Here is a 42,902-nt window from a genome sequence, read left to right on the forward strand (position 1 = left end):
ACGCTAACACTCTACCCAAATTATTATCTTTGTTCATCTAACTTTTGCTTACAAGGAGACAAAGATAGGCAAGTTTGCCTACCCGGAAATAATCTTCGGACAAAAAATAACCTTAAATTATCCGTTCAGGGTGGATCATCCCTTAAACGTAAGTTGAGACAAAAAGAGATGCAATAATGAAGGCTCCAGCAGCATTGGGAAAATCAATCCATAAATAGCTCCATAGAAATGGGCATTATGATTTATGTTATCTCCTGTTTGTTTCGCCATATACTGGCAATAGGCCAGATATAGCAAGCCGAACACGATACCGGGGACAGGCAGCACAGCGAAAAACAAGATCTTCCCCCAAGGATCAAGGAATATAGAGGTAAATAGAACCGCAGATACCGCTCCGGACGCACCGATAGAGACATAATACGGATCTTTTCGCCGTTTTATCAAGTCGTAAAGCGAAGCCACGATCATTCCCCCGAAATAAAGGGCCAGATAAGCCCCACTACCGAATCCCATATATCGAAACGTTCGCTCGATATAGAGCCCAAATGACCAGAACGTGAACATATTCACTAGCAAATGTGTCATATCCGCATGGATAAACCCATGTGTCACGATACGATAATATTCATGATTCCGGATCGTACGATATGGGGTAAACGCTAATTTCATAAATAACTCCCTATTACTAAAACAGATAAAAGAGAGAACCACTGTTGTTCCAATAATCAAATAAGTAATCATATATTCTATATATTTTTCTGATGAGCCACAAAGCAAAGCATAAATTCCGGTTTATACAAATATCGGGATATATAATAAAAAAGTGGATATAGGCTTTTCACATATCCACTTCTTATTTGTTACTTAAATAAGACACTACTTCTTGCTATCGATTACCAATAACGGAGTATCGGTGTGGAATAACATTTTTCTCGCGATCGAAGGATTGAACATTCGGGCTAGGATATTACGGCGATATGTGCTTAAGGCTATAATATCAATTTGTTTATCACGAACAAATTTCTCGATGGCTAACAGCAAGTCACCATCGGCCAGCACCGTATGGGAAATATGGGCATGTGGATATTGTTTCTTGAAATATTCACGGACGCCCGTCAAACGAATCTCATTCCATTCATCTTTGCTGGTAGAGATATTGAATAGATGAATATTAAAATCAAAACCTTTGATGATCTCCATAAACTCGTCGAAAGCGACCAAATCTCTCTGGTTAAACGATGTAGCGAAAGCGATATTCTTAGCGTCTCTCAAATCCGTGAAAGGAACGTTCTCCGGTATCGCCAATACAGGAACCCGGTTCACCTCGATAACCTCCCCGGTCACGCTACCGATCAGATCTATATCTTTTTGGCTCTTGCCTCTCGTTCCCATCACGATCAATGTCGGGTGATATTCCTTGCTATAGGCGATGATCTCCTCTTCCGGCAAGCCTTCACGTAATACATAATCGTATTTTACCTTTGGTAATTCGCCACAGGACATCTTCCGGTTGATATGCGTGCAAATATTCTCCATATCGATACGGACACGCTGTAAAATGTGTTGTACAGATTCCTCCTCGTTTATTTGGTAAGCCAATGTATCTCCCATCGGAATAGCGGATGGGAAATAGGGGCTGAAATAGGCATGCATAATCATCACCTCCGCACCTACCTCATGCGCGTAATTAATTCCCAACTCACAAGCCTTGGCGGAATAATCCGAGAAATCAATCGGGATCAGCACTTTCTTGGCCGCATTAACCTTCGCTTCTTCCTCTTTCGGCTCCTCAAACCACTTATTGTCTTCAATAATGCGTAAAGCATGCGGTAAATCACTCTCCTTAATACGCACACGTACTCCTGCCGAAACAACGGGCTGGATCTGGTTTACATTATGTATATAGACCTCTATGCCTTCTGTTTCGAGGATTGTCTTGAGAATCTGGGCTTTCTCGAACGTGTGGATAGCCAATGTCACTAATTTATCTTCCATACTCAATACATTTTTATAGATGAAACAATCAGGATTTATGAATTGTTGAATAAAAAAAATCCCAAAGCGTTCTTTCATTTAGCTATGGGATTTTTTATACGAATGAATTTCTCTTACGCTTCCTGTGCTTCGGCATCCTGACTCTCGGCCAATATCTGCAAAGCACGCTCGAAAATAGTCGTGTCATCTAAGACAACCAACCCTCCGTCCGGACCGGGCTCGATATGGAAACCACAACTCCGTCCATCTTGAAAATTATGTCCACCGAAATAGTTACGGACTGTCTCTACCTTTAATCCCAGCTCATCGGCGATGCGTTGTGTACTTCCGTCTGGTAACGAATCTTTAATTCTTCTCAGTTCGTTAAATGTAATTGTCTTTGTCATGGCTTTCTTATTTTGAAGGTTAATACTTTTGTTTAATATTATGGCACTAACTTAGTCATTTAATAGCATTGAAACAAATTATTATTGAGAAAATGAACTGAAAACAAATATGCTTTACGACATACTTAACGAAAACCTCTTATATTAAGCACGATACCAATTGCTCATTAAAAAGGGCTATTAAAAGGATGGTCAACCAAATCGCATAGGTGATCCAGCGTTTCCGGGTATCCGAGTAAATGGCCTCCGGACATACCCAAGAATCCGCCGGAATCAATTTAGACCTTATATAGAGGTATAACAGATATACAAGATACCCGAATAACAGACCGGATAAAGCTCCCGGAATAATATCCGTGATAAAATGCACTCCTAAATAAATACGAGTATAGGAGGTCAAGATCGCCCAAAAGAAAATAGTCCATCCGAATAGTTTATTCCTGAAGATCAGCGTCATCAAGGTTGCGAAGCCGAAAGCGTTCGCCGCATGGCTGGAGATAAATCCATACATACCGCCCCGATAGCCGAACACCACCTTTACCTGATCCATAAAGTCCGGGTGATGAGTCGGACGGAAACGAGTGAAGATGGGTTTACAAACATGCGAAGCGAACTGGTCGCATAGCGTGATCGTCAAGACAATGGCCAATAAGATCAACAACCACTCCTTCCAGTTCTTCTTATAGCACAATACCACCAATATAAAAAAGGCTAACGGTAGCCAAACCGCCTTGCCTGAATAGATCCACATAAAGCGATCTAAAAAAGCGGAGTCGCTACCGTTAAGCATAAAGAACGCGTCACGTTCCCAAACTAATAATTGTTCTAGCATGTATCAGATTTTTTCTATGTCTTTACTAGGCATCCATCCTACATTCCCATCCTCAAGCTCGATCTCGCTCCATTCGCCGAGCGTACTCTTCACGGTCACGTTCGTTCCCTCGTGCAATACGAAAAGATCCGTACCGCTAGCGTCGGGAGAGCTCTTCACCGTAACGGTCGGGGCGAATACGATAGCGTGTTTACGGTTTATCATCTCATCCTTCTGGTCGCTGGCGAATATATTGGCAAAAACAACCATGATAATAAATAGGATACCCAAATAGAAACCGATCTTCTTCAAGCGTACCCAACGGGAGAAGAAGAACAAGATCAAGCAACCGATAAACAACAGGAAGCACACGATACCTGTCTTCGCCCAAGAGTCTGCGGAACCGAGGTTCTCCACGCTCTTAAACCATTTTACCAAGAAAAAATCACCAACCGGCTCAATCTTATCGATCGTCTTCTGACGGGCCATCTGTAAATTGAAGCGAGCATCGCTATCACCCGGATCCAGCAGAAGGCAACGTTCGTAGTTCAATATAGCCGGAGCGATCTTACCCGCCTTATAATAGGCATTTCCCAAATTATAATAAACGGCGGCAGACTCGCCATTGCTCTTCAAGATTCCCTCATATAGCTCGATCGCCTTCGCGTAATCTTCTTTCGTGTAAGCGACCTCGGCCTCCTTCAAGGCGGTATCTTGCGCATAAGCAGATCCTATCAGACATAGAGTCAATAAGAAAAACAATACCTTTCTTAAATTTATAGTCATCTTCATCTTCTTACTTTTTAATTGTATTCTCCATTTTACCAATAGCGTCTACCGTCAGCTCATACAGCTTATCCATAGCATCCGACGCTTGGGAAGGAGCGTAACGAGCGAACTCACAAGTATTCAAGATATCCATGAACTCATTCGTCAAGGATTCGTCTACACCGTATTTAGCCAATTCTGTCTCTACGTTATCCTTGGTCAGATCGGATTGCGGGATACTCAGCTTATCGCTCAAATAGCCCCACAACGCACGCAGCACCTCGTCGTAGAATTCTTCCTTCTTATTCTCTTTCATCAGCTTGCCAGCGTTCTTCAGACGTCTAACCGCCATCTTGTTCGCCTTCTTGGTACGAACCAAGGCGATGTCGGCGTTTTCCTTCACCTGCTTACGATAAATAAAGAAGAATACGATAAACAAGATAGCCGGTACGATATAGCAAAGATAATACATAAAGGAACCGAAGAAAATACCATCACCTCCCTCGATAAAGGAGAAACCTTTCGTCTTCAAATAACGGATATCCTTGCCTAAGTATTTCACGCTCTCCTTATTGCTGAAGTTCGATACGACCGGGGAAGAACCGCTACCCCCCTTGCCTTGCTCCACATGTAGCTTATAAGGATCGGACTTGATCGTCTTATAGGAACCGGACTTGATATCGAAATAGGAGAAAGCGATCGCCGGGATCTCGAAATCACCCGCATAACGGGGTATCGCCATATATTCGATCGTCTTGCTTCCACTGACACCGGCGGTCGTGGTCCTGATGTCCATCTCTACTTTCGGATCGTAGACATCGAAATCGTTCGGGAAAACCACTTCCGGGTTCTTCACCAACTTCACGTTTCCGTTACCCGTGATTTTCACCTTTACGGTTACGGCCTCGTCTGTCTTGACGTTGTTCGAGTTAATATCAGCCGTCATGGAGAACGTACCTACGGCACCGGAGAAAGAAGCGGGCTTACCGGAGGGCAAAGGCTTCACGTCGATAGTAACCGGGGAAGTGGTCAGCACCTTGCTCACATCCCGATACGAGTCGAAAAAGCTATCGAAGATGCTACCACCACCCGCTTGTCGCATACGGACACGCACCACGGCATCATACTTCCCACCTTCGATCGTAATCTTACCGGAGCGTTGGGGATACAGGATCACCTGACGCATTACGGCCGACTGGTAGTTACGCCCGTTGTAGTTTTCCAAGGTCAGTTGTTTCTCCTGCGGCAACTCAACCTCTTGTACCAAGAAACCCTCGAACTCCGGATATTTCAATCCCGTAATCGAGAAATTTTCCAAGGAATAGACCTTGAAAGTCACCAAGAAACCTTCTTGCTCGAACACGCTTCGTTTGGATATGTCCATCTTCACGAACAGCCGATCGTTAGAGATCGCCCCGCTCGCCGTCGTTGTCTCCGCCTCTTGCTTACCCGCCTTATCAGCCGGAAGCACCTTGATGGCCAAGCCATTCGATGTATAATTAGAACCGTTCACCTTGATCGTTGCCGGAGCGATATTAAACGTACCTTCCTTCTTCGGCATCAAGACATACGTATACGTAACGGTTGTCTCGCTGGTACTCTTCCCGTTCACCCAGCTACTGCTATAAGAAGTGGATTGGGAAGGCCCCATTAATACGTCAAAGTCAGGCATCTCCTGTACTCTCAAATCCTTGCCTTCGGCATTGACGGTGAAAGTCAAGCGAAACTGCTCTCCCATTACCACCGCTTGGGGCGCCGAGGCCTTGAAGGTCACATCCGCGGCCTTTGTCGCCACCCTTGCCGTTAACATCAGGATGAATAAGAAAATTAATTTCCTCATTGTGTATCTCATTTTTTCGTTAATTATCCAGTTTACCACTCCTTCTCGGTTTTCCGGCGTTGTTGCTGCTGCATCTGTGCCTTCTTCACCTTCTCTTGAGTGTCTTTCTCGTCTTGCAGGAAGGCGTCCAACATCTGCTGGGCATTGTCCTTGCTCATTTGCTCGCCCTGTTGCTGTTGCTCTTGGGTCTTATCCTGTTTCTGGTCGTCTTGCGGCTGTTGTTGTTGCTGTTGCTGCTGATCGTCCTTCTGATCCTTGTTCTCCTGCTTGTCGTCGTTCTGTTGATCTTGGCTCTGATCCTGATTCTGCTGATCCGACAGCAGTTTCTGGGCCAAGGCCAGATTATAACGGGTCTCGTCATCTTTCGGGTTCAAGCGAAGCGATTGCTTATACACCTCCACGGCCTTGCCGTAATCCTTGTTCTGCATGAAGATATTCCCCATATTATGATACACCTCCGACAAGCGTGCCTTCCCTTCCGGCGTAGCCACCATCTTCTCCCCTTGCCCGGCGATCAATTGATATTGCTCGGCGGCCTCGGGGAACTTGCCTTGCTTGTATAGGGAATTCCCCAGATTATAGGTTCCTTCCGTAGAGCGGGGATTCACCTCCAAGCTCTTGCGATAAGCGATCTCGGACTCGGTGTATTTCTCGCTCTCATAAAGCTTATTCCCCTCACGCACGTTCTTCCGTTCCGCTTTCTGGGCAGAGACCGCCCCGGCACTGAGCGCCAAGACCGATACCCATATCATAGATTTATATATACGTCTCATCACTTCGTCGAATTAAGAGAATAATTTTACTTTCCTAAATATACGGTTCTTACGATCCAAGGTCATGAAATCGGCGATCAAGAGAAACAAGGCGATCCAAGCGAAAATCTGGAACTGCTCGTCATACTCGGAATAGACCTTGCTATCCAGCTCCGTCTTATTCATTTTCTCGATTTCCTTCTGAAGGGCTTTCAAGGCAGAGTTCGTATTGTCCGCACGCACATACATACCGTTTCCGGCGGCGGCGATCTCTTGCCCCATCTGCTCGTTCAGCTTCGTGATCACCACGTTTCCGTCCTTATCCTTCATATAGTTATTACTTCCTTGGATGGGGATCGGAGAGCCTTTCGGATCACCCATTCCCACGATGTTCACGTGGATGCCCTTCTCGGCGGCGGCTTTGGCGGCACCGATAGCGTCGTCCTCATGGTTCTCGCCGTCGGTGATCAAGATGATCGCCTTATCGGTCGCCTCGTCCGGGGTAAAGGAACGGGCGGCCAAGTTGATGGCGGCACCGATCGCCGTACCTTGCGTAGAGACCATCGACGGGTTGATAGAGGACAAGAACATCTTGGCGGAGATATAATCCGAGGTGATCGGCAACTGCGTGAAAGCGTCGCCGGCGAACACGATCAGACCTACCTTATCATTCGTAAAGCCGTCCGTCAATCGGGATAGCATCTGTTTGGCCTTATCCAAACGGTTGGGCGACACGTCCTCGGCCAACATGGAGTTGGATACGTCCAGACACACCATGATCTCTACTCCCTGACGCTTCACCGTCTCCAGTTTCGAGCCGAATTGAGGCCCCGCTATAATAAAGATAACCATGGTAATGGCTCCGAACAACAGCCAAAACTTCAGATGCTGGCGCTTGGTCGATACCTCGGGCATCAACTCAGCCAACAACGTAGGGTTACCGTATTTCTTTATCGCTTTCTTCTTCACGATCATGGCGTACACGTAGAACGCCACCAACGCCGGTAGGAGAAAAAGCAAATATAAAAAGTCCGGATGCGCAAATCGAAACATAAGCCTTTTATCTTTATGGTATATTTCTCAACAATGTATTTCTCAATAAGATCTCCACCAGCAACAAGGCGAACACCAGCAAGGCCCAGTTCTTATACTCCTCCTGCTTCTTGCTGTACTCCTGTACGCTGATCTTGGTCTTCTCCATCTGGTCGATCTCGGAATAGATCTCCTTCAGGCTGGCGTTGTCCGTAGCACGGAAATATTGCCCGCCCGTGGTAGAGGCGATCTGCTTCAACGTAGCCTCGTCGATCTCTACCGGTATATTTTGGTACTGCACGCCGAAAGCGGTCTGGAACGGATACGGCGCCATGCCTTTCGTCCCGACTCCGATCGTATAGACACGCACGCCGAACGTCTTGGCGATCTCGGCAGCGGTAACCGGAGCGATCTCGCCGGCGTTGTTCGAACCATCGGTCAGAAGGATGATCACCTTCGACTTAGCGTGGCTGTCCTTGATACGGCTCACGGCATTCGCCAAGCCCAACCCGATAGCCGTTCCGTCTTGGATCATACCGCTCTGGATGTCCTTGAAGAGATTCAACAAGACCGTATGATCCGTTGTCAACGGGCATTGCGTAAAGCTCTCGGCAGAAAAGACCACGAGGCCGATGTTATCGTTCGGACGGCCGTTGATGAACGACGCAGCCACATCCTTCGCCGCCTCCAAGCGGTTCGGTTTCAAGTCTTGCGCCAGCATACTACCCGAGATATCCATCGCCAACATGATATCAATACCTTCCGTGGAAGAATTGGACCAACTATTCGTGGATTGCGGACGGGCCAAGATCACGATCAGCAGCGCTACCGCTACCATACGCAACACGAAAGGCACGTGACGCAAGTACACGATCCATGATGCCGCTCCCGGCGCCTCGAACGCCTCCGACGAGGAGACCTGCAAGCTGGCCTGACTCTTGCTCAGCTTGTAGACGTACCATCCGATCATCGGAATGAGCAACAACAATAAATATAAATAACCAGGATTCGCAAATACCATCTCTCTTAGTCCTTTAAATTAGTTGTATCGTTCGTAGATTCGGGTTCTTGCTTCTCCTCCACCTTCGTCTGGTTCACGAACAAATACGCGTTCATCATACTCAAATCATTCTCGTCCGGCAGCGGGTTCATCTTGGCGAATTTCACGAAGTCTGCCAATTGCAGAATCTGCCTCAAGTTATCGTACACGCTCTGCGCCTCGGAGTTCTTGCGAACCAGGTCTAAGATCTCCCCGGAAGTCATCTCCATGGCACTGATACCGAAACGTTCCTCGATATACTTACGCAGCGTATCCGTGATTAAGGTGTAATACTCCTTACCCCGTCCCTGCTGCCAGAGTTTCTGTTGCTTGATCTCGTCCAGTTCCTTGATAGCCTGCTCGTGAGGCGGGAGCTTCGGCTCCTCTTTCTTGAATGGTATCAACGACTTCTTCGCACGCATCCGTTTCACGATATAGGCGATCACGCAAATCAAGAACAGGGCCAGCAAGATCCCGTAAATGATCGGATAATAATCGGCCCATACGAAAGGCGGTTTCCATACGGTCTTGATGTCGTTGAACTCCTCCGGCTTATCCGCGTTCACGGGAATCGTGGAGACCTTCAAGGCGACTTGGTTGGAATATACGGTATCCACCCCGTCTATCACCTTCAACGGAGGCAACAGATAGAGCGACGAGTCAAACGAGGTAATCAATACATCCTGCTTGATAACGAGCCGGTCGTTCTCGATCTCCGTGGAGTCCGCCTTGGAGAGATTCAGTACCTCCACACCCGTCATCAAGGTATCGTTCGGGATCACGATCTGCACGGGGCGATCCTTATCCGCCGTTACCGTAAGGTGCAAGGTAGTCTGCTCTCCGATCAATATGGCGGCCGAGTCGATAGCGACATCGATCAACGGCCTTTGCGCATATGCCCTTCCCCCCGCGAGGGAAGCGGCGGCGACCAGAAACAGGATACTTTTCTTTATCAATTTCATCTGCTTGCTTTAATTACGTTTGTCAAAAAGGGCAATCAATGCTTTCACATAATCATCCTCGGTACGGACAGATACGGAGTCTACACGGCATTTCTTGAACGTATCGCTCATCTTCGCCTGCCGTTTCTCCCACCATTCCTTATAGGCCGCACGCACACGGGCGGAGGAACTGTCTATCCATCGCTCCTTCCCGGTCTCGGCGTCCTTGATCTTCATAAGTCCTACGGCGGGAAGCTCGGTCTCACGACGGTCGTACACCTGAATGGCTACCATGTCATGCTTGCGGTTGGCCACCGTCAGGGCGTCCTTGAAACCCTCCTTGTCGATAAAATCGGAGATGAGGAAAGCCGTGCAACGCTTCTTGATGGCGTTGGTCAAGTATTTCAACACTTGGCTGATATCCGTTCTTGTCTCCTCGGGATGGAAATCGATCAGCTCCCGGATAATATAGAGGATATGTTTCTTTCCTTTCTGGGGTGGGATAAACTTCTCGATCTTGTCCGAGAAGAACACCACGCCGATCTTATCGTTGTTCTGTATCGCCGAGAAAGCCAAGGTAGCGGCGATCTCGGTGATCACCTCCTTCTTCATGACGTTGACGGAGCCAAAGTCACGGCTACCGGACACGTCGATCAGCAGCATCACCGTCAGCTCACGCTCCTCCTCGAACACCTTGACGTAGGGGCGGACGTAGCGGGCGGTCACGTTCCAGTCGATATCCCGGATATCATCGCCGTACTGATATTCCCTCACCTCGCTGAACGCCATACCACGGCCCTTGAAAGCCGAATGGTACTGGCCGGCGAAGATGTTACGGGAAAGGCCACGGGTCTTTATCTCGATACGGCGGACCTTTTTTAATAATTCGCTTGTCTCCATTTAAGGAACTTCCACTTTATTTAGTATCTCGCTGATTACCTCCTCAGAAGTCAAGTTGTTCGCCTCGGCCTCATAACTCAAGCCGATACGATGGCGCATCACGTCGTGGCATACCGCACGGATATCCTCCGGGATCACATAGCCCCTGCGCTTGATGAAAGCGTACGCACGGGCGGCCAACGCCAAGTTGATAGACGCACGGGGGGAAGCGCCGAAAGAGATCATGCTCGCCAGGTTCGGCAAACCAGCCTCAGCCGGGAAACGGGTAGCGAAGACGATATCCACGATGTAACGCTCGATCTTCTCGTCCAAGTAAACCTCGCGAACCACGTTACGGGCGTCGAGGATCTCCTCTTTCGTCAAGATCGGCTTGATCTCCGGACGTTCTCCGGATATATTCTGGCGTATGATCAGTTTCTCCTCCTCCTTCTTCGGGTAATTGATGATCACCTTCAACATGAAACGGTCTACCTGCGCCTCAGGCAACGGGTACGTACCCTCCTGCTCGATCGGGTTCTGGGTAGCCATTACCAAGAACGGCTTCGGCAGCTTGTAGGTACGCTCGCTGATCGTGACCTGACGCTCCTGCATGGCCTCCAACAAGGCACTCTGCACTTTCGCCGGGGCACGGTTGATCTCGTCCGCTAACACAAAATTAGCGAAGATCGGGCCTTGCTTTACCTGGAACTCTTCGCTTTTCTGACTGTAAATCATCGTACCGATCACATCGGCCGGCAGTAAGTCCGGGGTGAACTGGATCCGGCTGTATTTAGCGTCGATCAACGACGACAATGTTTTAATGGCAAGTGTCTTAGCCAAACCCGGCACACCTTCCAACAGGATATGTCCGTCCGAAAGCAAACCGATCAACAAGGATTCAACCAAATGCTTTTGTCCGACGATTACTTTGTCCATGCCCATCGTAATCATGTTCACAAACGAGCTTTTACTCTCAATCCGCTCATTCAACTCACGAATGTCTACTGTCTGACTCATAAGATTTATTCTATTATATTGTTATTATATTGTCCCAATTTTACGTTGATTTTTTAGGATGCACAAAATTAGAAATGTTAAATTCGTATCCTTCACTTTTGCAGTTAAATAATACTAACCAACACTTCCTTGTTTTGTTTTATTTTACTTAAAAAAGGGGGATTTCTCTTACTCCCCGGCAAGTATCTCTGTTTGTAGGGCGGCGGCTTTCTCCCGCGACTCACGGCTCTTGGCGTCGATGCCATACGATTCCGGAGCGGGTATCTCGACCACGGTACCGATCGGGACGTTGTTCGGGTCTTTTATAACAGCCTTATTATGTTGGTAAATATACACCCAGAATAATTTATTGCCATAATATTCCAAGGCGATCATGGTGAGGCGGTCGCCATGCTCGATCTTCACCTGTCCCAATGGTTTGGGCTCCGGTTCCACATAAGGCTCCGGTTCCGTATGCCGGGTCTTCGCCGCTACCGAGTCCGGATGAAGCATCCAAGCTGGTTCTCGAACCGTGTCCTTGGCCGCATCCTTGGCTTCCGTTATCACCTCCTCCCGGGCAGGCGCCGGTTTCCGATCATTCCTTCCCAGATAGAAGAACACAGAGATTACGATTATCAAAAAGGCGACGATCATTAATACCCCCTTCTCCTCCGGTTTCCTACAGGCTCGCCCTTCCGGTCTCTCTGGTATGGGAGATGGCTCCGCTACCGGTTCAAGTTCCGGTTCTGATACCGATGGCGGCTCCGGATCAAACGCTTGCCCTGGCTCAGGCAATGGTTCGGGTTCTAGTGCCGGCTCGGGTTCCTCCTCGGGCCGGGTATCCGCTAAAGGGATCTCCTTATCCGGCATCACCTCCTCCACGGACTCGTCTTCCGTTTCCTTCTCCTCCACGGACTCATCCATGTCCGAGAAATCCACGTTCTCGCTGATTTCTGTCGTCTCAAAAATGGAGAAAGGCTTGTTTACCTGTTCCCGCAGGTCTTTATCCGGCAGGAAAGAGAATTTATAATGCGCAGGGATCAAGAAACGTTCGCCGGTATTCACGTGGATACTCTCCCGCTTCTCCACGGAGATAATCTTGAAAGTACCCAAGCCCTTTACTTTTACGATCTTATCCGTATAGACCCCTTCGGATACCACCGAGATGAAATCCCTCAAGAAACGCTCTACCTCTCCTCTATCCTTACCGGTACGCTCCGATAATAAACCGGCTAAATCTTGTATATTCAGCCGGTTATTCATGATCACCCAATTCCTTTAAACGGTTCTTCACGGTCGTTCCGGGCTTGAACACGGGAACTAATTTAGGGGGAACCAGATATCGCTTCCCGTTCGCGGGATTCACGGAAATACGTTCCGCTTTCTTTTTCACCTCGAACTGGCCGAAGCCTTGCAGATAGATCGTATCGTTATCCACTAATTTCGAACTTACGACGGAACTGAGCGCAGAAAGCATATCGGAAACTTCCTTCGAAGTCCAATCCATGCGATTCGCCAATTCCGTTATAAGTTCCTTGTTTTTCATATCTAATTCCATAACAGTTCGTGCTACTATATTAGTTATTTTTTCGTAAACCGACAAATATATTGACAGTTTTTACATCAACTCAACACTTTGCCATACAGATCAAACGCTTGTGCGTCAATCACCTTTACTTGGTGAAAACTGCCCGGGCTCAAGGAGGTCTCCTTGGAAATCAATATTTCCGGATCTACCTCGGGCGAGTCGTATTGCGTACGTCCCACGTAGAAATCCTCCTCCTCGCGGTCTACGACCACCCGGAAGGTCTGTCCCACTTTCGAGGCGTTCACGTCGGCGGAGATGCCTTCTTGCACACGCATCAGGTAGTCCAGCCGCTCTTGCTTCACCTCCTGCGGGATCTCGTCTTTATAATGCTTATAGGCGTAAGTACCCTCCTCGTGGCTATAGGCGAAAGCGCCCATGCGCTCGAAGCGGATATCTTTCACGAAACGGACCAATTCCTGGAAATCCTGCTCCGTCTCGCCGGGATGCCCCACCATCAAGGTGGTGCGCAGATGAATGCCCGGCACTTCCCGGCGCATACGCTCCAGCAGCTCATAGGTCTCGGCCTTCGTGATATTGCGGCGCATCATCCTCAACATCGGGTCGCTGATATGTTGCAGGGCGATGTCCATATACTTGCAGACGTTATCACGCTCACGCATCACCGGAAGCAGGTCGTAGGGGAAACGAGACGGATACCCGTAATGCAAGCGGATCCACTCCACGCCCGGGATGTCGGACACCCGCTCCACCAGTTCCGGCAGGGCCATCCGCTTATAGCGATCGAGGCCATAAAACGTCAGGTCTTGGGCGATCATCTGGAATTCTTTCACGCCTTGCGCCACCAAGCCACGCACCTCGTTCACGATCTCCTCCATCGGACGGGACTGGTAGGCCCCGGTTATGATCGGGATCGAACAGTAGGAGCAGGTACGGTTACATCCCTCCCCGATCTTCACGTAAGCGTAGTGCCTCGGGGTGGTGAGCACACGATCCGTAGCCAGCTCCTGATGATACGACTTGCCCAGATCAGAGATCAACTCCTTCCAATTGAATTTCCCGTAAAAACGATCCACCTCGGGAAGTTCCTTCTCCAGATCTTTCAAGAAACGCTCCGACAAGCACCCCATCACGAAGAGCTTCCCGATCCGTCCCTTCCGCTTTTGCTCGCCCAGCTCGAGGATCATATTGATAGATTCCTCTTGGGCGTCGCCGATGAAACCGCAGGTATTCACCACCACGATCTCGCCATTGATCTTATGGGGATCATGTTCTACCGTATAGCCGTTGGCGACGAACTGGCGCATCAATTGCTCCGAGTCCACAAGGTTCTTCGAGCACCCCAGCGTGATAATATCTACTTTATTTTTTCTCATTCTCCAAATAACGAATTGACAAACTCACGTTTGCGGAATACTTGCAAATCCTCCATCCCCTCGCCCAGTCCGATATATTTCACGGGGATACGGAAATGGTCGGAGATACCGATCACGACACCTCCCTTGGCGGTACCGTCCAGCTTGGTCACTGCCAAGGCGTTCACCTCGGTGGCGGCGGTAAATTGTTTCGCTTGCTCGAAGGCGTTCTGCCCGGTAGAGCCGTCCAATACCAGCAAGATCTCGTGGGGAGCGTCCGGAACCACCTTCTTCATCACGTTCTTGATCTTGGTAAGCTCGTTCATCAGGTTGATCTTGTTATGCAGACGTCCGGCGGTATCGATAATCACCACGTCGGCATCGTTCGCCTTGGCGGAGTTCAACGTATCGAAAGCCACGGAAGCGGGGTCCGAGCCCATGTTCTGCTTCACGATAGGTACGCCTACCCGCTCGCTCCAGATCACCAACTGCTCCACGGCGGCGGCACGGAACGTATCGGCGGCGCCCAGATAGACCTTCTTGCCGGCTTTCTTGAACTGGTAGGCCAGCTTGCCGATCGTGGTCGTCTTACCGACCCCGTTCACGCCCACTACCATGATCACGTAGGGTTTCTTGCCCTCCGGAAGCGCGAATCCCTCGGCATCCTCCGTATTGTTCTCCGTCAGCAAGCTGGCGATCTCGTCACGCAGCAACGTGGTCAGTTCTTGGGTGGTGACATATTTGTCACGGGCTACACGCTTCTCGATGCGATCGATGATTTTCAACGTGGTATCCACACCGACATCCGAGGTGATCAGCACTTCCTCCAAATTATCCAACACATCGTCGTCTACCTTGCTCTTACCGGCGATCGCCTTGGTAATCTTGGAGAAAACGCTCTCTTTTGTCTTCGACAGACCTTTATCCAAGGTTTCCTTCTTGTCCTTACTGAAAAAGCTAAAAATACCCATATTTATTTTGTTTCTGTTTTTAATCCATCCTGTTCTTATAATCCTCATAGCCGAACGTACGGTACATCACCAGCCGGTCGTCCTTGTCCCAAAGGGCCAAGGATGGATGCGGTATGCCGTTGAACATATTCGTCTTCACGATCGTGTAGTGGATCATATCCTCGAAAATCAGCTTGTCGCCGATCTCCAGGGGTTTGTCGAACGACCAATCCCCCATATAATCACCGCTCAAACAGCTATTTCCCCCGATCCGGTAGGTAGGTTTCCCTTCCACGGCATCCGTGGCGAAACGAATCGCCGGTTTGTAGGGCATCTCCAAGCAATCCGGCATATGGCAGGTGAACGAGGCGTCGATAATCGCCGTCTTGACACCGTGGTTCTCCACGATGTCCACCACGGTTGTCAGCAAGAACCCGGTTTGCCAAGCGAAGGCACTGCCCGGCTCCATGATCAACTCCAAGTGCGGATATCTCTCCTTGAAGCCTTTCAGCAAAGCGATTAAATGCTCCACGTCGTAATCCTTACGGGTCATCAAGTGCCCGCCTCCCATATTCAGCCACTTGACGTGAGGCAGGAAACGGCCGAAACGCCTCTCCACCTCGGCCAGCGTCCGCTCCAGATCATAGGAAGTGGACTCGCACAAGGTATGGAAATGCAACCCCTCGACACCCTCCGGCAACGTATCACCCAACAGGTCGCAGGTCACCCCCATCCGGGAACCCGGGGCGCAAGGATTATACAAGTCCGTCTCCACGTCCGAGTATTCCGGATTGATCCGCAATCCGCAAGACACCCGGCTACCATCCGCCCGCACCATCGGATAAAAACGATGGAACTGAGAGAGCGAGTTGAACGTGACGTGACTGCTGTACCTCAAGATCAACGGGAAATCGGCCTCCGTATAGGCCGGGGAATAGGTATGCGCCGGACTTCCCAGCTCCTCGAAGGCCAACCGGGCCTCGAACTTAGAGCTCGCCGTCGAAAAAGGGATGTACTCACGTACGATCGGGAACGCTTTCCATAAAGCGAATGCCTTAAAAGCCAATATGATATTCACCCCCGCACGTTCTTTCACGCTCTTGATCAAGGACAGGTTGTTTCTCAGTAATTTCTCCTCCATCACATAGCAAGGCGAGGGTATCTTGTTGATGTCTATCATGCTGTATCTCAGTATTTCATAATGAATATGCAAATATAGCGAAAACATTCGGAGAAAGCAAGGTTTCCGCTCCGAAAAAGCAATAAAAAAACGACTATTTTTTTCATTTAAAGACTATTGTGTTTAGCCCCGGACACTATTGTGCTTGGCGGCGGACACTATTGTATCCAACCGCGAACACGCTTGTGTCTTTTTCTCTTTCTTTCAAAAAAAAACGGTGGCATTTTATGCCGCCTATTCTATTTCTTTTTTTTTTAATATATTTATAATATTAAGAGCAGTGCGAAATGCAGTGCGAAAAAAGAGAACCATTTTTGCATAAAAAACTAAAAAACAATACGTTATCTGTTCGAATAGCAGTGCGAAATGCAGTGCGAAGTACAATGCGGCCCGTGGCATGCTTGGTCATGCCACGGGCTAACATTCAATCATCCAGCACGATAAGCTTAGCGAACTTCAATAGCAATTGCTTTTGCCCGAAATGATCGAAGGCCACCGTAGCCTTCGCGTTGCCCCCCTCTCCTTCTATCGAGACGATCCTACCTTCCCCAAAACGATCATGGCGAACCTTGGACCCTACATGTAAGCCCGATAGATCCGTGGCCGGAGCCGCCGAAAAGCACGATTCCATCGTGTTTTTTAGCTTCGTAAGATGCCCTTGACGCTGTGCCGCTTGCTTCACGGGCGACACGAAATCATCCTCAACCGCCCTTCGTTGCCGGAATGGAGAGGTAAAAGCCGGGCGCCCGTAGCGTTCACCGGCCGAGGCGAATGCGTCTGAAGCACCGGCATCCGAAGGCATATCCAGATACCTGGCGTCTATATCCTTCAAGAAACGGCTGGGCGTACACATATCCGTCTTTCCGTTACGATAGCGGCTCTTCGCGTAGCTCAATACGCAATTCTGCTCCGCACGGGTAATCGCCACGTAGAACAAACGGCGCTCCTCCTCTACCGCTCTCGGGTTATCTTTCGACAGGGACGAGGGGAATAGGTCTTCCTCCATCCCTACCACGAAAACATTCGTGAACTCCAACCCCTTGGCGGCATGCACGGTCATCATCGTGACCTTGTCGGAGTTTTCCTCTTTATCGTTATCCTGATCGGTGAGCAAGGATACCTCCGCCAAGAAGTCGGACATGGCGACTTGCTCCATGCCCTCCTCACGCCGGATCTCGCAGAACTCGGCGATACCTTTCAGCAACTCCTGCAAGTTCTCTTGCTTGCTCACGCCCTCTACGGAGCGGTCTTGAAACAGGTCGGAAACGATGCCGCTGCGCTTCACCACCAAGGTGGCCAATTCCTCCGCGGAGAGTTTTTTATCCTCTTCAATGAAAGCTTCAATCAAACTCCGGAAATCGCTCAATTTCTTGGCCGTACCATTGTTTATTGGCAACGAGTATTCCAAGGGGGCCTGAAGCACGGTCCACAGGCTTACCCCGTATTCGGTAGCGGCGCCGACGAGCTTGCCTACCGTCGTATCCCCGATTCCCCGGGTGGGATAATTGATGATCCGTTTCAAGGCCTCCTCGTCGTGCGGATTCACGATCAGGCGGAAGTAAGAGATCACGTCCTTGATCTCTTTCCGCTGGTAAAAAGACAAGCCGCCGTAGATCTTGTAAGGGATGCCCCGCTTTCGCAACGCCTCTTCCAAGATACGGGACTGGGCGTTGGTACGATACAGGATGGCGAAATCAGCGTACGAGAACTTCCCCAATATCCCGCGCATCTCGTTGATCCGGGCGGATACGGCGTAGCCCTCCTCATAATCGGAGTACGAGGTGAAGACACTCACCTTGCTGCCCGCCTCCTTCTCGGAATAGACCGTCTTGGGTATCTGACGTGTATTCTTGTCGATCAGGCTATTGGCGGCGTTCACGATATTCTGGGTGGAACGGTAGTTCCTCTCCAGCTTGAAGATACGGCAACCGGTATACAGATTCTTGAATTGCAGGATGTTATCTATATTAGCGCCTCGGAAGGAATAGATGCTTTGGGCATCGTCCCCTACCACGCAGATATGGCCGTGCCCCTCGCAAAGCCGTTGCACGATCAGGTGTTGGGCGAAGTTCGTATCCTGATACTCGTCCACCAACACATACCGGAAGAAGTTCCGGTATTTCTCCAACACGGCCGGATGATCCCGAAACAGGATATTGGTTTGCAGCAACAGGTCGTCGAAGTCCATCGCTCCCGCTTGCAGGCAACGGCTCTGGTAACGTTTGTAGATTTCCCGGAGCAAGGGGACCTTGGCGTTCATATCGCTCTCCACGAGCTCTTTATTGTGCTCGTAGGCCGTATAAGTGATCAAGGAGTTCTTCGCGTTGGAGATCCGGTTCTGCACCATCCCGATGCGGTACACCTTATCATCCAGTTGCATTTCCTTGATGATGGATTTCAGCAGGCTCTTGGAGTCTGTGGCGTCATAAATCGTGAAATTGGAAGGGTAACCGATATGCTCCGCCTCGTTCCTGAGGATACGGGAGAAGATGGAATGGAAGGTTCCCATCCATAGCCGACGGGCCGTTTGCTCACCGGTGATGGCCGCGATACGCTCTTTCATCTCCCGGGCCGCCTTATTGGTAAAGGTCAGTGCCAAGATACTATAGGGAAGCAATCCCAATTGCAATAAATAAGCGATCTTATAGGTCAGTACCCTTGTCTTTCCGGAGCCCGCCCCGGCCACGACCAAGGATGGCCCCTCATTGTAAACCACCGCTTCCCGCTGGCTCTCATTCAGTTGATTCAAAAATTCTTCCACATTCATCCGTTTTAGGGATACAAAATTAGGGAAAATAAGCGATTCCGCATAAAAAAGTTGGGCAGGTCGTCGATAATATATACATTTGCCTGCATATAATCAGTAGTATTAACCAAAACAAGAGACTATGGGGAAATGGGAAATTTTGAGAAAATAATTATTAAGAAAGAGCGGGACAAGATCAGGAGGGAGACTTTAGGGAAGTTCTTTTTTGATTTGGCTAAGTTGGTTTTCGCCGCTATAGTATTGGGAGAAATACTCCTTTTGCAAGAGAATGTTTTTGATAAGAGTTGTTGGGTCATGATAATGACAGGTCTTAGTGTCACCTATTCATTAGCTTGGTTAGGAAATAAAATTTTAAAATAAAAGAATATGATATTAAATCCATTAAGTGCCCTATTCTTAGTAGTAGGAATTATTACAGGTTTATTTATCGCTTGGCTTTACACAAAGCCCGGCAAGAAATGGTTGGATGAGTTATGATACCGTAGGTGGTGTGCCATATTGTGGATCATGGCACACCATCTTCCTTAAAATGTAAGGGCGGGGTCTGCCCACCCTTATAGAATTAGAATACGGTAACTTCCTGCCCTGCGGTATTCGCACGGATTAAATAATCGTACATCGCCTCGCAATACACCGGAGGCAGGTAGAAGCGGCCCGGATAGACCACGCAAAGACTGATTTTCACGGTCACTTGACGGCCTGCCGGCAGACGGTCTATATAACTGTACACACGATCGTCACGAATATCCTGATAATTCACTCCGGCGGTCAAGCTGTCCGTAGCGGACTCATTCAAGAAACGGGTATTCAGTATTTCCCAACCGGCAGGGAAGATCTCCGATACGACCAAATTAGTATATCCCCGGGCAGAGGGGTTCTTTACCGTAACCACGGCAGAGAAGTTCGTACCTTGCTCCAATTTGGCGATATCGACCGGACGGCCGTTCAAGTCCACATAGCTAACCGCCAACGAGACTCCGTTCGCATACGCTTTCTCCTCTCCCTGCTCCGGTATTCCCTCGGTTATGATACGGGCGAAGAGCGTAGATTTACCCGTGTTCTTCAACTCGACGCTCGCCGAGGTTCCCGCCTTATCCAATAAGGTCTCGGACCATATATGCTTATCCGTCCTCATCTGCCCGTCCTTTCCGCCACAAGCGTACGTGAAATCCATGGCCCCGTCTACCCGATATCTAGCGAGGTAGTCGGACAAGGCAACTAAAGCGAATGCCGTAGATTGTGTGCTCAACCAATCATTCGAAGAAAGTTGTTTGGACAATTCTTCCACCAAGGTAGCGGCCTCCTTGCCCTTGTTCAATAAGCAAAGCGTCATTAACTGGATGGATTGATCCCGGACATCACTGCCGAACGTCTCGTCATACTCGGAATAACCGGAAGGAAGAGCCGTCGTCTTGCTGATCAGGTCTTGAGCGACATCCTCACGGCCGACCAAGGCATAGGCGGAAGCTAGCGACCAGCGACTCATGGAGGCCAAGTCTTTCATCTCTTTCAAGCGGTTCATGGCACCCATCTCCGGCGACCCGGCCAAAGCCAATACATACAGGCGATAGGCTTGCGTAGCCTCTTCCGAATCTTTATAATAAGAGGTAACCGGCTTCCAATTACGGGCTGCCCGGCGTAAGTTATTCAATACGCTTTGTCTCATGGCCTCGGGAACCAAGTAACCTCTCTTCGAGGCCTCCAGCAAGAAATGAGTAGCGTAAACCGTACCCCAGCCATTGCTGCTCGTTCCACCCGGCCAATAGGCGAAAGCCCCATCTACGGTCTGGTAAGAGCGCAGACGGCGGATCACCTCTTTCACGGCCTCCTCCGTGGATTTCGCCTGTTGAGGGGTCAAATCCGTAAACGAGGAGATATAAAGCTGCGGGAATCCTTTCGAGGTGATCTGTTCCAGACATCCGTGCGGATAATCCAACAAATAAGATAGACGTGAGGATAAGTTCACGGGGGCGATATCCGACACTTCTAAGGTCAACTGGTTCGTACCCGCGGCACCCGGCATCGCAACCGTCTCTTTCCAAGACTTGCCGGCCTCCAAGGTAGCGGCGGTAACTTTCACTTGCGGGCGGCGTACCGTACGGATCTCGAGCTCCGTCTCATAAACGGATTTATCCCCCTTGCCCGTAGCGGTTATCGTTACCTTCCCGATACCCGGGTTCTTCTTCACCCGGATACGGAACGAGGCCTGCCGATCCCCTTTCCGCTCGAAGCTCAAGCTCTTCGTCGCCTCGCCGACCACTTCCATATTCGAGCTGCAAGCGATAGATACATTCACGGCCCCTACGCCATCCTCGGTAGCGAATACCGTAGCGGGTACTACCATCTCCTCGCCCACGCCGATCACCCGGGGCAAGGTTCCCAGCAGCATTACGGGCTTACGTACCATCACGCTCTTATCGGCATGTCCATAAGCCTCTCCGTTTCCGGCTACCACCATGATCTTGACACGCCCGTTATAATTCGGCATCTGATAGGTATGCCGGGCGGTCTTCCCCTTCTTCAGCAAGAACGGGCCGTCAAACCGGACCACGGGCTTGAAGCGGTTCACGATCGCTTTCGGGCCTTTGTTCAGCGCATCGTCGCCGCCGATACTGAACAATTGCTCGATACGGCCGCCGTAAGCGCCAACCACGTAGTTATACAAATCCCATGTATTCACGCCCAACGCTTCCCGGGCGTTAAACGCCTTCCAAGGCTCCGGCGTACGGAAACGGGTCAGGTCCAGCAAGCCCTCGTCCACGATCGCTAGCGTATAAGCCATCTCCTTTCCATTCTTCTCGGAGACGGAGACGGTATAAGAGGCATCCGGTTTCAGCTCGGCGGGAGATTGGATGACCGGGGTCAGATGGCTGTCCGGAGAAGTTACCGTGAACGGGACCACGCCGTACAAGCGGATCGGCAAATCGTTCTTCGTGATGCCATGAGGCTGCAAAAGGGTGATATAGACGTAAGCGTTCGGCTGCATATCTTTCGTCACATCCAGTCTCACGGTCGTTTGCTTATCCTCGCACGTATGCTCTGTCAAGGAAAGGACACGCACGCCGTTCTCTATACTGATAATCGCACGGCTTCCTTTCGTAGAGGGGAAAGTGACCACCATCTTCTCGCCGGGCGTATAACTATCCTTATCGGTCTTGAAACTAAGCATCGTGGCAGACCCGCTGCCATCAGCGTTACGTCGGCCCTCGTTATAAGGCCAGTCGAAATAACTCATCACGCCGGTAGAGTGCTTGCTATCCTTATCTTTCACGGAGATGAAATACGTTCCCCACTCCTTATCCGGGAACGAGAGCCGGAACGTACCCCGTCCGTTCCCATCCGTACGAATGGTAAATGTCTTTACCGGCTTATTGTAGAAATCCGATACGTAATTGGCCAGACCGCTCCTGTTGGAGTCCCACCACCAATACCAATAGACCTTATATATCTTCACGTCTAACTCCGTATTCGTTTGCGGCTTTCCCAAATAGTCAACGGAAGCGACCTCGTAGGTGTAATCAGTCCCGGTATTTAGTTGTTCCTTGTCTTTCTGCGGAGACTTGATACCGGCATACCGGCGATAAGGCGAGTAAAGCATCCGATCCGCGTCGATACTGAAATCGCCGGATTCCTCATAGACCCGGGTCACTAGGTTTGCCAGCAACATTCCGGGAGCGGTAGAACCCAGCTCGAAGCGGGCTTGTACCGTGGCATCGCCCCGCTCATTGGTAACGCCGGAGATCAGCTTGCTCTCTTCCGTATTAAATACACGGGAAGGATCGTCGAAATAGAACCCCTTATACCCCTCGAAGGTAGTCGGGGTAGCGATAAAGGTACCTTGTATATCATATTTCAAGTTACGGGCGATAGCTCCTTGCAGCCATTCCACATGCAGGCGGGCATCCATAGGCTCACCACGCAACAAGGTCTTCTCCGGCATGGATAAGGCGATCTTCAGGCGGTTCGGCTTGATGGACTCGATGCGGAAGCGCTTCGAGAAAGAGACACCACCCACTTGTACCTTCACGTTCCAAGCGCCTGTAGGAGCGTCCGCTTCGGTAACGAAATCGAAGGCGTAAAGCCCCAGCTCGCCACGGGTCTGCGTCTTACGGGCATACATTTGCCCTAACGGGTTGTACAGTTCCATCACCACCGGATGCTCTGCCGGCAATTGCTTCGCCCGGTCGTTCAGCATAAAGCCCAGATGCAACGTATCACCCGGACGCCATACGCCCCGCTCGCCATAGATAAAGCCCTTGATCCCTTTCTGGACAACCTCGCCCGATACATCGAACGAACTGAGCGAGAGAGCCGATCCGTTATCCACCCGCAGGTAGGAACGCTGGGTTCCCTGTGAGGCGATCAGGTAGAACGGACGTCCCGAGGCGAGATCCAGCCGTACCTGCCCCTTGTCATCGGTCGTGCCTGAGGCCAACGACTGGTGTTGGTAATTATAGGCGGTAACCGTAACTCCTCGCTCCGGCTCCGTACTCTGTATGTTATGCACCAACACGGTCATATCATTATCCTGCCCCATCATGGCGACCAGTCCCAAATTGGTAGCCAAGATATTCTTTCCCTCCACCTTATTAAAGTAATAACTGTCCGAGCAAGGATCACTCCGTTTCTCCCAATTATAATCAGACCAATCATACCGGCGATAATAGTAATACCCTCCCTCGTCAAAACGGGCGGACTCTTCCTTGAAACGGATCTCGTCCGAGGCCAAGATCTGCTCCTTCGAGATCTTCACCGTATCATTCCCGCAAGGATAGGCCGACAAAGGCCGGTCAAACGAAAGCTCCAGACGGTAGATAGCGCCCGGTTCAGGCTCGATCAACCGCTTTAAATCGACCGCGAACGTATTCCACCGGGACAGGTCAAGACCCTCCTCATCCAAGAAGATCGTCTTACGGGCGACCAAGCGTCCGACACGCATCAGCTCCCCGGACTCATCCAAGTTGTTCGATTGCAGGAACTGACCGATATTCTGCTCCAATATCTTGATGACGCTCACCGTAACCCCTCGCAAATAAATCGCTTGGAAAGGAACGGATAATTGCGTGGATTGCGGGATGATCACTCCTTTCCCGATAAAACGGACGTTGGGTTTCTGCTCGTCGGCTACCACTTGACGTACGACGGCCTCCTTTAGGTTCAAGCCGCTTTTACCGCGGATGCCTTGGTTCAGATGGATGTTCATCACACCTTTCTCCCGCAAGTCGGCGTCCGGATACAGGCGTAGTTTGTTGCCATCCACGTTTACGGTCTCCGAGGTATTGCCGGCGATAAAAGCCAAGCCTCTCATATCTTGGGCCGAGTCCAATAATTTCGTGAAAGCTACTTCCACGTAGCGTTCCGGGCCGGATACATATACCACGTCGTATACAGAGAAATCATTCTGATCCGGAATGCTCACCGACACGACATCAGCCTTTTCCACGCCAAGTTTATTAGAAGAGACGGAAAGCCTAAGCGTCCGTTCCCCCTCCATCCCGGCGTGGACATTAGCCAAGGTTACCTCATGTTTCTTCCCGTCCGGGCTATGTTGCCAAGTAGCGTCTACCTTCTCCGAGAAATCCACCAACGACTCCACCGTCTCCGGAGATTCCTTATCCGGCGTAAAAAGCACGGCGGTCAGATCGTACCCATTCTCGTTTTTCTTGTTGATATCCATCGCTTCCAGATTTCCCCGGAGGGCTAAAGGGAGCGTGGTAAAACCAAAAGCGAACCGCTTATCCTTACCTTCCGCCTCAAACCATTCGGACAAATCGGCTTTCACCTGATAAGCGGTATTTCGCTCAAAGCCTTTCTCCGGCTTGAATACCAACGTCCGGTTATTCTCGAAAGCCCATCGTCCCGGCACATCGGGCTCGAGGCGCACGAGTTTCCCCAATCGGTCCGCCTTTAACCGATCCGCCGGGATCTCTTGATTAAAGATCAGGTAAACGGGAGAATACCGGGAAATCTTCCCGGTAGTAAACGCCTCCACGTTCGGATTATAAGGAGGAAGATCTTGATCCGTGGAGCTTGTCGTATTACAACTTGTCAAAAGAGACAAGAGACAAAGCACGCAGAATAAACCGATAGATCGTATCATACACATGAATGTTTAAATGGTTAATCCACAAATGTACATAAATAGAAGGATTTCTCTCCTATATTTTCAGACAAACTGATATTTTTCGTACATTTGTTCTACATATGTTTTATTCAAACAACCTTATACATCATGCCCAAGAAACTATACAAGGAAATCCCCACCGACTACGCCGTCTGCCAGCAACAAGATTGCCCTCGGGCCGGGAAGTGCCTACACCAGATCGCCTACCGGCCACTCATCGAACAACCGGCAACCGTGTTACGGCTGCTGAACCCCATCCTCTGTACCCGGGACGAGGCTTGTCCCTACTTCCGAGACTCCGCTCCCGTCACCTACGCACGGGGCTTCACCGGGATGCAGAGCCGGATGTTCCCCGCGCAATACCAGCAATTCATGTCGATACTCCTGTCCCACTTCGGCCGCAACCCTTACTTCGAGCGGCGAAGAGGCGAGTCGCCACTCTCACCTAAAGAGCAAAGAATCGTGCTAAACGCCCTACGACAGGCTGGGGTGACGGAAGATCTAAGGTTCGATCATTATGAGGAGAGTGTCAATTGGTATGATTGAGGCAGTACTGCGCAGGAAGTACCGCAGTACTTTGCGCACAGTACTACAGTACTTCCTACGGAGTACTGGCAGATGCCTCAGCCATCTATCCAAGTCGCTATTACCGAGGCCGGGACGAGTGTCATGGCACCTCCTCGCATCCCTTTTGGGGATCGGCGGGGCGGCGTGGTGTGTCATGTATGGCATCGTGCCCCGGCAATTATTTCCCGGCCCCTGCTCTACCTTACTATATTCGGCCGAAGGTGAGCTTCTAGGCGCCCGTATCGCAACGGACGGGCAATGGCGTTTCCCGGCGGCGGATAGCTTGCCCGACAGATTCGTGGATTGCTTGCTCACGTACGAGGACAAACGGTTCTTTTACCATCCCGGTATAGACCCCGCCGCCCTCTTCCGGGCGATCCGCTTGAACGGGAAAGCGGGGCGTGTGGTGAGCGGAGGAAGTACCTTGACCATGCAATTGGCACGCATAGCGAGAGGAAACCAAGACCGGACCTTCTACGAGAAAACGATCGAGATGTGCTGGGCGCTCTTTCTGGAAACCACCCATAGCAAACGAGAGATATTGAACCTCTATGCCTCGCACGCTCCCTTCGGGGGAAACGTGATCGGGCTGGAGACCGCCGCATGGCGTTATTTCGGGCGAAGCGCCTCCGAGCTATCGTGGGCCGAGAGCGCTACGCTGGCCGTCCTTCCCAACTCCCCCGCCTTGATCCACCCCGGAAGAAACCGGAAACAACTGAAGGAAAAGCGGGATCGCCTGTTGGCTTCCCTTCAGAAGAAAGGCGTATTGGAGGAAACCGAATACGAGCTGGCCTGCATGGAGCCACTCCCCGAAGCCCCTGTCCCGTTACCCAACGACGCCCCTCACCTGTTGGAAAGACTGGCCGCGGAACAACCGGGGCAACGCATCCAAACCTCCGTCCGCCAAGCCCTGCAACGGCAGACACAGGCCCTCGTAAACCGTTATGCCCGTGAATACAGTTCCAACCATATCTATAATCTGGCGGCGATCGTAGCGGACGTGGAGACCGGGGAGGTATTGGCCTACGCCGGAAACGCTACCTATCCGGCCGACGAGCGGCGGGGGAACCAAGTGGACATCATCACCTCGCCCCGCAGCACGGGAAGCATCCTAAAGCCCTTCCTGTATGCCGGTATGCTGCACGACGGGCTGTTGCTCCCCTCTATGCTGGTATCGGACGTGCCCTTGAATATAAACGGTTTCTCCCCCCAGAATTACAACAAGACATTCTACGGGGCGGTACCGGCCCATGTAGCCATCGAACGCTCCTTGAACGTCCCCTTGGTACGTATGCTCTCCCGGTATAATACCGGACGCTTTATGTTTTTGCTGAAATCATGGGGAATGACTACCTTGCGCTTCTCCGAGGAGCATTACGGGGCCTCCCTGATCTTGGGAGGGGCCGAGGGAACCTTATGGGATCTTTCCGGCATGTATGCCTCCATGTCTCGTGTGCTTAAACATTACCGCACTTACAACGGACGCTATCATCCGGCGGACATCCATCCGCTGACTCCCTTTCCGGCGGAGAGGAAGGAACCCATCCGTTCCCTTACCGATAGCCGGCTCACCGATAAGGCGCTCCTTTCCTCCGCGGCCCTGTGGTACACGTTCGAGGCGATGTCCGCCCTTAACCGTCCCGAGGAAGAGGCCGACTGGCAACAATTCGAGTCGATGAAACGGATCGCATGGAAGACCGGGACGAGTTACGGGGGACGAGACGCTTGGGCGATCGGCACGACTCCCCGCTACGTCGTCGGCGTATGGGCAGGTAACGCTTCCGGCGAGGGCCGTCCGGGACTTACGGGTGTCGGCAACGCCGCCCCGGTCCTTTTCGATCTCTTTTCCCTATTGCCCGGTGGCGAATGGTTCGACCTGCCCTACGATGAGACGCTTCCCATGGCGATCTGCCGGAACAGCGGACATAAAGCCTCGCCCTACTGCGAGCAAACGGACACCTTATACATGCCGCTGTCCGGCAATAACACGGGGGTCTGCCCCTACCATAAGCTCGTACATCTATCGGCGGACGGACGGTACAGGGTCAATAGTTCCTGCGAGTCTGTCGACCGGGTGATCAGCCGCCCGTGGTTCGTGCTTCCTCCCGCACAGGAGTATTACTACCGCAACTATCACATCGATTATGTCCCGCTCCCTCCCATAAAACCCGGCTGCGGACAAGACCTGAACCGCCAGATCGAACTGATCTATCCCGAGCATAACGCCATTCTCTACCTTCCGAAAGGCTTCTCCGGGAAGTCCGAGAAATTTATCTTCAAGGCCGCCCACGCCCGCCGTGACGCTACGATTTACTGGCATCTGGACGAAAGCTATCTGGGAGAGACCACCGAGAATCACCAGATCAGTTGCTCCGTGAGCCAAGGGAAACATCTCCTTACCCTCATCGACAACGAGGGGAACCAGAAGAAAATACAATTCGAGGTCAAGTAAAAAAAGAGGTATAAAGCGCAACCAAAGGCTTATAGGATGTGTTTAAATACAAAGCATCAGAACTTTTAAATAAAATATAAAACTATAGTTATGGGATTTATTTGGTCTATTATCATCGGTATCGTTGCCGGCTATCTGGCTGGTAAGATTATGCGTGGAGGAGGTTTCGGGGTCATTGTTAATTTGATCCTAGGTATTATCGGAGGCGTATTGGGCGGCTGGGTATTCAGCTTACTAGGCATATCGGCCGGTGGCATCTTGGGAAGCTTGATAACCTCTACGGTCGGAGCTATTTTGTTATTATGGATCGGCTCGCTATTCAACAAGTCCAAAAAGGTTTAAGAAGGCGTGCCCGATTATCAAATCATATCATATAAAGGGCAGTCCCGAAAGACTGCCCTTTTATTTAGATCGTTTCCACTTTTTCTTTAGGTAAAACCCATTTCAATACCAGATAACCGCAAAGGCCGGATATAAACGATCCCGTGAATACACCCAGTTTCGCCTGATTCAAGAGATCGGCACCCACCGCTGAATTAGCGTCAAAGGAAAGATTCGCTATGAACAAGGCTACCGTGAAACCGATTCCTCCCAACATGGATACCCCAAATAAATTGCGTTTGCTCATACCTGTAGGCATGGAAGCGAATGGCGTACACGCAAACAAGTAAGAGAAAGAGAATATACCCAATGTCTTTCCGGCAAATAAGCCCATGAACACCGCTAACGGCACATTAACCAACGTCTGGGGGTGGATGTCTCCAAATGTCACACCGGCGTTCACGAATGCGAATAAAGGAAGTATCACATAGTTTACCAAAGGATGCAACTTATCAGCGATGGTCTGCAACGGGCTGATCGTCTTATCCGCCAACGTATGGATGTTATTCAATACCTGAATCTGTGTAGGCGTAAGCACTTCCGCTTTACGAGACTGACGAACCTCGGTATAGTCCAGCATATTCAAATACCCGGTCATATCACACGTGAAATCATCCAGCTTGACAACCGGACGGGCAGGAACCGTAAAGGCGATCAACACGCCGGCGATTGTCGGATGGATTCCTGATTCCAGAAATAGCAGCCAAACGATAAAGCCACCGATATAGAAAAACAATCGGTTGTGTACCCGGAACTTTCCTCCCACATACAACAAAGCGAGGACTATCAGGGATATCAACAAAGGCTCGAAAGCGATATGCCCGCTATAAAACAGGGCGATAATTATAATACCCCCAATATCGTCCACCACAGCCAAGGCGGTTAAGAAGATACGCATGCTCAACGGCACCCGTTTCCCTAACAAGCCCAATACGGCCAAGGCGAAAGCGATATCCGTAGCCATCGGAATAGCCGCCCCGTTTACCTCGGGAGGCGTATTACAGACTAACATATAAAATAAGACCGGCACGATCATTCCACCACAGGCGGCAATGATAGGCAATAACGCCTTCCGCACGGAACTCAACTCACCGATCAATACCTCTTGCTTGATTTCCAGACCGATCACGAAAAAGAAAACCGCCATAAGGGCGTCGTTCACGAAAGCCAGCATAGACATGGTCTCGCCATGATGCGCAAAGAAGTTAAACTGCCCGGCTTGCAGATCAATCGGAAAAGCTAATAATAGATGATACCTATCTGCCCAAGGCGAATTGGCCAAGACCATAGCGACGATGGTGGCGGCAAATAATAAAAGACTAGCGTTCGGCTTCTGTATAGCGAAGCGACGCAACGGTTTAAGGATAACTTTAATTGTACGATCCATAATAAAGTGTTTTTTCTATTAATTGACAGCTTTGGCTTTTCCTGCTTGCTCCAGGTTATAAGCGCTGCGTGTGAGTTTCTCTACCCAGATGACAAATATACCAGTTAAAATTAAATTAACACAATAGTTAACACAGAAATTATCAACCTCGGGTCTTATCAATCTCGAACTCACTAGCCTTGTCTCTACAAAAAACAATTGAAAATTAAATTAGTTGACCGCTTGCTACCCTTTTAGATAAGCGGTCTCAACCTTTAACAAGCGATTTTTGAGGCGTTCGGCCTCCCCTTTACGGATACGAAGCGTCATCTCACAATCCATCTCGAACTTCTGTGAGATGATAGCGGGGCTATCCTCTTTCACGATACGCATGATCCCGTTCAGGTATGGGTATTCGAAAACAACCGTGATATCCTCGTCCACCGTACGTTCCTCGATCTCGGCGGCGGCGATAGCCTCGGCGGCGGCCGTGCGATAAGCGACGATCAGGCCGCTGGTCCCTAACTCGATACCACCAAAGTAACGTACTACGACAATCAACAAATCGGTCAGTTCATTCGAGTTGATCTGTCCGAGGATCGGTTTCCCGGCCGTGGAAGAAGGCTCCCCGTCATCGTTGGCCCGGAACGTCTGCCGCTCTGGGCCTAACACATACGCCCAGCACACATGGCGGGCATCATAATATTGTTTACGGTATTTCTCCAGTTGCTCCTTCACCTCTTCTACCGTACGCACGGGTATAGCATACGAGATAAAGCGGCTGCGCCTCTCGGTATAATATCCCTCGGCTACTCGCTTGATGGTCTTGTAACTGTCGTCTGCCATAAATCAATCCGGTATTTTAGTTTTAGACACTTCCTCCCGGTACGCCCGGAAATCTTTCATGATCTCTTCGATCTCCTCGATGAAATAAGTATCCTTCACCTTATTTCTCACCTCCTCGTAATAGGTCTCTATGGCAGCCAACGCACATACGTCCTGCCCTCTCAGCACGAAGTAAGGTTCCTCCTTCTCCACGCACTGCTTGATCATTTGTATAGGATTCCTCATTTTTTCTTATTTGCTATATCTAACTCTTCTTTCAAGAACGGAGCCGTAAACCCGACACCACTCTCCGCTAAAGCCTCCGGAGTCCCGGTGAAAAGGACGTTACCTCCACGACGCCCCCCCTCAGGGCCCATATCGATCAAGTAGTCGGCGCTTTTGATAACATCGAGGTTATGTTCGATAACGATGATCGTATTGCCTTTATCCACTAGCTTGTTCAATACCCCCAGCAAGACCCGGATATCCTCGAAGTGCAGACCGGTGGTAGGCTCATCCAACACATAAAGCGTCTTTCCCGTATCCCGCTTCGCTAATTCGGTAGCCAGCTTGACACGTTGGCTCTCGCCGCCGGATAAGGTCGTGGAGGGCTGCCCCAGCTTGATATACCCCAGACCTACATCCTGCAAGACCTTGATCTTGGATAAGATCGTCGGGATATTCTCGAAGAACTCCACGGCCATATTGATCGTCATATCCAAGATATCCGCGATAGACTTCCCACGGAAACGAACCTCTAGGGTCTCCCGGTTATATCGCTTGCCATGACAATCCTCGCAAGGCACCAGCACGTCCGGAAGGAAATTCATCTCGATCGTCTTATAGCCATTTCCCTTACAGGTCTCGCACCGTCCACCCGATACGTTAAAAGAGAAACGTCCCGGCTTATACCCTCTCACCTTCGATTCCGGAAGTTCCACGAACAGATTCCGGATATCCGAGAATACCCCGGTATAGGTCGCCGGGTTACTCCGGGGGGAACGACCGATCGGAGATTGATCCACGTTCACGATCTTATCGACATGCTCGATTCCCTCAATGGCGTCGTATGCCAAGGGGTCTTCCAGCGAGCGATAGAAATGCTGGCTCAAGATCGGTTGCAGCGTACGGTTAATCAAGGTAGACTTTCCGCTACCCGACACACCCGTGACGCAAATAAGCGTACCCAAGGGGAAAGACACGTCCACATGCTTCAGGTTATTACCACAGGCTCCCTTGATCGTAATGAACTGCCCGTTACCTTTCCTACGTTCGGCAGGAACGGCTATCTCCGTGTTCCCGTTCAAATAGGAAGAGGTCAAGGTATCTACACGCAACATCTCCTTGGGGGTTCCCTCGAAGACAACCTCGCCACCCAGACGGCCCGCTTTAGGCCCCATATCCACCACGTAATCGGCACTCAGCATCATATCCTTATCATGCTCCACGACGATCACGGAGTTTCCCGTATCACGCAATTGTTTCAGGGAATTAATCAAACGGACGTTGTCCCGTTGGTGCAAACCGATGCTCGGCTCATCCAATATATAAAGTACGTTCACCAATTGGCTTCCGATCTGGGTAGCCAGACGGATACGCTGGCTCTCGCCACCGGACAAGGTAGCGGAACCCCGGTTCATGGAAAGATAATCCAATCCCACATCCAGCAAGAAGCGCAGGCGGGAGCGTATCTCCTTCAATATCTCCGTAGCGATCCGAAGCTGTTTCGGGTCTAGCTTCTCCTCAATACCCTCCAGCCACTCATATAATTCCGAGATATCCATGGCCGACAACTCGGCGATATTCTTTCCCGCTATCCGGTAGCTCAACGCCTCCTTATTCAACCGCCAGCCGTTGCACTCCGTACAAGTGGCCATCTTGATGAATTGTCCCGCCCATTTCTGCGCCGAGGCGGACGCCTCGCTCTCCTGTTGCATCAGGATATACTTGGCGACTCCCTCATACGACAAGAAATAGTTAGACGATCCCAACGAGTCGTTCTTGATCTGCAACCGCTCGTCCGTACCGTTCATGATCTCATCCATCGCCTCCTCGGGGATATCTCGTATAGGCGTCTTGATCGTCACGCCATGCTTTTGGCAAAGCGCATCGATCTGCCAGAATATCAACGAATTCTTATATTTGCCCAAGGCTACGATACCACCGCTATAGATACTCAAGGAAGGATCGGGAACGATCTTATCCATATCCAGCAAATTGACCTGTCCCAGACCTTTACACTTCGGACACGCCCCTTGAGGGGAATTGAACGAGAAATTATGCGGAGCCGGCTCACTGTAAGACAATCCGGTCACCGGGTCCATCAGGCGACGGCTATAATGGCGGACCTCATTCGTCTCGGTATCCAGTATCAGCACGAGGCCATCGCCTTGCTTCATGGCGATCTTCAAGCTCTCTTTCAGGCGACGCTCGTCTGTCTCGGAGACAATCATCTTATCGATCACCACTTCGATACTGTGCATCTTATAACGATCCAGCTTCATTCCATGGAAGATCTCTTTCAACTCGCCATCGACACGGACGTTCAGATATCCTTTTTTACGTATCTGCTCGAAAAGTTCTTTATAATGTCCCTTTCGATTACGGACCAGCGGAGCCAGGAGATACGTTTTTTTTCCGTTGTACTCATCCAAGATCAACCGTAAGACTTGATCCTCGGTATATTTCACCATCTTCTCCCCGCTCAAATAGGAATAGGCCTCTCCTGCCCTAGCGTAAAGCAAACGGAAAAAGTCGTAGATCTCGGTAGTCGTGCCGACAGTGGAACGAGGATTCTTATTGGTTGTCTTTTGCTCGATGGAGATAACCGGACTCAGACCCGTTATCTTATCTACATCGGGTCGCTCCATATTCCCTAAGAAATTCCGGGCGTAAGCCGAGAATGTCTCCACATACCGCCTTTGCCCCTCGGCGAAAATCGTATCGAACGCCAATGAAGACTTGCCGCTACCACTCATGCCGGTAATCACCGTTAACTTATTCCTCGGAATCTCTACATCTATATTCTTCAGATTATGAACACGTGCGCCAAGTACGGATATGCGCCCGCCTTCCAATGCCTGTTTATCTTTTACCATTTTTACCTATCTGATTTAGGGGCCGTAAAGATACGAAAAAAACAGAAGCCAATCAAACTTTCCGGCAAATCATAGCATGATCTCCGCCACTTCCTTCCGCCTATTTACTCCCTTTATCCTTCACCTCCAGCCAGGGAGAGGGAGCCCGTATATTCTCGTAAAACTTCTTTTTCTCCTTGGTTCGCCGTTCTTTTCATCGGTGTAATTGTTGTCGTTGCGGCCCCCTTTATTATCTATGCTTCTAAGAAAGCATCTTGGGTAGATCCGAATACTGGACTCGAACCGTTCCATTGGGAAGTAAAAAATGACGTATCCGATACGAATACGACAAAAGCATAACACACATTCCTCTCGATAATTACCTAGTCCGAGCTGAAATATTTTCACAGCTCGGACTTTTTGGTAAAAATAGCACAGAATATTTACGTTTTATTATGTGTATTATAAAATTGTAATTATCTTTGCAATAGTATTCATAAAATAAAATATCAAAAGAACTATGGCACGTACAGTGGATTATTCAAAAAAGGCTGAGAAAATCAAAGAGCAAGTAGATGAATTAGTACAAGAATTAATGGCTGCTAAATCGGCTCCGGTAGTTTCCAAAAGAAGTTTAAAAGTAGCTGACATCAATTTCGAGAACGAGGATGTTAATACATTAATGCAAATACAAGCTCGCCTCGCTCGCATTATTTTGGAGAAGAGCAAATAAGAAAAAACCCTGCTAAGGTTTTAAAAAAGCGTTTTTCCCATCTTTAAGGATGTTTCGGGAAAGGCGCTTTATTTTTTATGTCTCGTGCGAACTTTCAAAGAAAAAGCTTATCTTTGAAAAACTAATCAATAACATGTATGGAACTAACACTCCCAACGAAAGTTAATGTGACACATCCCATCATGCTAGACACGAAAATATTAGTCGTGATCGGAGCGAACGGTGCGGGGAAAAGCTCTTTTGGTAGAGATTTATTGGAGAGATATGCGGGTCAGGCGAAAAGAATATCCGGTATACATGCCTTATTCATCAGCGAGGACGAATCTAAATTATCGACATCCAATGAATTCGTGCGTTTACAGTCTATGATCAAGGAACGACTATTCATGCCACGTATTTCTGAATACGAGAAACTGATTTTGCAACTCCAAAGAGAGGAATTCGAGGCGGCAGTTAACTTCAAGGAAACCTGCAAGACCAATAGCGAGATACATCCTCCGATTACCAAGATTGATATCATACAAACGATCTGGGAAAAAATGTTTCCACATAATCGCCTGATACGAAAGTCTGGGTTTATCGAGCTTGTATCTACGGGGCGTGATTCAAATTCCTATACCGCCGGACGTATGAGCGATAGCGAGAAACTGGTGTTTTACTTGATTGGCGCTGCGTTATGCGCATGCCCGAACGCCTTGCTCGTGATAGAAGAACCGGAAACCCTTCTCCACAACTCCATAAAGAACCAGCTTTGGGACGAGATCGAGGCGATACGCCCGGACTGTACGTTCGTTTATCTCACGCACGACATTGATTTCGCCACCTCCCGCTCCGATAGCAAACAGATCTGGATTCGCTCTTACGACGCCGATCATTCCCTATGGGATTACGAATTGATCGAGAGTAACGAAAGTTTCCCGGAAGAAGTCTATATGGAAATACTCGGCAGTCGGAAACCGATCTTGTTTATCGAGGGAACCGACATGAACAGTATCGACAGCAAGCTTTATCCCTTCATATTCCCCGACTATCTGGTAAAACCGATGGGCGGTTGCCAAAAAGTAATCGAGACAACCAAAGCGTTCAGTCAACTGAAAGACTTCCATACATTAGATGGCAAAGGCATCGTAGATCGTGACAGGCGTACGCAAGGAGAAATAGACTATCTACGAGAACAACATATTTATGTACCGGATGTAGCGGAAGTAGAGAACCTGTTGATGATAGAGGATGTGATCAAGACGGTCGCTAAACGGTTGATGAAAGATCCTGACGATGTTTTTAAGCAAGTGAAAGAGAACGTAGTGCGTCTTTTCCAGAAAGAATTGGATTCGCAAGTAATCCTTCATGCCAAACATCAAGTCCGTAAAAAACTGGAGACTACCGTAGATCGCAAGATAACGACGGTGGAGCAATTAACCGAACATGTAGAAAGTATCCGTCAGAACATCCATGTGGAAGAAATATACAAAAACATAAAAGAAAAGTTCGAGTCTTATATAGAAACGGAGAACTATAAAAGCATCCTCCGTGTTTATAATCAAAAAGGAATGTTACCACAGAGCCGCCTATGCGCAATCTGCGGTATCAGTAACAAAGAGAGTTATTTAAACCTAATTCTCTCCATATTAAAAGAAAACAAGGAGGATGCGGAAGCGATACGGAAGGCTATCAAACATTCATTGGGCACATAAAATTTTCTTGAAAATGCAGGAAAAGTCCATAAAAAATTGTTCTTTTGCAAACTGTTTTATAACATTAACGGGCCAAAGCCCTATATATTAATTATCATATGCGTACACCTACACTTCAATATCTTTACTTGCAAAAGCCGGTAACCATGATGGTAGTAATCTGTATTATATCGGTGTTACCTTGGATCGGCCTCGGCGATTTTTCCACCAAAGGGGAACCTCGGGAAGCAGCCGTAGCGATCTCCATGCTTGAGACAGGTAATTGGGTCTTGCCACAATCTTACGCAAACGAGTTCGCTTTCAAGCCACCGATGGCGCATTGGTTAATGGCGGCCTTCTCTTATCCACAGGGATATGTTTCCGAGTTCACCTCCCGCTTGCCATCCGCTTTAGCCTTTACTACCTTGATCGGATTCGTATTGGTCTTTTTCGGCAAACGAATCGTAAAGTTTCAGGAGGCATTCATAGCTACCCTCCTATTGGTCACCTGCATAGAGATACATCGAGCGGCCATGACGACCCGGGTGGATATGTTACTCACTACTTTTATAGTCATAGGACTTTTTCAGCTATATCGATGGGAAGATAAATTGGAGCTGAAAGGACTTCCCATATTCATACCTTTATTATTAGGATGCGCCGTACTTACCAAAGGACCGGTAGGCGTAGTATTGCCCCTGTTCGTATTCGGCATTTATTTATTAATGTTAGGTCAATATAGTTATCTTACAATATTCAAGGCTTTACTATATGCGGGAATATCCTCTTTATTCCTACCGATGTTATGGTATACCGCCGCATGGAAACAGGGTGGAGATGAGTTCCTCAATGTCGTATTAGCGGAGAATTTCGCCCGTTTCTTACACCTAAACACTCCTGAAATTTCCTATGATCTGGGGCATGAGAATGGCGTTTGGTATAATTTAATGACGTTGGCGGCAGGCTTTATGCCTTGGACTATTTTCTTTTTCTTCTCTTTATTCGGGCTGAAGCTTAGCAAACCTGGGCAACCTATTAAAGAGATCCTAAAAAACACGTGGAAACGCATCCGTTCCATGGAAAAAGTTCGTTTATTTAGTTTGGTCGCTTTAGTCGGCATCCTTTTCTTCTATTCGATTCCTTCCAGTAAACGAAGCGTATATTTAATGCCGGCTTATCCGTTCATCGCCTTGTTTTTGGCTCAATATGCCTTATATATTACGGAATACCGTACGAAAATAACTCGGGTATTCGCCGCTTTTTTAGCTTCCGTAGTAAGTGTCGTCATGATAGCGATCTTGCTTACGGTATTCGGGATTATTGATCCTGTTGGCATCGTCGGTCAATATACACAAAACACATCGGCCTTGGACACGGTACAAATAGTATCAAAAGTATTGGTTCACCCCAGTACACTTACGATCGGTATTATCTTCATAAATCTATTGATACTAGGAACGGTCTATTACCAAATGTTCAAGAAAATAAATATCAAGATTCTCTACGCTACGATAGCCTTGACATTCTCGGTTAATTTATTAATTGACGGTGTCATTATGAGAGGTATTCGTGAAGGAGATTCTTGCCGTGTTTTCGCAGAACGTATCTTGAAAGAGTATCCATTGAATAAAGAGAATGTATATGTCGTAAATAACCTTCGGATTTATCGGAATCTGTATGGTTTAAACTTCTACATGGGAAATATCTTCCATGACTTCGATAAAGAAACACCCGCCAAAGGTTATTTCCTGATCGGAGAAAATGAGATGGAAAAAGTACTTTCCGCATACGGAGATAAATATATATTCCGTACGCTGACCAAGTCTGATCAAACGTTCAGCGAGCTAAAACAAAAAATTGTACTTAGCGAGTTCGAGTTGAAATAGAAATGTAACATCTAATAGTATACCATGAATAGCTCCTATATTTCCCCTTTCGCTAAGCCGGTCTATATCATGTTGAAACCGGTAGGCTCTGTTTGTAATTTGGCATGCGAGTATTGTTATTACCTTGAGAAAAGCAAGTTCTATCCGGACGTGAAGAATCACATCATGACGGATCAGATTCTCGAGAAGTTCATCAAGGAATACATGGAATGCCAAACCATGCGAGAAGTCTTGTTTACGTGGCATGGAGGCGAGACGCTGATGCGGCCTATCAGCTTCTATAAAAAAGCCTTGGAGTTGCAACGTAAATATGCGGGAGGACGGCAAATAGACAACTGTATCCAAACCAATGGTACCCTATTGAATGATGAGTGGTGCCAATTTTTCAAGGAAAATAATTTCTTGGTGGGTGTATCTATCGATGGCCCGCAAGAGTTCCACGACGAATATCGTAGGAACCGTCAGGGACTCCCCTCTTTCTATAAGGTGATGAAGGGGATCGAGTTACTGAAAAAACATGGGGTAGAATATAACGCCATGGCCGTCGTGAATGACTATAACGTGGATTATCCGCTGGAATTCTATAATTTCTTCAAGGAACTGGATTGCCGTTTCATCCAATTCGCCCCGATCGTGGAGCGTATCGGCCGGCACAAGGAAGGTACCAAGCTATCTTCTCCCGAGGAGCAAGACGCAACAATCAAGTTAGCTCCGTTCTCGGTAGATAGCGAGAAGTGGGGAAATTTCCTGTGCGCCTTGTTCGATGAGTGGCTGAAAGAGGATGTCGGTAAGTTCTACATCCAATTATTCGATTCTACCTTGGCAAACTGGGTAGGTGAGCAACCCGGAGTATGCTCTCTGGCCCGCCATTGCGGTCACGCCGGAGTAATGGAGTTCAATGGCGACGTGTACGCTTGCGACCATTTCGTATTCCCTGAATACAAACTGGGGAATGTCCAAACAAAGACATTAACGGAAATGATGTACAGTCCGATACAACAAAAGTTTGGAACGGATAAAGAAGATAAGCTCCCTACGCAATGCAAAGAATGCGAATATCTTTTCGCTTGCCATGGAGAGTGCCCGAAAAACAGGTTCCTCCATACGTCGAATGGAGAGCCTGGACTAAATTATCTATGTAAGGGATACAAGAAATTCTTCAAGCACGTAGCTCCTTACATGGATTTTATGAAAAAAGAGTTATTGAATCAACGTCCACCCGCAAACGTGATGGATTGGGCTAAACAACAACAACATGAATATTAACAGACGTGATTTCATTAAAACAGGAAGTATGGTTATGCTTGGAACATTAACGGCTCCTTCCTTACTAGGAAGCTGCACCGGTAGTGAGAGTGATAAAGCAGCCGGTATTTCATTCGCCATGAATTATTTCAAGGTGAGTGAAGGGGATTTGAAGAAGGTATTGGCGGCAGCCTTGGAGAAAGGCGGGGATTATGCCGATTTGTTTTTCGAGCATTCATACAGGAACAACGTAGGGTTGCAGGATGGTGCCGTAAACCGTGCCTCATCTAACATCGATTTTGGGATGGGTGTACGTGTCTTGGCTGGTGACCAAACGGGATATGCCTACGTAGAGAACGTTACCTTGGACGAGATGCTGAAGGCGGCTCGTACGGCCGCACGGATCGCCACCGGATCGGCGAGCACCACCCCGATAAACCTGACGGAAAAAGCATGTACGAATAATTTTTACAGTGTGCAAACACCTTGGGACGAGATCGCCATTAATGACAAAATGCCTTTCTTGCAGAAACTAAACGATCAGATCTTCGCCAAGGACAAGCGGGTCACCAAGGTGATGGCCTCTTTGGGAGATACGACCTCTCATATTTTATTCTGTAACTCGGAAGGACAAATTTATTACGATTATCGCCCGATGAGTGCCTTGAGTGCCGTCTGTATCATGGAGGATAAGGGGAAGATCGAGAACTCGTACGCCGCACGGGCTTTCCGCATGGGAGCGGAATTCCTGACAGACGACTTGATCAACGAGCTTGCCCAAGAAGCAGTGGATAAGACCTCTATCTTATTCCAAGCGATCAAGCCTAAAGGCGGGGAAATGCCTGTCGTAATGGGTGCCGGAGGTTCCGGTATCTTATTGCATGAGGCGATCGGTCATGCTTTCGAGGCGGACTTCAACCGTAAAAACACCTCCATTTTCTCTGATCAACTGAACAAGAAAGTTTGTAACGAACATATCAACGTGGTGGACGACGGCACGATTCCTTTCAACCGGGGCTCTGTTAATATCGATGACGAGGGCGTGGACGGGCAAAAGACCTATATCGTACGGGAAGGAGTCTTGACCAGTTATTTGCACGACCGTATCAGTGCCAAGCATTACGGCATCCCCTCAACGGGCAACGGACGCCGGGAGTCTTTCCGGCAGATGCCCATCCCCCGTATGCGTGCCACCTATATGGAAGCCGGCAACGTGACAGAGGAAGAGATCATCTCTACCGTAAAGAAAGGTATCTATGCCGCCAACTTCACGAACGGGCAGGTACAGATCGGGGCAGGCGATTTTACTTTCTTCGTGAAGGATGGTTACTTGATCGAGAACGGCAAGCTCACCCAACCTATCAAGGATATCAATATCATCGGTAACGGCCCGAAAGCGTTGGCGGATATCACGATGGTGGGTAATAATTATAAAATGGACAACGGCACATGGACCTGCGGTAAAGATGGACAGTCTTGCCCGGTAACCTGCGGTATGCCGTCGGCCTTAGTCAGCAAACTTACAGTAGGAGGAGAAAACTAATATGATAACAAACGAAAATAAGAAATTGGCTCAATGGGCCATGGAATATGCTTTGAAGAATGGTTGCCAGTCCTCACGTGTCACGCTTTACAATGGTTCCAGCAGTTCGTTTGAGATACGGGATATGAAAATAGACCGCCTGCAACAGGCATCCGAGAACAGCATGGTGGTTCATTTGTTCGTGGACGGCCGTTACGGCTCCTACTCTACCAATCGCTTGGATAAGAAAGAACTTGAGAAGTTCATCAAGGATGGTATCGCCGCCACTCGTTTCCTCGCCGAGGACAAGGCTCGCACGCTGCCAGACGCTTCCTTGTATTATAAAGGTGGGGCGGCAGACTTGCGATTGATCGACCCGAATTTCGACTCCGTGCAACCGGACGATAAGGTAGCGTTGGCCATGAGCGTCTGTGAGGAAATCATGGGTAAGGATGACCGGATCATCTCTGCCAATTCTTCCTACAGCGACGAGAAGGACTTTAAGTATATGGTAGCCAGCAATGGTTTCGAAGGCGAGGCTTCCGGTTCCTCTTATGGCTTGGTGGGGAGTGTCAGCATCCGTGGGGAGGGCGACGCCCGTCCCGAGTCTTATTGGTACGACTCTTCCTTGTATTACGATGAGCTGGTGAAGACTGGTATTGGAACGAAAGCATTAGAACGAGTGCTTCGAAAACTGGGACAACGGAAAGTGGCGTCCGGTAAATATACCATGATCGTGGATAACATGAATTCCAGCCGCCTGCTTTCTCCGGTAATCGGAGCCATTTACGGTTCCTCCATCCAGCAAAAGAACTCTTTCTTATTGGATAAGATCAACCAAAAGGTAGCGAGCGACAAGATGACCTTGATAGACGAGCCTCATCTGGTAAAGGCTTCCGGTGCACGTTATTTCGATGGCGAGGGTGTCGCCACAAAACGTCTTCCGGTATTCGAGCAGGGTATATTGAATACGTATTATATCGATACGTATTCCGCCAATAAGATGGGTGTAAGACAGACGATCGGCTCTCCCTCGATTCTTACCATGCAGAATGGCGATAAGGATCTGGACGGATTGATCGCCTCTATCGACAAAGGTATATTGGTGACTGGTTTCAACGGTGGAAACTGCAATAGCACGACCGGCGATTTCTCGTATGGCGTGGAAGGTTTCTTGATCGAGAGAGGTAAGTTATCCCAACCGATCTCCGAGATGAACGCCACGGGTAATATGCTCTCCCTATGGAGTAACTTAGCGGAAGTCGGAAACGACCCCCGCCTATCCTCCAGCTGGCGAATCCCTTCCTTGCTTTTCAAAGGGGTTGATTTTAGCGGATTATAAATACAAGAAACAACATCCGGAAGAACAAGAATAAAAGAAGCCGGAACCGCTAAACACAGTTCCGGCTTCTTTATTTTTCCTTACACCAAATTATAGATCGCTATAAAATGGCAAACCGTTCCCCCGAGAACGAATAAATGCCATGCGTTAGCACATTCGCTACTTCCTCACCATGAGTCTGTCTTTGTTTTCTCATCCATCCGATCGCTACGACTACAAGGCACTGGCCTTGAAACCGGCCTCCGATACGGCGGAAAGAATGGTCTCCGCCGGAAGATCGGTCGTTATAGTCAATGTCTTATCCGGAGATTTCAAGTCGATCGACCATGCGTCCTCTTTTACTAATTTATTTAATTTAGCGCCAATAGCCGCCACGCATCCGCCACATTTAGCGTTTGTCTTAAATTTTAATGTTGCCATTGTATATTATTTAATCGTTATATTTTTGCATAAAGTTTCAACATCAGAGTGT

The 42,902-nt window shown here is 49.1% G+C and carries 35 protein-coding genes and 2 pseudogenes (1 of these 37 only partly in view); 11 read left to right on the plus strand and 26 right to left on the minus strand.

What is annotated here, in order from left to right; all coding sequences use genetic code 11:
* The 19 genes from E5342_RS05385 to E5342_RS05475 form a co-directional block, all read right to left on the minus strand.
* A protein-coding gene (locus E5342_RS05385; RefSeq protein ID WP_121734554.1) for a hypothetical protein crosses the window boundary here: on the minus strand, positions 1–37 show its start. 1,412 nt of this gene lie to the left of the window's left edge; 37 of the gene's 1,449 nt are visible here — the first part of the coding sequence; it begins with the start codon at positions 35–37; the stop codon falls past the left edge of the window.
* 98 nt (positions 38–135) lie between these two features.
* Positions 136–741, minus strand: a complete 606-nt coding sequence (locus E5342_RS05390) for a rhomboid family intramembrane serine protease (protein ID WP_135958984.1) — start codon at positions 739–741, stop codon at positions 136–138.
* Positions 742–876: 135 nt separating this feature from the next.
* On the minus strand, positions 877–1,995 hold the full coding sequence (locus E5342_RS05395) for a universal stress protein (RefSeq protein WP_135958985.1): 1,119 nt from the start codon (positions 1,993–1,995) through the stop codon (positions 877–879).
* 113 nt (positions 1,996–2,108) lie between these two features.
* The gene (locus tag E5342_RS05400) at positions 2,109–2,381 is read right to left on the minus strand and encodes a DNA-binding protein (protein ID WP_121734555.1); all 273 of its coding nucleotides are present in this window, start codon (positions 2,379–2,381) and stop codon (positions 2,109–2,111) included.
* A gap of 139 nt (positions 2,382–2,520) precedes the next feature.
* Positions 2,521–3,213, minus strand: a complete 693-nt coding sequence (locus E5342_RS05405) for a phosphatase PAP2 family protein (RefSeq protein ID WP_135958986.1) — start codon at positions 3,211–3,213, stop codon at positions 2,521–2,523.
* A gap of 3 nt (positions 3,214–3,216) precedes the next feature.
* Positions 3,217–3,984 carry a tetratricopeptide repeat protein gene (locus E5342_RS05410; protein ID WP_005862639.1) on the minus strand — a complete coding sequence of 256 codons (768 nt, stop codon included), beginning with the start codon at positions 3,982–3,984 and terminating at the stop codon, positions 3,217–3,219.
* A 4-nt stretch (positions 3,985–3,988) separates the two neighbouring features.
* Positions 3,989–5,800, minus strand: coding sequence for a BatD family protein (locus E5342_RS05415; protein WP_121734557.1), 1,812 nt, complete (start codon positions 5,798–5,800; stop codon positions 3,989–3,991).
* A 32-nt stretch (positions 5,801–5,832) separates the two neighbouring features.
* On the minus strand, positions 5,833–6,573 hold the full coding sequence (locus E5342_RS05420) for a tetratricopeptide repeat protein (RefSeq protein WP_121734558.1): 741 nt from the start codon (positions 6,571–6,573) through the stop codon (positions 5,833–5,835).
* A gap of 12 nt (positions 6,574–6,585) precedes the next feature.
* A complete protein-coding gene (locus tag E5342_RS05425) occupies positions 6,586–7,605 on the minus strand; it encodes a VWA domain-containing protein (RefSeq protein ID WP_121734559.1) in 1,020 nt (339 codons plus the stop codon).
* Between the two features lie 13 nt (positions 7,606–7,618).
* On the minus strand, positions 7,619–8,605 hold the full coding sequence (locus E5342_RS05430; RefSeq protein ID WP_121734560.1) for a vWA domain-containing protein: 987 nt from the start codon (positions 8,603–8,605) through the stop codon (positions 7,619–7,621).
* A 5-nt stretch (positions 8,606–8,610) separates the two neighbouring features.
* The gene (locus E5342_RS05435; protein WP_135958987.1) at positions 8,611–9,585 is read right to left on the minus strand and encodes a hypothetical protein; all 975 of its coding nucleotides are present in this window, start codon (positions 9,583–9,585) and stop codon (positions 8,611–8,613) included.
* A 9-nt stretch (positions 9,586–9,594) separates the two neighbouring features.
* On the minus strand, positions 9,595–10,464 hold the full coding sequence (locus E5342_RS05440; protein WP_008772274.1) for a DUF58 domain-containing protein: 870 nt from the start codon (positions 10,462–10,464) through the stop codon (positions 9,595–9,597).
* Positions 10,465–11,460 (minus strand): AAA family ATPase, encoded by a 996-nt coding sequence (locus tag E5342_RS05445; protein WP_121734562.1) that lies wholly within the window; start codon positions 11,458–11,460, stop codon positions 10,465–10,467.
* Between the two features lie 168 nt (positions 11,461–11,628).
* Positions 11,629–12,702, minus strand: a complete 1,074-nt coding sequence (locus tag E5342_RS05450; RefSeq protein WP_135958988.1) for an HU family DNA-binding protein — start codon at positions 12,700–12,702, stop codon at positions 11,629–11,631.
* Positions 12,695–12,985 (minus strand): HU family DNA-binding protein, encoded by a 291-nt coding sequence (locus tag E5342_RS05455; RefSeq protein WP_008778384.1) that lies wholly within the window; start codon positions 12,983–12,985, stop codon positions 12,695–12,697. Before E5342_RS05455 ends, E5342_RS05450 begins: the two co-directional genes overlap by 8 nt.
* A gap of 77 nt (positions 12,986–13,062) precedes the next feature.
* Positions 13,063–14,361, minus strand: a complete 1,299-nt coding sequence (gene rimO, locus E5342_RS05460; protein WP_121734564.1) for a 30S ribosomal protein S12 methylthiotransferase RimO — start codon at positions 14,359–14,361, stop codon at positions 13,063–13,065.
* A complete protein-coding gene (gene ftsY / locus E5342_RS05465) occupies positions 14,358–15,311 on the minus strand; it encodes a signal recognition particle-docking protein FtsY (RefSeq protein WP_121734565.1) in 954 nt (317 codons plus the stop codon). The genes rimO and ftsY overlap by 4 nt, the downstream gene beginning before the upstream one ends.
* A 19-nt stretch (positions 15,312–15,330) precedes the next feature.
* Complete coding sequence (gene nspC, locus E5342_RS05470; protein ID WP_121734566.1) at positions 15,331–16,470, minus strand: carboxynorspermidine decarboxylase; 1,140 nt, start codon at positions 16,468–16,470, stop codon at positions 15,331–15,333.
* A gap of 424 nt (positions 16,471–16,894) precedes the next feature.
* Positions 16,895–19,237 (minus strand): UvrD-helicase domain-containing protein, encoded by a 2,343-nt coding sequence (locus E5342_RS05475; protein WP_121734567.1) that lies wholly within the window; start codon positions 19,235–19,237, stop codon positions 16,895–16,897.
* Between the two features lie 129 nt (positions 19,238–19,366).
* Between E5342_RS05475 and E5342_RS20120 the strand changes: the two genes are divergently transcribed.
* Positions 19,367–19,597: a DUF6722 family protein gene (locus tag E5342_RS20120; RefSeq protein ID WP_005857263.1), complete on the plus strand. Its 231-nt coding sequence runs from the start codon at positions 19,367–19,369 to the stop codon at positions 19,595–19,597.
* A 202-nt stretch (positions 19,598–19,799) separates the two neighbouring features.
* Here E5342_RS20120 and E5342_RS05485 read toward each other — a convergent pair whose 3' ends face one another.
* Positions 19,800–25,337 carry an alpha-2-macroglobulin family protein gene (locus E5342_RS05485; protein WP_135958989.1) on the minus strand — a complete coding sequence of 1,846 codons (5,538 nt, stop codon included), beginning with the start codon at positions 25,335–25,337 and terminating at the stop codon, positions 19,800–19,802.
* Positions 25,338–25,469: 132 nt separating this feature from the next.
* Here E5342_RS05485 and E5342_RS05490 point away from each other — a divergent pair, with 132 nt between their 5' ends.
* The 3 genes from E5342_RS05490 (at position 25,470) to E5342_RS05500 (ending at position 28,722) form a co-directional block, all read left to right on the plus strand.
* Positions 25,470–25,907: a DUF6078 family protein gene (locus tag E5342_RS05490; RefSeq protein ID WP_135958993.1), complete on the plus strand. Its 438-nt coding sequence runs from the start codon at positions 25,470–25,472 to the stop codon at positions 25,905–25,907.
* Entirely contained in the window at positions 25,879–28,380 is a 2,502-nt protein-coding gene (gene pbpC / locus E5342_RS05495; RefSeq protein ID WP_432707215.1) for a penicillin-binding protein 1C, read from the plus strand. Before E5342_RS05490 ends, pbpC begins: the two co-directional genes overlap by 29 nt.
* Before the next feature lie 90 nt (positions 28,381–28,470).
* Entirely contained in the window at positions 28,471–28,722 is a 252-nt protein-coding gene (locus E5342_RS05500) for a GlsB/YeaQ/YmgE family stress response membrane protein (protein ID WP_121734571.1), read from the plus strand.
* A 64-nt stretch (positions 28,723–28,786) separates the two neighbouring features.
* Here E5342_RS05500 and nhaA read toward each other — a convergent pair whose 3' ends face one another.
* The 5 genes and pseudogenes from nhaA to uvrA all read right to left on the minus strand — a co-directional run bounded on the left by nhaA (position 28,787) and on the right by uvrA (position 34,050).
* Positions 28,787–30,148, minus strand: a complete 1,362-nt coding sequence (nhaA, locus tag E5342_RS05505; protein ID WP_121734572.1) for a Na+/H+ antiporter NhaA — start codon at positions 30,146–30,148, stop codon at positions 28,787–28,789.
* Between the two features lie 18 nt (positions 30,149–30,166).
* Positions 30,167–30,300, minus strand: a pseudogene (locus tag E5342_RS20125) (sodium:proton antiporter); the annotation flags it as partial.
* 73 nt (positions 30,301–30,373) lie between these two features.
* The gene (locus E5342_RS05515; RefSeq protein ID WP_135958990.1) at positions 30,374–30,973 is read right to left on the minus strand and encodes an IMPACT family protein; all 600 of its coding nucleotides are present in this window, start codon (positions 30,971–30,973) and stop codon (positions 30,374–30,376) included.
* A 3-nt stretch (positions 30,974–30,976) separates the two neighbouring features.
* On the minus strand, positions 30,977–31,198 hold the full coding sequence (locus E5342_RS05520; RefSeq protein ID WP_135958991.1) for a hypothetical protein: 222 nt from the start codon (positions 31,196–31,198) through the stop codon (positions 30,977–30,979).
* Positions 31,195–34,050 carry an excinuclease ABC subunit UvrA gene (uvrA, locus tag E5342_RS05525; protein WP_135958992.1) on the minus strand — a complete coding sequence of 952 codons (2,856 nt, stop codon included), beginning with the start codon at positions 34,048–34,050 and terminating at the stop codon, positions 31,195–31,197. Before uvrA ends, E5342_RS05520 begins: the two co-directional genes overlap by 4 nt.
* A 177-nt stretch (positions 34,051–34,227) precedes the next feature.
* Here uvrA and E5342_RS05530 point away from each other — a divergent pair.
* From E5342_RS05530 to E5342_RS05560, 7 genes and pseudogenes are all read left to right on the plus strand, one after another.
* Positions 34,228–34,389 (plus strand): annotated as a pseudogene (locus E5342_RS05530) (putative glutamine/gamma-aminobutyrate antiporter GadC); the annotation flags it as partial.
* 160 nt (positions 34,390–34,549) lie between these two features.
* Positions 34,550–34,762 carry a hypothetical protein gene (locus E5342_RS05535; protein ID WP_121734576.1) on the plus strand — a complete coding sequence of 71 codons (213 nt, stop codon included), beginning with the start codon at positions 34,550–34,552 and terminating at the stop codon, positions 34,760–34,762.
* Between the two features lie 137 nt (positions 34,763–34,899).
* Positions 34,900–36,456, plus strand: a complete 1,557-nt coding sequence (locus E5342_RS05540) for a DUF4435 domain-containing protein (RefSeq protein WP_121734577.1) — start codon at positions 34,900–34,902, stop codon at positions 36,454–36,456.
* A gap of 98 nt (positions 36,457–36,554) precedes the next feature.
* Positions 36,555–38,321, plus strand: a complete 1,767-nt coding sequence (locus E5342_RS05545; RefSeq protein ID WP_121734578.1) for an ArnT family glycosyltransferase — start codon at positions 36,555–36,557, stop codon at positions 38,319–38,321.
* 24 nt (positions 38,322–38,345) lie between these two features.
* A complete protein-coding gene (locus tag E5342_RS05550) occupies positions 38,346–39,587 on the plus strand; it encodes an anaerobic sulfatase-maturation protein (RefSeq protein ID WP_121734579.1) in 1,242 nt (413 codons plus the stop codon).
* Complete coding sequence (locus E5342_RS05555; RefSeq protein ID WP_121734580.1) at positions 39,577–41,109, plus strand: TldD/PmbA family protein; 1,533 nt, start codon at positions 39,577–39,579, stop codon at positions 41,107–41,109. Before E5342_RS05550 ends, E5342_RS05555 begins: the two co-directional genes overlap by 11 nt.
* A gap of 1 nt (position 41,110) precedes the next feature.
* Positions 41,111–42,430: a TldD/PmbA family protein gene (locus tag E5342_RS05560; RefSeq protein ID WP_121734581.1), complete on the plus strand. Its 1,320-nt coding sequence runs from the start codon at positions 41,111–41,113 to the stop codon at positions 42,428–42,430.
* 213 nt (positions 42,431–42,643) lie between these two features.
* Here E5342_RS05560 and E5342_RS05570 read toward each other — a convergent pair whose 3' ends face one another.
* Positions 42,644–42,850: a heavy-metal-associated domain-containing protein gene (locus E5342_RS05570; protein ID WP_005857310.1), complete on the minus strand. Its 207-nt coding sequence runs from the start codon at positions 42,848–42,850 to the stop codon at positions 42,644–42,646.
* Positions 42,851–42,902: the final 52 nt, after the last annotated feature.

The organism is Parabacteroides distasonis (assembly GCF_004793765.1).
GTDB lineage: Bacteria > Bacteroidota > Bacteroidia > Bacteroidales > Tannerellaceae > Parabacteroides > Parabacteroides distasonis_A.

Bases quoted from the DNA above. Each gene is read 5' to 3' on its own strand.
- E5342_RS05395 (WP_135958985.1), bottom strand. From the start codon at position 1,995: ATGGAAGATAAATTAGTGACATTGGCTATCCACACGTTCGAGAAAGCC.
- E5342_RS05455 (WP_008778384.1), bottom strand. From the start codon at position 12,985: ATGAAAAACAAGGAACTTATAACGGAATTGGCGAATCGCATGGATTGG.
- nhaA (WP_121734572.1), bottom strand. From the start codon at position 30,148: ATGGATCGTACAATTAAAGTTATCCTTAAACCGTTGCGTCGCTTCGCT.
- E5342_RS20120 (WP_005857263.1), top strand. From the start codon at position 19,367: ATGGGAAATTTTGAGAAAATAATTATTAAGAAAGAGCGGGACAAGATC.
- E5342_RS05400 (WP_121734555.1), bottom strand. From the start codon at position 2,381: ATGACAAAGACAATTACATTTAACGAACTGAGAAGAATTAAAGATTCG.
- E5342_RS05420 (WP_121734558.1), bottom strand. From the start codon at position 6,573: ATGAGACGTATATATAAATCTATGATATGGGTATCGGTCTTGGCGCTC.
- pbpC (WP_432707215.1), top strand. From the start codon at position 25,879: ATGAGGAGAGTGTCAATTGGTATGATTGAGGCAGTACTGCGCAGGAAG.
- E5342_RS05490 (WP_135958993.1), top strand. From the start codon at position 25,470: ATGCCCAAGAAACTATACAAGGAAATCCCCACCGACTACGCCGTCTGC.
- E5342_RS05550 (WP_121734579.1), top strand. From the start codon at position 38,346: ATGAATAGCTCCTATATTTCCCCTTTCGCTAAGCCGGTCTATATCATG.
- rimO (WP_121734564.1), bottom strand. From the start codon at position 14,361: ATGAGAAAAAATAAAGTAGATATTATCACGCTGGGGTGCTCGAAGAAC.
- E5342_RS05515 (WP_135958990.1), bottom strand. From the start codon at position 30,973: ATGGCAGACGACAGTTACAAGACCATCAAGCGAGTAGCCGAGGGATAT.
- ftsY (WP_121734565.1), bottom strand. From the start codon at position 15,311: ATGGGTATTTTTAGCTTTTTCAGTAAGGACAAGAAGGAAACCTTGGAT.
- E5342_RS05430 (WP_121734560.1), bottom strand. From the start codon at position 8,605: ATGGTATTTGCGAATCCTGGTTATTTATATTTATTGTTGTTGCTCATT.
- E5342_RS05405 (WP_135958986.1), bottom strand. From the start codon at position 3,213: ATGCTAGAACAATTATTAGTTTGGGAACGTGACGCGTTCTTTATGCTT.
- E5342_RS05415 (WP_121734557.1), bottom strand. From the start codon at position 5,800: ATGAGGAAATTAATTTTCTTATTCATCCTGATGTTAACGGCAAGGGTG.
- E5342_RS05500 (WP_121734571.1), top strand. From the start codon at position 28,471: ATGGGATTTATTTGGTCTATTATCATCGGTATCGTTGCCGGCTATCTG.
- E5342_RS05450 (WP_135958988.1), bottom strand. From the start codon at position 12,702: ATGAATAACCGGCTGAATATACAAGATTTAGCCGGTTTATTATCGGAG.
- E5342_RS05570 (WP_005857310.1), bottom strand. From the start codon at position 42,850: ATGGCAACATTAAAATTTAAGACAAACGCTAAATGTGGCGGATGCGTG.
- nspC (WP_121734566.1), bottom strand. From the start codon at position 16,470: ATGATAGACATCAACAAGATACCCTCGCCTTGCTATGTGATGGAGGAG.
- uvrA (WP_135958992.1), bottom strand. From the start codon at position 34,050: ATGGTAAAAGATAAACAGGCATTGGAAGGCGGGCGCATATCCGTACTT.
- E5342_RS05555 (WP_121734580.1), top strand. From the start codon at position 39,577: ATGAATATTAACAGACGTGATTTCATTAAAACAGGAAGTATGGTTATG.
- E5342_RS05520 (WP_135958991.1), bottom strand. From the start codon at position 31,198: ATGAGGAATCCTATACAAATGATCAAGCAGTGCGTGGAGAAGGAGGAA.
- E5342_RS05445 (WP_121734562.1), bottom strand. From the start codon at position 11,460: ATGAGTCAGACAGTAGACATTCGTGAGTTGAATGAGCGGATTGAGAGT.
- E5342_RS05545 (WP_121734578.1), top strand. From the start codon at position 36,555: ATGCGTACACCTACACTTCAATATCTTTACTTGCAAAAGCCGGTAACC.
- E5342_RS05540 (WP_121734577.1), top strand. From the start codon at position 34,900: ATGGAACTAACACTCCCAACGAAAGTTAATGTGACACATCCCATCATG.
- E5342_RS05475 (WP_121734567.1), bottom strand. From the start codon at position 19,237: ATGAATGTGGAAGAATTTTTGAATCAACTGAATGAGAGCCAGCGGGAA.
- E5342_RS05410 (WP_005862639.1), bottom strand. From the start codon at position 3,984: ATGAAGATGACTATAAATTTAAGAAAGGTATTGTTTTTCTTATTGACT.
- E5342_RS05435 (WP_135958987.1), bottom strand. From the start codon at position 9,585: ATGAAATTGATAAAGAAAAGTATCCTGTTTCTGGTCGCCGCCGCTTCC.
- E5342_RS05425 (WP_121734559.1), bottom strand. From the start codon at position 7,605: ATGTTTCGATTTGCGCATCCGGACTTTTTATATTTGCTTTTTCTCCTA.
- E5342_RS05560 (WP_121734581.1), top strand. From the start codon at position 41,111: ATGATAACAAACGAAAATAAGAAATTGGCTCAATGGGCCATGGAATAT.
- E5342_RS05485 (WP_135958989.1), bottom strand. From the start codon at position 25,337: ATGATACGATCTATCGGTTTATTCTGCGTGCTTTGTCTCTTGTCTCTT.
- E5342_RS05535 (WP_121734576.1), top strand. From the start codon at position 34,550: ATGGCACGTACAGTGGATTATTCAAAAAAGGCTGAGAAAATCAAAGAG.
- E5342_RS05440 (WP_008772274.1), bottom strand. From the start codon at position 10,464: ATGGAGACAAGCGAATTATTAAAAAAGGTCCGCCGTATCGAGATAAAG.
- E5342_RS05390 (WP_135958984.1), bottom strand. From the start codon at position 741: ATGATTACTTATTTGATTATTGGAACAACAGTGGTTCTCTCTTTTATC.